Origin of the sequence: Streptomyces changchenzhani (assembly GCF_039766235.1) — a bacterium.
Lineage (GTDB): Bacteria > Actinomycetota > Actinomycetes > Streptomycetales > Streptomycetaceae > Streptomyces.
In genome coordinates this window covers 1,569,698-1,627,368 of sequence record NZ_JBDHNH010000001.1, presented here as the reverse complement: position 1 = coordinate 1,627,368, position 57,671 = coordinate 1,569,698, and the positions used below count along the sequence as shown (strand labels likewise).

Genomic DNA, 57,671 nt, shown 5'->3' with positions numbered 1-57,671 from the left:
ACGGGTGCTGGGGCGGGTGCTGGGGCGGGTGTGCGGGCGGCCCTTCGTAGCCGAGAATGTGCGGGTGAACGATGTGCGCCATGTGCTGGTACTGCCCGACCGTGACACCGCCGACGCGGTCGCCGGAGAGCTGGCCGACCGCTTCGGCGTCGGCGAGGAGCCCCAGCTCGTCCGGGACGCCCTCGCCGGTGAGGACGATGCCGAGGACGCCCAGTGGCTGGTCGTGCTGGAGGACCCCGGGGGCCGACTGGACTCCGCGGCGCTGGACGCGTTCGCCGCGGAGTACGACGGGTGGCTCGAAGCACCCTGAGTGGCGGCCGCTGACCGGGCAAACATCCCCACCTGTGCTCCCCCTGAGCTCACCTGGACTCACCTGGACTCACTCGGGTGATGTCGCCTCCGGCACCCGGTCGAGATGGACGGAGAGGTTCTCGCAGGGGACGCTCCGCAAATGGCGCAGTTGCAGGTCCCGCAAGGCGTCGGCGTTGGGCTCCGCGGGTCTGACGGCTCCGATACGGCGCAGATACGCGTCGGTCTGTTCAAGGTCCATGGACCAAGGACCATGGACCAAGTCTGGCGCGGTGTGCGGCCTTCCGCCATGAAGGGCCGTTCGCCATCAGGACTGGAGCGGCATACGGACCTCATGGCGTGCTTCCGGCCTCATGGCGTCTCCGGGCCGGCGGGCATGGCGCGCAGGGTCGGCCCCGCGCCGGTCACCGCGATCGCCCCGTCCGTGTCCGTGCGCAGAACGGTGGCGCCCCCGGCGCGGAGTGCTGCGACCGTGCGGGGTGAGGGATGGCCGTAGGTGTTGCCGCGCCCGCAGGAGACCAGGGCCAGCCGGGGGCTCGCGCGGGCGAGCAGGGCCGGGTCCTGGTACGCCGAGCCGTGGTGCGCGACCTTGAGTACATCCACCGGCGGGAGTGCCGGATGATCCCTCAACAGGCTTCGCTGAGCGGGTGGTTCGAGGTCGCCGAGGAGCAGCAGCGTGAGGTCCGAGGAACGGACGAGAAGCGTGACGCTGGCATCGTTCGCCCCTTCGGGCATCAACGCCGGTGCGGGAGGCGGCCACAGTGCGCGCCAGGACAGCTCACCGATGCGGCGCTGCTCAGCCGGCCCGATGGTGCGGACGGGCACCCGTGCCGCGGCCGCCGCTCTGCGTACGAACGCGCTCTGCTCCGGCGGCTCTTGAAGCGTGGTCGTACGGATCTCCCCCACCGACCGACCGCGCAGCACGCCGGGCAGCCCCGCAACGTGGTCGGCGTGGAAATGGGTGAGGACGATGAGCGGGACGCGGGTGACACCGAGCGCCCGCAGGCAGCGGTCGACGCGTCGCGGGTCGGGGCCCGCGTCCACGACCACGGCCGTGCCGTCACCGGCCGCGAGGACCGAGGCGTCGCCCTGACCGATGTCACACATCGCGAACGACCAGCCCGGCGGCGGCCATCCGGTGACGAACCTGGCGAGCGGCGCGGGCCGCAGCACCACGAGTAGCAGGATCAGCACAATGGTGGCGCTCAGCCAGGGGCGGCTCAACACCCGGCGCGCGGCGAGCACCGCGACGGCGGTCACGGCCGCGAGCAGCAGTCCACCGCGCCAACCGTCCGGCCAGGAGACCTCCGCACCGGGAAGCGCCGCTCCGGCGCGGGCGACGGAGGCGATCCACCCGGCCGGCCACCCCGCGCACCCCGCCAGTGCCTCGGCGACGGGCATCGCGAGCGGGGCCACCGCCAGCGCCGCGAAGCCGAGCACGGTGGCCGGCGCCACCGCGAACTCGGCGAGCAGATTGCACGGGATCGCCACCAGGCTGACCCGCGCCGCCATCATCGCCACGACGGGCGCGCACACGGCCTGGGCGGCGGCCGCTGCGGCCAGCACCTCGGCGAGGCGGGGCGGTACGCCACGGCGTTGCAGTGCGGCGCTCCAGCGCGGGCCGATCGTCAGCAGAGCACCCGTGGCCAGGACGGAGAGGACGAAGCCGTAGCTGCGCGCCAGCCACGGGTCGTACAGGACCAGCAGCAGGACGGCGGCGGCCAGGGCGGGGATCAGCTGCCTGCGCCGGCCCGTTCCGATCGCGAGCAGGGTAATGAGGCCGCACGCGGCGGCCCGCAGCACACTCGGCTCGGGTCGGCAGACCACCACGAAGGCCAGCGTGAGCGCTCCGCCGAGCAGGGCGGTCGCGCGCAGTGGGATGCCGAGCCGAGGGGCGAGCCCGCCGCGCTCGACCCGCAGGGCGGTGCCGGGCGGCCCGATCAGGAGGATCAGCACAATGGTGAGGTTGCTCCCGGAGACGGCGACCAAATGTGTGAGGTCGGTGGCTTCGAAGGCCTCGTGCAGCTCGGGCGGCACCCGTGAGGTGTCTCCGACGACCAGTCCCGGCAGCAGCGCCCGCGCATCGGTATCGAGCCCGTCGGTCGCCTCGCGCAGCCCTGCCCGGAGGTCTCCGGCCATACGCTGCAAGGCAGTCGGCGGGCCGATGACCTTGGGCGACGCGGTACCCGGCACCCGGCACCCGCACAATGGCGGCGATCCGGTCGCCGCCACCACCGGGCGACAGTGGTGCGAGCGGCGCGGTCAACCGCAGCTCGGTGGAGGGCAGGAGCCGCTGCCACCGGGCGGTGGGCCCGCGGGCCGGTGCGATCACCAGGACCGGCGTACGGACCGTGGTGACCGCCCGGTCCAGGCCGGTAACCCGGGCGACGCGGGTGATCTCGGCGTTGAACATGAGCGGCCTCGCCGCTGTGTGATCACCCCGCACCCTCGGCCTGGTCGGTCGCGGGTCCGATGTGACCGTCAGCTCCACCGTCACCTCGGCGTACTGGTGGGCCAGCTCCGGGACCGGGCCCCGGTGGAGGTCGGCTGCGTGCAGCCCGGCCGAGGCGGCTGCGGCTGCCGCGCACAGCAGCGCCGCGCCGACCGCGGTGGTGTTCAGCCTGCGCTGCGGGGTCGCCGTCCGGACGGCCCCGAACGCCAGCAGTCCGCCCGCCACGGCCAGACACGCCACCGCGAACCCCGCCGCCCAGCGGCCCGACGCCCCCACCGCGACTGCCGCCGCGGCCCACGCCGCCAGCGCGGGCGGCACCAGCCGTAGATCGACCGGCCCCTCCTGCCTGGGGTCGGAAGCGCCGAGCCGGTGACCGGAAGCGGTGTGGACCGCAGGTCGGGCATGAACCACCGGTCGCGTCATGGCCGTACCAGCGGCTGGATGTCCGCGAACCGGCGGTCGCCGATCCCGTTGACCTCGCGCAGCTCGCCGATGGAACGGAAACCGCCGTGCTGCGTGCGGTAGTCGACGATGTGCTGGGCCAGCACGGGGCCGACCCCGGGGAGCGTTTCCAGCTGCTCGACGGTGGCGGTGCTCAGAGTGATCGGACCGGCCGCGGTGGCGCCACCCGCGACCGGCACGCCGGCGGCGCCGGGTGCGGCAGGGACACCGGGCGGAACAGGGGCACCCACGACCACCTGTTCACCGTCGATGAGCGGCCGCGCCCGGTTGAGCCCCGTGGTGTTCGCGCCGTCCTTGACGCCGCCCGCGGCCCGCAGCGCGTCGGCGACCCGCGACCCGGCCGGCAACCGGCGGATGCCTGGCTCCCTGACCTTGCCACTGACATCGACGATGATGCGCACGCCGGACCCGGATGGCCCGGATGGCCCGGATGGCCCAGCGGGGGACCCCGGTGGCAGACCCGGCCCAGGCCCCGGCTCCGCCACCACCGACCGCTCCCCCACCCTTTCCGGCGGCCTTACCTGGTCCGGCCGCCCCGCCCAGAAGTGCTGGGCGGCGAAGATCGCCGCCACGACGAGCACAACAGCCAGCGCGGCCAGCGACCTCGGTTCGAGCCCGCAACGCGACTGCACCCACACCGGCAGCCGCTCCCGCAGCGCCATCCGCAGCCGCGCGCCCCACACAGCACCTGCACCCGCACCCGCACCCGGATCCCCGTCAACACGGCCGTCCCGCGCAGCGGAGTCGCCACCGTCCGCGCCCGGCCGGGCGCTGGGCCTGCGCGCCCAACTGGGCCTGTGGGGAAGGCCAGGCTCCCGCACATCAGGGCTCGGCGCGGGAAGCACCGAACGACTCGCGCTGCCCACCGTCGAGGCCCGTGGAGCAGGCGCCGGGTCGGCCTCGAAGAGCGCCTCCGCGCGGCGGCGCAGCGCCGTCGCAGCGGGAGTTCCCAGATCCGGGCGGCGCAGCCGCCGACGGCGGCCGTGCCCGCGCCGGGCGCGGACATCCGAGGCCGGGGCACGACCCGGGCCACTGGTTGCGGAATGTGATCGAAGAGCCATGCCACGAGACGCTAGACACATCCGGTCAGCGCCGCTGATCAAGGTAAATTCCGGTGGAAAACCAGCCGGTTGTGGATAACTCAGCCACCCACTCGACCACTCGCTCGGCCGCCCTCGCAAGGGACGAACGAACGACCAACCGACCCGCAACAACCGCCGCTCGCAAGCCACCGACCGCGGCCTCTACAAGCTACCGTGCGCCAATCACCGATCACCGATCACCAGCCAGCCGCCACCACCAGTCACCAGTCACCAGTCACCAGTCACCAGTCACCAGTCACCAGTCACCAAGCGTCCATCACGCGTCCATCACGCGCAGGCATCACCCACAGGCCATCAGCGCGGCGAGACCACAGCCCCCAGCAACCCGGGCCCCGTGTGCGCCCCGATCACCGCGCCCACCTCACTGACGTGCAGGTCCGCCAGCCCCGGCACCCGCTCCTGCAGCCGCTCCGCCAGGCGGTCGGCCCGCTCCGGGGCCGCCAGGTGATGCACCGCGATGTCGACGCACCGCGTCCCCGCCCGCTCGACCACGATCTCCTCCAGCCGGGCGATCGCCTTGGACGCCGTACGTACCTTCTCCAGCATCTCGATCCGCCCGCCGTCCAGTTCGAGCAACGGCTTCACCGCCAGCGCCGAGCCCAGCAGTGCCTGGGCCGCGCCGATACGGCCACCTCTGCGCAGGTAGTCCAGTGTGTCCACGTAGAAGTAGGCGGAGGTCCCCTCGGCGCGTTTCTCCGCGGCGGCCACCGCCTCATCCACCGAGCCGCCCGCGTCGGCGACCTCGGCCGCCGACAGGGCGCAGAATCCCAGGGCCATCGCGACCATCCCCGTGTCCACCACCCGTACCGGCACCGGCGCGTCCTGGGCGGCGAGCACGGCGGCGTCGTAGGTGCCGGAGAACTCGGCCGACAGATGCAGCGAGACGATCGCGGTCGCACCGGCGTCCGCGGCGGCACGGTAGGCAGCGGCGAAGACCTCGGGGCTCGGCCTGGAGGTGGTGACGGACCGCCGCTTCTGGAGCGCCAGGGCCAGCGAGCGGGCCGAGATCTCGGTGCCCTCCTCATAGGCCTGATCGCCCAGGACGACGGTCAGCGGCACCGCAGTGATGCCGTGCCGCTCCATCGCCTGCGGAGGCAAGTAGGCCGTTGAATCGGTGACGATCGCGACATGGCGGGACATGAGCGGGAGATTACCCGCCGGGGGCGCCCGGCGGCAGCCCGGCCCCTCGCAGCGGTCCGGCTGAGCGACGCGCCGATGCACCGCGCCGGGCCCTCCGACTCCATCCCGACGGACCGCAGAACGCTTCCCCCGACGGACCGCAGGACACTTCCCCCCACCGGATCGCAGAGCGCACCATCCTCCGGATCGCAGGGCACACACCCCACCGGATCGCACGGCACTCCGACCTCCGGATCAGGGGCACTGCCTGCACCAGCAGAGGGCACTGGCTGGCCGGCCGGGGGCCGACAGAGGTCGCTGCCCCCCCCACCGCCAGCGTGTGCTGCCTCACCGGATCAGACGGTGCCCTCAGGGCGGGCCGTCTTCTGCCACGGGTACGTGGTCTGCCGCCGCGGATCGCGTGCCGTGATGGCCTGCGGCCCGGTAGCCAGACCCGAATCACCCGCAGAGGAGCCCGGGGCGTCGGTCTCTTCGGCGGTGTCCGCCCTGCCCTCTTCCTTGACCTCCGGCCAGGTCTGCGCCGGGGCAGTCCCCGCAGCCGGTTCCGGAGCGGGCCAGGAGGTGTCAGCGCCGGGCTCCTTCTCCCAGTGCCGCAGCGCACCCGACTCCACGTCGATCTGCGCGCTCAGCGCCGCCAGGTCGTCGTCGGCGAACTGCCGCGCCCGGTCCCGCGCGGCCCATCGCAGCGAGTCGGCGGCGTGCGTCACCCGCTCCGTGCGCTCCCGCAGGTCCGGCACCAGCTTGGAGACCCGCGCCTTGTCCGGCTCGCGCTCCAGGCGCCTCAGCTCGTCGTCCAGCTCGTGCCCGTGCTCACTCAGCCGGTCGAAGAGCCCGATCGACTCCGAGAGCGAGGAGTCCTGCGTCACGCCCCTGCGCAACGCTTCCTGGGTGGCCCTCATCGACGTACGCAGGGAGAGCCTCAGCTGCGCCAGCTCGCCGACGACGCCGGGCTGCCCGAAGCTCTTCGCCCGCAGGGTGGTGTCCTCGACGGTGCGCCGGGCCTGGGTGAGGGTGCGGTCCACACCGCGCTTCGCCGCGCCGACGGCCTTCACCCCCACGTACACCCCCAGCACCACGAATGACACGAAGAGCAGCATCAGGATCACGATCACGGCCTCCATGAGCGCCCTTCCGTCCTCGGTAGTCGTACCAGTCGTCAGTAGTCGTCAGTCGGTCCACCCGGTCCGCGTGGCTCTTCGATCCGCGTGGTCTCTCCACCGTAAACGGAACAGGCAGGCCGAGGGTTCCATCGGAACCCCCAACCTGCCCGTAGGGGAAAGCACCTACGACCGCCTCGGCCGGGCGACGATGTCCCTAGGCGGGGACGATGTTGACCAGCTTGGGCGCCCGCACGATCACCTTGCGGATGCCTGCGCCGCCCAGCGCCGCGACCACCGCCGGGTCGCCCAGTGCCAGCTTCTCCAGCTCCTCGTCACCGATCGACGGGGAGATCTCCAGACGCGCCTTGACCTTGCCCTTGATCTGCACGACGCAGGTCACGGTCTCGTCCACGACGTACGCCTGGTCGGCCACCGGGAAGTCCTGGTGCACAACGGAATCGGTGTGTCCCAGCTTGCGCCACAGCTCCTCGGCGACATGCGGGGCCAGCGGCGCGACCAGCAGAACCAGCCGCTCGGCCACCGACCGCGACACCGGGCCGCCCACCTTGGTCAGGTGGTTGTTCAGCTCGGTGATCTTGGCGATCGCGGTGTTGAAGCGCAGTCCGGCCAGGTCCTGGCCGACGCCGTCGATCGCCTTGTGCAGGGCGCGCAGTGTGTCCTCGGCCGGCTCGGAGTCCACGACGGTGACCTCACCGGTCGTCTCGTCGACGACATTGCGCCACAGTCGCTGCAGCAGCCGGTACTGGCCCACCACCGCGCGCGTGTCCCACGGCCGCGAGACGTCGAGGGGGCCCATCGCCATCTCGTACAGGCGCAGGGTGTCCGTGCCGTACTCGGCGGAGATCTCGTCGGGAGTGACGGCGTTCTTCAGGGACTTGCCCATCTTGCCCAGGACGCGGCTGACCTTCTCGCCCTGGAAGTAGTACGCGCCGTCGCGCTCCTCGACCTCGGCCGCGGGCACCGCGATGCCGCGGCCGTCACGGTAGACGAAGGCCTGGATCATGCCCTGGTTGTACAGCTTGTGGAACGGTTCGGACGACGAGACGTGCCCCAGATCGAACAGCACCTTGGACCAGAATCGCGCGTACAGCAGGTGCAGTACGGCATGCTCGGCGCCGCCCACGTACAGGTCGACACCGCCGTGCGGCATGCCCTCGCGCGGGCCCATCCAGTACTGCTCGATGGCCGGGTCGACCAGCTTCTCGCTGTTGTGCGGGTCCAGGTAACGCAGCTCGTACCAGCAGGAACCGGCCCAGTTGGGCATGGTGTTGGTCTCGCGCCGGTACTGCTTGGGCCCGTCGCCCAGCCCCAGGTCCAGGGTGACGTTCACCCAGTCCTCGTTGCGCGACAGCGGGGTCTCCGGCTTGGTGTCCGCGTCGGTGGGCTCGAAGGTGCGCGGCGAGTAGTCCTCGACCTCGGGCAGCTCCAGCGGCAGCATCGAGGCGGGCAGCGCGTGCGCGGTGCCGTTCTCGTCGTAGACGATCGGGAAGGGCTCGCCCCAGTAGCGCTGGCGGCTGAACAGCCAGTCGCGCAGCCGGTAGTTGACCGTGCCCTCGCCGATGCCCTGTGCGGACAGCCACTCGGTGATCTTCGCCTTGGCGTCGACGACGCCCAGGCCGTCCAGCGAGATCTGCTCGCCGGTGGAGTTGACGATCTTCGCGTCGTACGTGACGAAGGCGTCGTCCCACTCGGCCGCGTCCGTGCCGCGTCCGTCCGTCGGCTCGACAACGCAGCGCATCGGCAGCTCGAAGGCGCGCGCGAAGGCGAAGTCACGGCTGTCGTGCGCCGGTACGGCCATGATCGCGCCGGTGCCGTACCCCATCAGGACGTAGTCGGCGATGAAGACGGGCACCTGCTCGCCGCTGACCGGGTTGGTCGCGTACACGCCGGTGAAGACGCCGGTCTTGTCCTTCGCCTCGGCCTGCCGCTCCACGTCGGACTTCGCCGCTGCCTGCGCGCGGTACGCGTCGACGGCCTCGGCCGGCGTGGCGTGCCCGCCGGTCCACACCTCGTGCGTGCCCTCGGGCCAGGCAGCCGGGACGATCTTCGCGAGCAGCTCGTGCTCGGGGGCCAGGACCATGTAGGTGGCGCCGAACAGGGTGTCCTGACGGGTGGTGAAGACGGTGATCCGGTCGCTGCCCGTGCCGACCGGGCTGTGATATTCAACGGCGAAATCGACCCGCGCGCCCTCGCTGCGGCCGATCCAGTTGCGCTGCTGCAGCTTGATCGCCTCGGGCCAGTCCAGGCCGTCCAGGTCGTCCAGCAGGCGGTCCGAGTAGGCGGTGATGCGCATGTTCCACTGGCGCAGCTTGGCCTTGAAGACCGGGAAATTGCCGCGCTCGGAGCGGCCGTCGGCGGTGACTTCCTCGTTGGCCAGTACGGTGCCCAGGCCCGGGGCCCAGTTGACGGGGGCCTCCGAGGCGTACGCCAGGCGGTACTCGCCCAGGACGTCGGCACGGTCCTCCGCGGTCAGCTCACTCCAGGGGCGCGCGTCCGGCGTCGTGCGCCGTCCGCTCTCGAACTGCGCCACCAGCTCTTCGATCGGCCGGGCGCGGTCCGCCTCCTTGTCGTACCAGGAGTTGAAGATCTGCAGGAAGATCCACTGGGTCCACTTGTGATAGTCCGGGTCGATCGTCGCGAACGAGCGGCGCTTGTCGTGCCCCAGGCCCAGCCGGCGCAGCTGCTGCTTCATGTTGTCCATGGCCGCCTCGGTCGACACCCGGGGGTGCGTGCCGGTGGCGACCGCGTGCTGCTCGGCGGGCAGGCCGAAGGCGTCGAAGCCCAGGGTGTGCAGCACGTTGTGCCCGGTCATGCGCTGGTGGCGCGCGTACACATCGGTGGCGATGTAGCCCAGCGGATGTCCGACGTGCAGGCCCGAGCCCGACGGGTACGGGAACATGTCCATGATGAACTTCTTGGGCTTGGCGACCAGGGCCGCGTCGCCCGCCAGGTCACCACTGGGGTTGGGCGCCTCGTAGGTCCCCTCGGCGTCCCAGAAGTCCTGCCAGCGTGCCTCGATGTCGGCGGCCATCGCAGCCGTATAGCGGTGCGGAGCTGCCACCTCGGCAGCAGAATTCGTCTCGCTCATGGTCCTCAAAGCTCCATCGATCGTCTCTGCACAGCGGCTGCGACATTCAGGCTGCGGCACACGGCTGCGACATACAGGCTGTGTCATTCAGCGAATGAAAAAACCCCTCGCACAGGAGGGGACGCCACGCCGATTCCGACCGGATCTTTCATCCGTCGGGACTGATCAGCGCGGCTCACTAAGCAGAAGGCGTACGGCACGCATGGCGTCAGGGTACCCCAGGGCTTGTACGGGCCGCATCAAGGTTCCGGTCGGTGGACAGGACGCGAAAGCGACGCCGTGGCGACCGGCCCGAGTGGCTTCCGCCACTCCCCGCACCGGGGTTACTCCGCGTATCGGCCCTATCCGGGGCAACATTCGAGCAAGTTTTCCCACACTTCCCTCGCTAAACCTTCAAACCAGGTACTGGCTGGTATGCAGCGACTTAGCATGCGGCAACGGGACCACTTTGCCGAACCATTCGGAGTCGCCCCCCATGAATCCTCACCGCAAGATCCGCTCGCTCCCCGCACTGAGCCGCCCCGCACAAGGAGGCTTGACCGCCGCCGCGTTGATTCTCATACCCCTGCTCGCCGTTCTCGGCAGCGAGAGTCTGCGCGCCACACTCGATTTCACCACCGGTGTCCTCTCCCTGATCTCCCTGACGGCTTCCGTCGCGTGGGGTCTACTGGCCAGGGACCGGCTGCTGCTGCAGCCGCGCCACCGGCTGCTCGCCCAGGGCATGCACCGGGCCACCGCGATCGCCTCGCTCGGCTTCCTGCTGCTGCACGCGACCGTCAAGGTCTCGCTCGGGCACGTCGAGCTCATCGGCGCCCTGATCCCCTTCGGCCTTGGCATCAGCGGCACTTCGGGGCTCATCGGTCTCGGTTCGCTGGCCGGCTTCCTCATGGTCGTCGCTGCCTCGACCGGTGCGCTGCGCAGCGCCTTCGCGACCCCCGGAAAAACCGCGGGCCGCTGGCGGGCGGTGCACATGGTGGCGTACCCGGCCTGGGCCTCGGCCCTGATACACGGCCTGTACGCGGGCCGCCCGGCGGCGACCTGGGTGGTCACGATGTACTCCCTGTCCCTGCTGGCGGTCGTCGGCGCGCTCTCGCTGCGGCTGCTCCCGCCCCCGGTCAAGCGGACCGTCGCCGACCGGATCGTGGACCTGGTCGCCTCGGGCTCCGTACGCCAGGCGCCCGACCCGGGGCCGCGCGACGCCGCGCTGTCCCCACTGCCGGGCTCCGGGCAGGTGCCCTCGCAGGGGCAGCCCGGTCCGCAGCAACAGCCCCAGCAACAGCAGTTGTTCCGCCCGCAGCCGGATCCGCACCGGCTGGCGCCTCCCGCGCCACCGCTGTACGAGGCCGGGCCGTCCCGGGCCGTCGGCTACAACTCGGCGCCGGACACCGGCATATCGGCCGCCTACCGCGCGGTGTCGGGCCCCGGGCCGTCCTCCGACCCCTTCTCCTCCGATTCCTCCTCCGAGGGGTTCCCCTCCGCTCCCTACGCCTCCGCGTACAACGAGCGGATCCCCCTGGCGGAGCAGATCCCGATGACCGAGGAGATCCCGGTCCAGTCGGCGCCCCCCTCGGGCCGCTGGCCCACCCCTTCGCCCCCGCCGCCCGCGCCCGCCGTGCGCCCCCCGTACCCGCCCACCCGCCCGGCGTACGACCCCGATCGCGCCGCGTACGGCCCGGGCTCCGTCCCCGCCCCCGACCTCCCCGGCTACGACCCCGAGGCACCCACCGGGCTGCTTCCCCGATCCCTCGACGACACCGAGCCGCCGCCGGGTCCGCTCTTCCCGCCCACGGCCGGGGAACCCTGGCACGCACCCGCAGGAGATCGACGTTGAACGACCCCCTTCCCGATGTCCCCGAAGTCCGCGTAGTCGGCCTTCCCCAGCTGACCACCGGCTTCGACCTCGTCGAGCGCCTCGACCTCGGCATGCACCTCAAGGTGCACGGCCCCCTCGAACCGATGAGCGGGGAGCGTCTTGCCGAGCTCGCCGACGCGATATCCCTGAAAGGCCGCGGTGGTGCGGGTTTCCCCTTCGGGAAGAAACTGCGCGCCGTCGCCCAGGCGTCCATCCGCCGCGGAGTGCGACCCGTCGTCGTCATCAACGGCAGTGAGGGCGAGCCCGCCTGCCGCAAGGACACGGTCATGCTGAACCGGGCACCGCACCTGGTGCTCGACGGAGCCCTGCTCGCGGCCGAGGCGCTCGGTGCCCGCACCCTGGTCGTCGCCGTCACCCGCAACTCGACCGAGGCCTCGATCCGGGCCGCGTTCGCGGAGCGCGGCCTGTCCGACCGGCGCGGGCAGCAATTGCGCGCACGGATCATACGTACCCCCGAGCGCATGGTCTCCGGAGAGGCCTCCGCACTGATCCGCGCCGCGAACGGGGGCCCCGCCCTGCCCGCTGGCCGCCGTGAGCGCGCCGCGGAGTCAGGCGTCGGCGGGGCGCCGACCCTGTTGTCCAACACGGAGACGTACGCGCAACTCGCCGTCGCCGCCCGCATCGGCGCCCGCCGCTACTGCCACACCGGACTCGAATCCGAGCCGGGCACGGTGATGCTCACGATCTCCGGCGCGGTCTCACGGCCCATGGTCGTCGAGGTGCCCACCGGAGTGCCGCTGCGTTACGTCCTCCAGATGGCCGGCGCCCCGCCGCTGCCCCAGGGCGTGCTGACCGGCGGCTATCACGGCAACTGGATCGACGCGGTCGCCGCGCACGACGCGGTGATCTCCCGCGAGTCCCTCGCCTCGTTCGGTGGCGCGCTGGGCGCGGGCGCGATCCTCCCCATCGGCCCGGAGACCTGTCCGCTCGGTGAGTCGCTGCGCGTGGCCAACTGGCTGGCCGCGGAGACCGCGGGCCAGTGCGGCCCGTGCCGCCTCGGACTGCCCGCGGCGGCGGGCGGCCTGTCCGACGTGCTGAACGGCGGCGGCCAGGCCGCGTTGGAGGCCCTGCGCCAGGTGACCCAGGCCGTGAAGGGCCGCGGCGCCTGCAAGCACCCCGACGGCTCGGTGCGCTTCTTCATGTCCACCCTCAGCGCGTTCACGGACGACCTGGCGGCGCACGTCCTGGGCAACGGCTGCGGTCGCGAGACCACCGGCGTACTGCCGCTGCCCGGCCCCGGTTACGAGGAAGAGGGCATCCCGAGCGGCGAGAAGTTCGCCGTGGACTGGACGCTGTGCCAGGGCCACGGGCTGTGCGCGGACATCGTTCCCGAGCTGATCAGGCTCGGCCCGGACGGCTATCCCGCGCTCGCGGACGCGTCGGTCCCGGTCCATCTGCGGGGGCGCGCGCAGCGCGCCGTGCGCCGCTGTCCCGCGCTGGCGCTCCGTCTCGAACAGGAGGCGCCCCCGCGTCCGGCCAAGCCCCCGCGGACGGCTCTGCCCGGCAGCAACAGGAAGGCGCTGGGCACCGGCCGGGACTGATCCCCGGACATACGAGAAGCGGGCCACCCGATCCGGGTGGCCCGCTTCTCGCGCGTTCTGTGGAGCTGTTCCTGTGGAGCTAAGGAGAATTGAACTCCTGACCTCCTGCATGCCATGCAGGCGCTCTACCAACTGAGCTATAGCCCCTCGTGCTGCCGTCCTGCCGGGCTCTCGCCCCGACGACTTCGCCAACATTACACGGTCCCCACGGCCCTTCACCAAATTCTTTGTCCGTACACCCGCAGCACCTCCTCCGTACCTCCGTCCCGTTGGTGCACGACAGGTACTGTCTGCCCGCGTGACCATGATCGTGCAGGCCGTCGCCGCCCACCGCGCCCTCACCCGGTGGCCCATACTCATCGCCGCCCCGGCCTGCCTGCTGTCGTTCGCGATCTTCTGGGCGGCCCAGCGCGGCGCCGAGGTCTCGATGATCGACCTCATGGTCTACCGGGCCGAGGGCGAGACTGTACGCGCAGGTCAGGACCTCTACGCGATGCGTGCGACGGTGGCGAACCTGCCGACCACCTATCCGCCTTTCGCGGCACTGCTGTTCACTCCGCTGACCCTGCTGGACGTCCCGGAGATGCGCACCCTCGCCACCCTGGGCAACCTCGCCCTCCTCGTCGTGCTCGTCCACCTTTCACTCCGGCTGGTGGGCCGCGAGGACCCGGCGGCGACCCTGTGGGTCGCCGCGCTCGCGGTGTGGAGCGAGCCCGTATGGACGACGCTGCGGTACGGACAGATCAATCTGCTGCTCGCGGTGGCGGTGCTCTGGGACCTCACGCGGCGCAACGGGCACCGCTGGGCAGGGACGGGCATAGGGCTGGCCGCGGCGGTGAAGCTCACTCCGGCGCTCTTCGCAGCCTTTCTGTTGATCGCGGGTCTTGTACGGGCCCGGAGCCTGGGCCGGGCATTCGGGCACCCCTGGAACGCCTGGCTCCGGACGGCCGGAACGGCGGCCGTGGTCTTCCTCACAGCGACGGTCGCGGCCGGGGTCGCCCTGCCGGCCGACTCACGCAGCTTCTGGACCTCGATGATCTTCGAGGTGGGCCGGGTGGGCCACGCGGAGGACACCGCCAACCAGTCCCTGCGCGGCGTGCTGGCACGCCTGCTGCACACCGGCGATCCGGGACTGTGGTGGGCCGCGACCGCCGCCCTGGTCGCCGCGGTGGGGCTCGCCGTGGCGGTCGCGGCGGAGCTGCGCGGCGAGCGGGCCGGAGCGATGGTCGCCTGCGCGGTGACGGCGCTCCTCATCAGCCCGGTGTCGTGGTCGCACCACTGGGTGTGGTGCGTACCCCTGGCGATCGTCCTGGCGGCGCGCGGGAACAGGTGGTGGGCCGCGGCGACGGTGCTGGTGTTCTGCTCGTACGCGCTGTGGTGGGTGCCACACGGCGCGGGGCGGCTCGAACTCACTCAGAACGGCGGCCAGATGGCCCTCTCCGCGCTCTACTCGCTCACGGCCGTCGCCGCGCTGGTCACGCTGTGGCGAACGAATAGAACCGCTTGAGCGTGCAGTGCTCGTCGAGCAGGCGACCGTAGATCGGCTCGCCCTCCAGCTCCCGGTACGTCTCGATCGGGTCGCCCTTTATGATCAGCGCCCGCGCGCATTCCTCGCACCAGTACTGGTAGTCGGGATTGATCGGCTCCATGTCCCGGACAATGGGCGTACCGCTGCCACACCAGTCGCATTTTCGCCTGTGTGCACCCATCAGTCAGCTCCGGCTGTGGCCGCAGGCCGTACGCACGTACGAGCTACCTCCGTTGTCGCCGGGCACCTGGGCACCATGGGATGAGCCGCAGTACGGGCGGTCGAGTCGAGCAAATCGGGCGCGGCCCTCTGCCGTGCCGGGCAGAACACGGCCCTCGTCGAGGATGCTCGCGGGCATCGCGCTTCCCCTCCCGTTCAGGCCGTCGTCCCCCTCCGGCGGTCCGATTCTGCCATGGGTTCGCAAGAGGGGCAGTGGCGCGAGCCCAGGAGACACGCCAGAGCCCCCAAGATCGACGCGACGGCCAGCGCGATGGCGCATGTCCACAGCGCATCGGCATATGCATACGCCCCCGGCGCATCCAACCCGTTCAGGTAAAGCGTGCCGAATGTCGCGACACCGATCAGCTGTCCGAGCTGAGTGGAGGTCACCAGCACTCCGCCCGCATCCGCCGCGTCCTGCGGCCTCACGGCAGCGAGCGCGCCCGTGAGCGTGGGGCTGAAACCGAGCGCCAGGCCGGCGCCGACGCCGATGAAGGCGACGTACAGACCGAGCCCCCCGGTGCCGCCGTCCCGCAGCGCCAGACCGACGGCGACGCAGGACAGGGCGGACAGCACGAACCCGGCCGGAATCAGGCCCCGTTGCACTGCCGCGGGCCAGCGCCGCCAAGTGAGTCCGACCACACCGAAGACCACCGCCGTGGGCGCGAAGGTGAGCCCCGCCTGGAGCGCCGAATAACCGAGGCCGCCCTGGACGTGCAGGGTCAGCACGAACAGGAAGCCCGCGTTGACCACCATCACCAGGGTGATCCGCAGGACGGCGCGCCCCATGCCAGGGAGCCGGAGCACCCGGGGCGCGATCAGTGGCGCACCCCCACGCCGGGCCAGCACCCCGCCGGCCACCTGCCCCGCGGCGGCGCCTGTGGCGAGCACCGCCGAGTACGCGCCGAGCGCCCGTACCCGCCTCTCGCCCCGGAAGTTGCGCTGGATCAGGCTGAGCACCTGCGGGATCATCAGCGCCGCGCCCGCGCCCTGGACGAACCGGAAGGCGATCAACTGCCCGCTGTCCGCCGCCAGTCCGCAGGCGAGCGAGGCGGCGGTGAAGAGCGCGAGCCCGCCCAGATAGGCGCGCCGGTGACCAAGCAGGTCACCCAGCCTTGCGCCGGTGATCAGCAGGACGGCGTACGCGATGGTGCCGGACTGGGGAGGCGCCGGTGAGGCCGGCGGGATCGTCGTCATGGCGCTGAGCCTGACGGTGTTCCAGTACGGGTAACGAGAGCCCGCTGGGCTGCCGGAATGCCGGATCGTCGCGTACACCCCGGACGACACGGAAAGCAGCGCGCGGGTCGCGGCACTGCGCGGTCTGAGGACCGCCGGGGCGGAGGGCGGGACAACAGAGAATCCCGCCCCCTGACGGGGACGGGATTCCTGAATTGTGGAGCTAAGGAGAATTGAACTCCTGACCTCCTGCATGCCATGCAGGCGCTCTACCAACTGAGCTATAGCCCCGCTGTTCTCTGCGCTTGTTGTGCGCTGCGAACAAGAAGAACTTTAGCCTGCGACCGGCCGGAAAGTGAAATCCGTCAGTCGTCGTCTCCGAGCACCGGTTCCGGAAGGGTCCCGGCGTTGTGCTCCAGCAGCCGCCAGCCCCGGGCACCCTCTCCCAGCACCGACCAGCAGCAGTTGGAGAGCCCGCCCAAGCCCTCCCAGTGGTACGACTCCAGGCCAAGCAGCCGACCGATGGTGGTGCGGATGGTGCCGCCGTGGCTGACCACGACGAGCGTGCCGTTGTCGGGCAGTTTTTCGGCGTGCGCGAGCACGACCGGAGCAGCCCGGTCGGCCACTTCGGTCTCCAGCTCGCCGCCACCGCGCCGCACGGACTCGCCGCGCTTCCACGCCGCGTACTGCGCGCCGAACTGCTTGATGATCTCGTCGTGCGTCAGCCCCTGCCAGGCGCCCGCGTACGTCTCCCGCAGCGCGGCGTCGTACGTGACGTCGAGGCCCGTGAGGCCTGCCAGCTCACCGGCCGTGGCCGCCGCCCGCTTGAGGTCGGACGCGATCATCGCGTCCGGCTTCAGGGAAGCGAGCAGCCGCGCGGAGCGGCGCGCCTGCGCGAGGCCCTCCTCGGTCAGCTCGATGTCCGTGCTGCCCTGGAAGCGGCGTTCGAGATTCCACGCGGTCTGGCCGTGCCGCCACAGAACGATCCGGCGGCCCCGGCTCTTCTTGCTGATGTCGCTGCCGTTCAGTTCAGGTCTCCGTCCAGGTCGTCATCGGCTGCGGCCGTGCGCAGCTTCGCGTACTCCGCGCCTTGGCCACGGGTCTTGATCGCGTCGTCGGGCAGCCCGATCTCGGGGCAGTCCTTCCAGAGCCGCTCAAGGGCGTAGAAGACGCGCTCCTCGCTGTGCTGGACGTGGACGACGATGTCGACGTAGTCGAGCAGCACCCAGCGGGCCTCGCGGTCGCCCTCGCGGCGCACGGGCTTGACGCCCAGCTCCTTGTTCAGCCGCTCCTCGATCTCGTCGACGATCGACTTGACCTGGCGGTCGTTGGGCGCCGAGGCGACCAGGAAGGCATCGGTGATGGACAGGACATCGCTGACGTCATAAGCGACGATGTCGTGCGCGAGCCGGTCGGCAGCCGCCTGAGCGGCGGCCTGGATGAGCTCGATGGAATGGTCAGTGGCGGTCACAAGCAGGCTTTCGTCGGTGGTCAGAGGTACCACAAGGGTCTCACGGACCGCCGACACCCCCGACGGGTTTACCCGGCGGGGATGCTCGGCAGGGACGGGGTCACTTGACCTTGAAATCCTGGCCCAGCACGACCGTCACATCGGCGTTCGCGGCGGCCTTGCCCTTGCGCACCGCGCTCGTCGGCAGACCCAGCGTCTTCGCGACCTCGTCCGCCTTCGCCTTCTGCGCCGCGTCACCATAGCTGACCTGCGACGATGTCACCGCGTCGGCCTTCCCGCCGTCCAGATACGCATAGCCGCCGTTGACCAGGGCAATCCTGGCGGTCTCCGGCGCGTCCGGGTTCGCGGTGGCGTTCTTCACGCCGACCCGCACGGCCGCGCCCTGCTCGGGACTGCGGATCGAGCCGCCCAGAACGTCCGTGACCACGCTGTCGGCGGCGGCCTCGCTGAGCTTGCCGTCGGGCTGCACCGGCAGCTGCGCCGTCTTGTAGTCACCGCCCTTGGCATGCTCGGCGAGCTTGGCCAGCGAGGCGCCCAGCGCCTTCTCCGGCAGTGAGGGGTCGAGGATCTGCGCCAGCGTCCTGACCGTGGTGGTGGCGGCCTGCGGGTCGTCCGAGATCTTCTTCAGTACGCCATGCATGACCTGGCCGAACCGCTGAAGCTGCTTGGCCTCGGCCTCGCCGGGCGCCCGGTAGGTGGCGTACGCCACAGCCGTCGCGCCGCTCAGCGTCTGCGCCTTGCCCTGCTTGACCAGCGGCGAGGCGCCCTTCTTGGTGTCGGGGACATCGGTGTCGGTGTCGACCTCGATATTGCCGACCAGCTCGACGAGGTTCTCCAGGTACGGGGTGTCGAGCCGCCAGGAGCCGCCGATCTTCGTACCGAGAACGCTGCCGAGCGCCTCCCGGGTGCCCGAGGAGCCGTCCTCGTCGACGGACTTGCCGAGGGTGGTCGTGGTGCCGTCGTCGTTCGCCACGGAGAGCGCGTTGGGCAGCAGTACGGTCGTGCCCTGCTCGGTGGTGACGTTGTCGACGAGCAGCACCGTGGACGTACCGCCCTTGGTGTTGTGCAGGTGGACCGCTATGACGTCACGCTTCTGCGGGCCCGTCGCGGTGTTCGCCGGGTCGTCCGAGCCGGCGAGACCGGGCAGCTTCCCCGCGTACCAGAGGTAGCCGACACCGCCCGCGACCACCAGCGCCAGTACGACGACCAGCGAGACCACCCGGCTGCGGCCCTTGCGTCTGGCCTCCTCGCGGCGCTCGGTGCGACTCTCGGTGAACTTCAGCCAGTCGATGACGTCTTCGGCGTTCTCGTCGGGATCCTCGACGAAGGCGAACTGCTCGGTGGCGTAGTCAGGCGCGGGGCGGCGCTGCTCAGGCACGGACCGGTCGGCGGCGGGCGCCGGCGCGGCGGGCTCGGCGACCTGGGGCGGTTCCGGCGCGGGTGCCTGCTGCGGGATCCACTGGGCGGTGGTGTCGACCGCGGCCTGCTGCTGCCCGGGGGCGTAGCCGTATCCGTACTGCTCGGATCCGTACTGCCCGGGCTGGGGCTGCCCCTGGGGCTGGTGAGGCTGCTGCTGGGGCGACTGCTGCGCGTACGGGTCGTACGGCGGCTGCTGGGCGTAGGGGTCGTACCCGTATCCCTGCTGCGGCGGCTGCCGGTCCTGCTGCTGTTGCGGCTGCTGGTCCTGCTGCTGCGCGTACGGGTCGTACTGCTGCTGGTCCTGCTGCTGCTGGTACACCGGTTGTCCGTAGGCGTCGTAGCCGATGATTTCCGGCTGTTGCGCGTACGGGTCGTACGGATACTGGTCGTTCACCGGTGCCCCTCTCCTGCTTTTCGTGTGCTCCCCGTACGGCCGGGCCGCCGGCTCAGCGCCGGTACAGCTCCCGCTTGTCGATGTAGCGGACCACACCGTCCGGCACCAGATACCAGACGGGATCCCCCTGCCGGACCCGCGCCCGGCAGTCGGTGGACGAGATCGCCAGGGCAGGCACCTCCACCAGGGAGACGCCGCCCTTGGGCAGACCGTCGTCCGTCAGGTCGTGACCGGGCCGGGTCACACCGATGAAGTGGGACAGTGAGAAGAGCTCCTCGGCGTCCCGCCAGGTGAGGATCTGGGAGAGCGCGTCGGCGCCGGTGATGAAGAACAGGTCCGAGTCGCCGTTGATGGCACGAAGGTCCCGCAGCGTGTCGATGGTGTACGTCGGGCCGCCGCGGTCCATGTCGATACGGCTCACCGAGAACTGCGGGTTGGACGCCGTGGCGATGACCGTCATCAGATAGCGGTCCTCGGCCGGGGAGACCTGCGTGTGGCTCTTCTGCCACGGCTGCCCGGTCGGCACGAAGATCACCTCGTCGAGGTGGAACTGCGCGGCCACTTCACTGGCGGCCACCAGGTGTCCGTGATGGACCGGATCGAACGTCCCGCCCATCACACCGAGTCGGCGCTTGCCGGGTCCGGTAGGCACTTCCTGCTCTCCCATGCGTGCAGAGCCTACTGGCCCGGTGACACGACCCTGCCTCAGCGGTCGCGGTTGAAGCGTGTGGTGATCCACAGCAGGAGCAGCAGCACGCAGAACGCGCCGCCACCGGTGATGTAGGGGTTGAGGGATTCATGGTTCCCGCCGTGCTCGCCGCCCTCACCGGAGGCGAGGGTCACGAGGGAGGCAGCGGTGCTGTGGAGGCTCATCTTCGGCAGGACCTATCGGGAGTCGGGAGTCGGAGCGGAGACTTCACGAACATCGTATGCGGGAGGGCCGGGCACGCTCACGCCGACTCAGGCGTTCATGGATTGTCCCGCTTCAGGAACCGCTTCGGGAACCGCTCCAGGAACCGACCGGGCGAGCCGGACGCCAGCACCTACGCTGGGCCGTCCGGGGGACGGGAAAACTCGCAGACAAGGGGGCACCCATGACCGACGGCAATCACGAGCAAGAGCACGAGAACGTGCCGAGCCGCAATCGCACGCGCTTCCCGGGGATCTCGTCCCGGGCCTACGAACACCCGGCGGACCGCTCGGCCCTGGTGGCCCTGCGCAAGCTCACCGGGTTCGACACGGTCTTCAAGGCGCTCAGCGGGCTGCTTCCCGAGCGCAGCCTGCGCCTGCTGTTCCTCTCCGACTCGGTGCGGGTGAGCGAAGCGCAGTTCGTCCACCTGAACACCATGCTGCGGGACGCCTGTTACATCCTGGACCTGGAGAAGGTCCCGCCGATGTACGTCACGCAGGACCCGAAGCCCAACGCCATGTGCATCGGTCTCGACGAGCCGATCATCGTGGTCACCACCGGCCTCGTCGAGCTGCTCGACGAGGAGGAGATGCGCGCGGTCGTCGGCCACGAGGTGGGGCACGCCCTGTCGGGGCACTCCGTCTACCGCACGATCCTGCTGTTCCTCACCGGCCTCGCGCTCAAGGTCGCCTGGATCCCGCTGGGCAATATCGCGATCATGGCGATCGTCACGGCGCTGCGCGAGTGGTTCCGCAAGTCGGAGCTGTCCGCGGACCGGGCCGGGCTGCTGGTCGGCCAGGACATCCAGGCGTCGATGCGCGGCCTGATGAAGATCGCCGGTGGCAACCACCTGCACGAGATGAACGTGGACGCGTTCCTGGCGCAGGCCGAGGAGTACGAGGCCGGGGGCGACCTGCGGGACTCCGTACTCAAGATCCTCAACGTCCTGCCGCGTACGCACCCGTTCACCACGGTGCGCGCCGCCGAGCTGAAGAAGTGGGCGGAGAGCCGCGAGTTCCAGCGGGTCATGGACGGGCACTACCCGCGGCGCGAGGAGGACAAGGACACCTCGGTGACCGACTCCTTCCGTGAGTCCGCGGCGCACTACTCGGACACGGTGCGCACCAGCAAGGACCCGTTGATGAAGCTCGTGGGCGACATCGCGGGCGGCGCGGGCGACCTGGGCGGGAAGCTCCGCGACAAGTTCGGCGGCGGGAGCGGGGGTACGGGCAAGGGCACGGACGCTTCCTAGGCCTAAGGGCTCCCCGGCGGGTCCTGACGGGTGTCCGGCGGGCGGGGCATGGCGTCGGCGGCGAGCGCCCCGCACAGCGCGGCCGTGGCGAGGCCCGTCGCGTACGGGTCGGTGCCCGCCGGTCCCCCGGTCGAGGCCTGCTGCCCGGCCAGGACCGGGCGCAGGTGGCCCGCCGGGTCGGCCGAGCATGCCTGGGGCCCGGTCTGTACGTAACTGACCAGCAGCTCGGTCCTGTGCATCCGCAGGTCGTCGCGGTCGAGGCGGAAGTGCAGTTCGCGGCGGACGGTGAACAGCGAGGCGCCGTCCGCCTGCGGGCGCGCGTCCGAGCCGGTGGGCCGCAGCGCGTAGACGAAAGTGTGGTCCGAGGTCACTTCGAGGCTGTCGGCGCCCGACTCCTCGACGCGAAGGCCGCCCCGCACCCGCGTCTTCGACCCGGCGACTTCCACCTTGGCCGGGCCGAAGCGCACCAGCCAGCCGGTCGCCATGTGCCGGCCGTCGTCGGCGGAGCCGTCCATGCTGCGGTCGAACTGCTCCAGCTGGTCCGGGTCGAGGAGGATCCGCACCGGTCGCACCGTCCTGCCGGCCAGCACGTCGGGGTCGAGGGACGACTCGACGAGGTAGTCCTTCACGGTGGTCAGGGCGGCCATGACCTGGCTCTCGGAGAAGTGCCCGGTACGCCGGGCCGGCGGCAGTCCGATGCCCGCGGCACCCGGCCGGAACTGGGCGGCGGGGCTCCGGGCGAAGAGGTCGTCGGGCTCGCCGCCGGGCACCCGGCCGTCAGGGGCCAGCGGTATGACGGTCGTCCGCAGCGGCTGCGCGCGGGTGACGGGCGGTGGCTGATACGGGTGGCGCACACCCAGGTAGATCGCCGTGCCGAAGGCCAGCACCACCAGCAGGACGAGCAGCAGCGCCTGCTTCGTACTGCTGCCGGCCCGACCGTCGCCCCGGCCGCCGGCCCGGTCGTACGCGGCCTGCGGGGGGCTGTCGCGCACGGCCTGCGCATGGTCGCCCATCCGCTCCTGCGCGGAGTATTCCTGCAGGCGGGCAGCCCGCACGAACGATTCGTCGAAGACGACGGACCGGTATTCGTCCTCTCCACCCCCCGAGAGGCCGTCGGGCATCCCCTCAGGTGGCTCTCCGCGCCCTGCCATACCTTGAGAGTAGGTCGGCGGCAGCGAAGGTAAACGCGCTGCTACGGGACAACTTCCTTCAGTTGCGTACGAGTTGGCGCCGAGCAGTCGCGTACGAGTGAGCGTCCGAGGCCCCGCGGCGCCAGCGCGAGCGGCGGTCAGGGGGTGCGCGGCACCGCCGAGACGGCGGGCGCGGAGTATTCGGCGGAGGCCGAGGGGCCGTCCGTCCTGACGTTGTCACTGGTCACGGGCGGCGGGATCTGGTCCTGCCGGTTGTTCGACGCGCCCCGGTAGACGGCCGCGAAGGCGAGGGCGACCATCCCGATACCCATCAGCAGCGCGAGCAGCCAGGCCACCGGCCGGTGCCAGCGCGCATGCCCCCGGTAGGGGCGCAGGACGCCCCCGTGCGGACCGTACGGGCCGCTCGCGTCGTCCGGGTACTCGTCGTCCGCGTCGGCGCCGTACGCGCGGTCGTGGCCGCGGTCGCCACCCGGACCGAACCCCGGCCCGTACCCGTCGTCGTAGAGGTCGTCGTCCGAGGGGCCCTTGCCGGCCCTGGCTCTGCTCGCCTCGGCCTCGGCGCGCGCCTGGGCGGCGGCCAGCAGCCGCTCCGCGGCGGTGGGTTCATGGATCCGGGCGGCCCGCACGAAGTCCTCGTCGAACACCACGGAGGCGAAGTCCTCGTCCGCGCCCCCGCGGTCGTCGTCGGGCTCCCAGCCGTCCTGGAACGGCTTGCCCCCCGCGTCGTCCGCCACCCGTTCAGCGTAGACCGGGAGAGGTGATTTGGGCAGAGAACGTGCGAACCAGGAGTGCCAAGGAACACGACTGCTGCGAAAAACGCGCTTTCCCGACCATGTGTGCCCTAACGCGTGTGGCCGTCCCCCGTCACGATGTACTTCGTGGAGGTCAGCTCCGGCAGTCCCATCGGGCCGCGGGCGTGCAGCTTCTGCGTGGAGATGCCGATCTCGGCGCCGAAGCCGAACTGGCCGCCGTCCGTGAAGCGGGTGGACGCGTTCACCGCGACCGTCGCGGAGTCCACCAACTGCGTGAACCGGCGGGCCGCGGCCTGCGAGGTCGTCACGATCACCTCGGTGTGGCCCGAGCTCCACTGCCTGATGTGCCGCACCGCGACATCCAGCGAATCGACGACCGCGGCGGCGATGTCGTACGACAGGTACTCGGTCTCCCAGTCCTCCTCGGTGGCCGGTACGACGGTGGCCTTGGAGCCTGCCGCATACGCCGCCACCCGCTCGTCGGCGTGCACCGTCACTCCCGCATCGGCGAGCGCGTCGAGGGCGAGCGGCAGGAAGTCGGCCGCGATGTCGCTGTGGACGAGGAGCGTCTCGGCGGCGTTGCAGACGCTGGGGCGCTGCGCCTTGGAGTTGATCAGGATGTCGACGGCCATGGCGAGGTCGGTCTGCGCGTCGACGTACACATGGCAGTTGCCGGTGCCCGTCTCGATGACGGGGACCGTGGACTCCTCGACGACCGTGCGGATCAGCGAGGCGCCGCCGCGCGGGATCAGGACGTCGACCAGGCCGCGGGCGCGCATCAGCTCGCGTACCGAGTCGCGGGACTCCCCCGGCACCAGCTGTACGGCGTCACCAGGCAGCCCGGCCCCCTCAACGGCGTCGCGCAGAACACCCACGAGCGCGGTGTTGGAGGCGTACGCCGAGGACGAGCCGCGCAGCAGCACCGCGTTGCCCGACTTCAGGCAGAGCGCCGCGGCGTCGACGGTCACGTTCGGGCGGGCCTCGTAGATGATCCCGACGACGCCCAGCGGCACACGCACCTGCCGCAGGTCGATCCCGTTGGGCAGGGTGGAGCCGCGTACGACCTCGCCGACCGGGTCGGGCAGTGCGGCCACGTCACGCACGTCGGACGCGATGGCGGCGACCCGCTCCGGGGTCAGCGTCAGCCGGTCGATCACCGTCTCGCTCGTCCCGGCGGCGCGGGCCCTGTCGACGTCCTGGGCGTTGGCCGCGACGATCTCGCCCGTACGTGCCTCCAGCGCGTCGGCGATCGCCAGCAGTGCGGCGTCCTTGGCGGAGCGCGGCAACGGTGCGATCTCGGCGGCGGCGGCGCGGGCGCGGCGTGCGGTCGCCACGACCGGGGACTGCGGGGCGGAGTCGGCGAGGGGCGAGTGCGAGGTCATGTCCGCAGCGTAATGCGCACCCCGCGGGCGTCCGTCGGGTGTACCGCCCTGCGAGACGGAGCGGTACGACGCGGGCCGCGCGGGACGGGAGTGGCGGCGCGGCACCCGGTCGCCGGGCCCGCTGCCGCGTCGTCGGCGCGCACCGCCCCGCCGTCCCCCGGCCCCTCAGTACGGGTGCACGCCCACCGGGGCCGCCGGGGGCGGACCGTATCCCTCGGCGATCCGCTGGTGATAGGTGTCGCGGTCGATGACCTCAAGGCCGACGATCTCCCAGGGCGGCAGCTTGGACGTCGACCGGTGCTCGCCCCACAGACGCAGCGCGACCGCCGCCGCGTCGTGCAGATCGCGGGCCTCTTCCCAGTAGCGGATCTCCGCGTGGTTGTTGGCGTATCTGCTGGTCAGCAGAAAGGGGTGGTCGTGCGCCAGCTGTTCGAGGCCGCGTCTGACCTCCGTCAGCGGCGCCTCGTTGCCCGAGACGCAGAGCGTGATGTGCCACAGCCTGGAGGTCTCGCTGTTGTAGCCGGTCCCCGCAGCCTCCGCCTGCCCCGTGCTCCTGCCCTTGTCGAAGTCCGCCCCCGCCCCGACGCTGGTCAGGACACGCTCGGCCGTCCCTCGGGGCGGCGCCCCCGGACGCGCTCGTCTCACCGGCGGCCTCCTGTACTGCGTTGTGGTGCGTGACCCCGCGTTGCGCTGTATCCCCGCAACAAAGTTGACCAGCCTTGGGCCGGGCGCGGGGCGGTTTTGGTGAAGGTCTGTGTCCCGAGGCTGGACTTTCAGCCGTTTCAGGGGTTAAGGACAACCAGATCGTCTCTGTGTACGACTTCGCGTTCGTAGGCCGGGCCGAGTTCTTTCGCCAGGTCCCGGGTGGAGCGGCCGAGCAGCTGCGGGATCTCCTTGGCGTCGTAGTTGACGAGTCCGCGGGCCACGGCCCGGCCTGCGGTGTCGCGCAGCTCCACCGGGTCGCCGGCGCTGAACTCGCCCTCGACCGAGGCGATCCCGGCGGGCAGCAGCGACGTACGCCGCTCGACGACCGCGCGTACCGCCCCGTCGTCCAGAATGAGCGCGCCCTGCGGCGTCGAGGCGTGCGCGAGCCACAGCAGCCGGTCGGCGCTGCGGCGGCCGGTGCGGTGGAAGTGGGTGCCCGTGTCGCGGCCCGCGAGGGCGTCGGCGGCCCGGCTGGCTGAGGTGAGGACGACGGGGATGCCGGCGGCGGCGGCGATCCTGGCCGCCTCGACCTTGGTGACCATGCCGCCCGTGCCCAGGCCCGCCTTGCCCGCGCTGCCGATGGTCACGTGCGCGATGTCGGCGGGCCCGCGCACCTCGGCAAGGCGCGAGGTGCCGGGTGTGCTGGGGTCGCCGTCGTAGAGACCGTCGACGTCGGAGAGCAGGACCAGCAGGTCGGCCCGTACGAGATGGGCGACGAGCGCGGCAAGCCGGTCGTTGTCGCCGAAGCGGATCTCGTCCGTGGCGACGGTGTCGTTCTCATTGACGACCGGGACCGCGCCCATGGCGAGCAGCTGGTCCAGGGTCCGGTAGGCGTTGCGGTAGTGGGCGCGCCGGCTGGTGTCGTCGGTGGTGAGCAGCACCTGGCCGACCCGTACGCCGTAGCGCGCGAAGGAGGCGGTGTAGCGGGCCACCAGCAGCCCCTGGCCGACGCTGGCGGCGGCCTGCTGTCTGGCAAGGTCCTTGGGGCGGCGGGCCAGCCCGAGAGGCGCGAGTCCGGCGGCGATGGCGCCGCTCGACACCAGCACGATCTCCCGCTCACCGCCGTCGCGGACCTTGGCCAGCACATCGACGAGGGCGTCCACGCGGTCGGCGTCGAGGCCGCCCGCCGCGGTGGTCAGTGAGGAGGAGCCGACCTTGACGACGACCCTGCGTGCCTCTGTGACGCCCTGCCTTGCCGCTGACACGTACAACCCCGCTCCTGCTCGCCCGGTTCTCCCCGCAATGTACGTGAGCCCGATCGGATGCCGCCTCCGCATTCCGCGCCGTGGACGCGGGAGGGGGCTGTGCGTCACGCGCGCGTGACGCACAGCCCCCTCCCGCACCTCACTTCGGGCCGTACTCGCCGTAGGGCCTAGAGGCCGTCAGGACTTCGCGAAGACGCTCCGCGCGGTCCTGCGCAGCTTGCCCACCACGCGGCGCGCGAAGGTCGGCCCGGGCCTGGCGGACTTGGGCGCGGTGATGCGCACCCCGCCGACCCACTCCGCCACGGTGACGGCGAACATCTCGTCGGGGACGCCCGCCTCCTTGTCGTCGAAGTACGGGTACACGAGGTACGGCTTGCCCTCGGCGCCCCTGCGGACGACCTCGGGCTCCGCCTTGGTGCCGAGGAAGTCGAGGTGGGCCCGCAGGAGGTCCGCCCGGCCCTCGGCGACGTAGTGCATCCGCAGCCGCTCGGGGACCTTCAGCCGGCGTGCGACGCCCGGCGTCCAGTACTTGTCGGTGAGCGGCTTGGCCAGCTCCAGCTTGTTCTGACGGTCCGCGGCCTTCAGCTTCAGCCAGCGGTGGTCGAACTGCGGCAGCAGCGTGATCACGAACGGACGGATCATCAGGTCGTCCCGCTTCTCCCCGGCCGGGTAGAACTCGGCGATCAGGTCCATCAGGGCCGTCGCCGAGTCGAAGCGCATCGCGTAACTGCCGCTCTGCGTCACATGCTTGCCGTCGTCGCGGCGCACGATGTAGAGGCAGGTGTAGTCGGCGACAATGGAGACACCGGAGCTTCGTACATACGCCTCAAGGGTGAAGCGCGCGTCCTCGCCGGTATAAAGGCTCTGGTCGAAGCGCATATTGCTGCGCTCCAGCAGCTCGCGCCGGAAGAGCTTCTCGGCGCTCAGCGTGAATTTGATGTTCGACGAGAAAAGATCCGTACGCTCCACGGTGCGGCCGAACATGGACTTCGGCGCACCCCGTCTGATGCCCTCGATCTTGCCCAGCACGACATCCGTGCTGTTGCGGTCGGCGATCGCGACCATCCGCTCCAGTGCTTCCTCGCCGAGGTAGTCGTCGGCGTCGAGGAAGAAGACATAGCGCCCGCGCGCCATGTTCAGTCCGACGTTGCGCGGGCCGCTGGGCCCACCGGAGTTCTCCTGGTGGACGACCCTGGTACCGATCTTGGACTTGGCAGCAAACGCGTCCAGGTGCTCTCCGGTCCCATCGGTCGAGCCGTCGTTGACGGCAACGATCTCTATGCGATCCGCGCCCAGAGTCTGCGCCTCGACCGAATCCAGGCAAGGAATCAGGTAAGGCATTGCCTCATAGGCGCCGATGATCACTGTCACATCGGGAATGTCAGCAGCGGCCCGGCCCATCTCAATCTCGTTCATCGACATCCAAGACAGTTGGCACTTGAGTGTGGTTGTTTCACCATCGTCACTTTTCTACGTGATCCTGGCCACACTGCCACGCGCAACGGCCCGGCAGAACGTCTCGAAAGACGTTCTACCGGGCCGATTTCACACGCTTGGAAAGCGGTTGCGCTCCGGTGTCAGCCCGCCACGGTCGAGTCCAGACCGCTGGACTCGGGCGCCGAGTCGCTCGGGTCGGCCGCCGCGAAGGCCGTCTCGACGCCGACGCGCTGCACCACACCCTGGTTGCGGGCCTCGGACTTGGCCGCCAGGGTCCGTACGGCGTCGTTGAACTGAACGATGGACGCCGGTTCGTCGGGACCCAGGAGGTACGCCTTCAGCTCCAGCCGCGCGTCGGACAGCGGGTCGGCGCTCGCGCCGCCCGTGACCGCGCCCAGCAACTCGTCAAGCTGCACTGCGCTGTTGGAGAGGATCACCGCGGCGCGTACGGCGGTGTTCTGCTGCTTGAACTCGTCGACGCCCAGTTCGGCGGAGTCGGTGACCGCGTACGGCTTGCCGCTCGCGATGAAGTCCGACACCACGCTGGAGATGTCGGAGACCATGCCGTCCGCCTCGTTGAAGCAGTCGTACAGGTGCGGTTCGGCACCCGTGACGACCCGGTGCTCCCACCAACCGAAGGAGCGCCAGTACGCGGCGTTCCACGCACCCTTGAGCTTGGCGAGCTCGGCCTCGCGCACCGGGTCGGCGAGGGCGTCGCGCGACAGCTCTGCCTCGTCCTTGCGGCTCCCGCCGTTGCCATTGCCCCTGCCGCCGCCGTTGCCGGCGAGCTCGCCGAGGCGTGACGCGATACGGGTGAGCTCGGCCCGTGCCGCGGTCTGCTCCGGCTCCAGCGAGGCCCTCTCCTTCGCCCAGCGGGCGTCGGTGAGGCGCTCGGCCGCCGCCGTCTCCACCATCGCGGTGATACGGGCGTGTACGGCCTTCGCCTGGGGGCTGCGCGTCCCGGTGAAGGGGTGCGGCTTGTAGACCACCCGGACCGGCTGCTCGGCCTCCAGAAGGCGCCTGACGATGTTCTCGCCGGCCAACAGGATCGAGGTGTTGCCCGGGTTGTCGTCCCAGCCCTCCCAGGTGGGGGCGTACAGGACAGTCGGGACCGAGTGCTTGGGCGCACCGCTCCACGGCTCGATCGGGGCGAGCTGCGGGCGGCCCACCTCCGCGACGTCCTCGTCACGGACGCCGACGTCGGCGAGCGCGTAGCGGTCGCGGCCTGCCCGGCCGGCGCTCCACACCTCGTCGTACACCTTGCTGAACGGGTTGATGCTCGCGACCTTGTCGCTGTCGCCGTGCCCGATGAAAACGTGCTTCATGGTGGGGATGCGCAGCATGTGGATGTTCTTGCCGACGTTGGCGGCGTAGAGCGCGACACGGACCGTGGAGAGGTCCAGGTTCATCAGGTGCGTGGCGCTCGGCACACAGATCACCGGCACCGAGGTCGGTCCGAGCTGCGACACGATGTGGCGCTCGCGCAGGACGATCAGCGGCTTGCCTTCGACCTGCTTCATCGTGTCCAGCCACATGTTGACCTGGTACGCCGACTCCCTGGAGCCGGAGAAGTACAGGACGGTGGTCGGGCGGTAGTCGCCGAGCCAGCTGTCGATGCCCTCCAGGACGACGTCCACCGGGGGGACCCGGCGGTTGGCCCGCAGGTGTGGCAGCAGGGCGGCCACATAGGCGACGGCCAGCACGAGGGTGACCCCGAGGCCCAGGTATCCCGCGACGTTCTCGCCGGTCTGGATCGCGATCAGCACGCCCACCATGGCGAAGATGTCGAGGTGCAGCATCTTCTCGCCGGAGCGGTTCAGCAGCCGCCGCGGCGGTGCGCCGGGGATGCTCAGCATGCTGAGGTCGATGTTGCGGGTCACCACCGGCATCCTGCGGCGCAGCCTGACCAGCTGGACGAGCGCGCCGTGGGGTGCCTGCAGGGCGTAGAACAGCAGGAGGCTGGCGATTGTCAGGTAGAAGATCGCCTCCTCGGCCAGCTGCATGCGGGCGAGCAGCAGGATCAGCAGCAACTGGCGAACCAGGAAGCGGATCGGAAGGCCGGCCCGGACTTTACCGAGCCGATTGATGAGGTAACTGCCGCGCTGGTGCAGGTACTGATCCGCGAGGTACGTCACGGCGGCGGCGGCCGCGAAGAACCAGAGGTTGGGAATCAGCGCGGCGAGCATGACGCAGGGATAGCCCAGGCCAAGAAGTGCGGCGGCGGCCAGCTCGGACCCGCTGCCCACACGGGCCAGGCGGATGGCGGTCGAAATCACGAAGAACCTGCTCCAGAGGGTGCCGGTCATTTACGTTGAAAGAGAATGGTGAAGGCGCACCTTCACGAACTCGGGCCTCTGCAGTTCGCTGCTTGGCGACTACAGAGGCCCGGTTCGAACAATTTCGAGCAGTATTACACATCTTCCTGACGGTCCAGAACGGACGCCAGGGCCTGCTCGAATCCGGAGGCCTCGGAGGCACCGCGGGTCGGGTCGACCTGCCGTACGTCGATGACATGGCCGGTCAGCTCGGAGAGAAGTACGTCCAGAGATGTCCGGGCCACGGCCTCGGAGGAGAGCAGCGAGCCCGCGGGCTCGTCGCCGAACGCCTTGGTACGCATCGGCGTCGCCGTGCGCTCCGGATTGACGCAGTTGACGCGCACACCCTCGCTCGCCCATTCGTCGGCGAGCGCCTGGGTGAGGTTCACCATGGCGGCCTTGGTGGAGGAGTAGAGGCTGTACTCGGCGCGACCGCGGGTGTAGCTGCTGGAGGTGTAGAGCAGCAACTGGCCCTTGGTCTCGGCGAGGTACTTGTACGAGGCGCGCGCGATCTGCACCGGCGCCAGGTAGTTGACGTTCAACGCTTCCTGGATGGTCGTGTTGTCCGTCTCGGCGAGCTTGCCGATGCGCAGCACACCCGCCGTGTTGATCACGTAGTCGATGCGCCCGGTCTCCGAGTACGCCTTCGACAGTGCGTCGTCGACGTGCTCCGGGTTCTCCACGTGGGTGCCGGTGGTGGAGCGGCCCAGCGCGTACACCGTGGCGCCGTACTCCTCGGCGATCTTCGCGATGTCCGAGCCGATGCCGTACGAGCCGCCGAAGACGACCAGCGTCTTGCCGGACAACGCCGCCCGGTAGGCGGCGTCGTCGGCCTGCTGCGGGGCCGCGGTGGAGGCGAGCTGGAACAGCTTGTCGGCGATGAACACGTCGACCGGCTGCGTCACCTTCATGTTGTACTCGTCGCCCGCGACGACGTAGATCGGCACGTCCGGCAGGTACTTCAGGACGACCGAACAGTCGTCGGTGGCCTGGAAGTTGGGGTCACCGGCCGCGACCTCGTACGCCCTGCGGATGGTGGAGAGCTTGAAGGCCTGCGGGGTCTGGCCGCGGCGCAGCCGGGACCGGTCCGGGACCTCGGTGATGAACTCGCCGTCGCCGCCGTGCGTACGCGTCACGATGATCGTGTCCGCGGACGGGATGGCGACGTCGACCGCCTGATAGCGGTCGAGCGCGTCGACGCAGTCCTGGATCACACGCTGTGACAGCAGAGGGCGCACCGCGTCATGGAAGAGGACATTGCGGTCCTCGCCCGCGGCGAGACCCTCGCCGAGCGCGGAAATGGCGCGCTCCGTGGTCTCGTTGCGGGTCGTACCGCCCTCGATGACCTTCGTGACCTTGGTCAGGCCGGCCTTGGCGACGATCTTCTCGACGTCGGGCACATAGCCCGGCGCCATCAGAACGATGATGTCGTCGATGCCTTCGGCATGCTCGAAGGTCGTCAGCGTGTGCTCGATGACCGCCTTGCCTGCGATCTTCAGCAGCTGCTTGGGGATCGACAGACCCACGCGCTGGCCGGTACCACCGGCAAGCACGACTGCTGTGGTACGGGGCTTGGCTACGGGCTGCACAGACACAGACGACCTACCTTGCGGGTGCTGGGGGACCTTGTGATGGTCGCACTCTCCGTGACCGTCTCGCAAGGTGGATGTCCGGCTGCCGACATCTGCGGGAAACCGGGTGTACGTGCTGTGGTTGCCAGGTGGACGCCCTGTGGGCATGGCGGACCCCCGGAGGAACGCGCCTCTCCGGGGGTGACGGACGCCACAGTTCCGGCGAACAGTTGGGGGGCGCGGAACTCTGGGATCCGCGCCCCCTCAAGACGGCTCGCGCCCGTGAAGGGCTGTACGCCGTCAGGTCCCTAGAAGGGCTTGAACTCGTCGTACTCGCGCTCCGGGTCGTCCCGCTCGGCGCCGCGGTCCCTGCGGCGCTGCTCGGCCGGCCTCGGGGCTTCCAGGCGGTGGTCCTCGCCACGGCGGCCGAGCATTTCCGCACCGGCCATCGTCATGGGCTCCCAGTCGAAGACGACCGAGTCCTCGTCGTCGCCGATCGCGACGGCGTCGCCGGCGTGGGCACCGGCCTTCGTCAGCGCGGTCTCGACACCGAGGCGGCTGAGGCGGTCCGCGAGGTAGCCGACGGCCTCGTCGTTCTGGAAGTCGGTCTGGCGCACCCAGCGCTCCGGCTTCTCGCCGCGCACCCGGTAGACGTCTTCTTCCTTCGTGATGGTGAAGCCCGCGTCATTGACGGCCTTCGGACGGATGACGACGCGGGTGGTCTCCTGCTTCGGCTTGGCGGCGCGCGCCTTGGAGACGATCTCCGCGAGCCCGAAGGAGAGCTCCTTGAGGCCCGTGTGGGCGACCGCGGAGGCCTCGAAGACGCGGTAGCCGCGCGCCTCCAGATCCGGGCGGATCATGTCCGCGAGGTCCTGGCCGTCCGGGATGTCGATCTTGTTGAGGACAACGACGCGGGGCCGGTCCTCAAGGCCGCCGTACAGCTTGAGTTCCTCCTCGATGGTGTCGAGGTCGGAGATCGGGTCACGGTCGGACTCCAGGGTGGCCGTGTCCAGTACGTGCACGAGCACCGAGCAGCGCTCCACGTGGCGCAGGAACTCCAGGCCCAGACCGCGGCCCTGGCTGGCGCCCGGGATGAGGCCGGGGACGTCGGCGATCGTGTAGACGGTCGCGCCCGCGGTGACGACGCCCAGGTTCGGGACGAGCGTGGTGAACGGGTAGTCCGCGATCTTCGGCTTGGCGGCGCTCAGCACGGAGATCAGCGAGGACTTGCCCGCGCTCGGGTAGCCCACCAGTGCCACGTCGGCGACGGTCTTGAGCTCCAGGACGATGTCGCCGCCCTTGCCGGGCTCGCCGTACAGCGCGAAGCCGGGGGCCTTGCGGCGGGCGGAGGACAGCGCGGCGTTGCCGAGGCCGCCGCGGCCGCCCTCACCGATGACGTACATGGTGCCCTCGCCGACCATGTCGGCCAGCACATTGCCCTCGGTGTCGAGGACGACGGTGCCGTCGGGGACCGGCAGGACCAGGTCCATGCCGTCCTTGCCGGAGCGGTTGTCACCGGCGCCGGGCTGGCCGTTGGTGGCCTTGCGGTGGGGGCTGTGGTGATAGTCGAGCAGCGTGGTCACGGACTGGTCGACGACGAGGGTGACGTCGCCGCCACGCCCGCCGTTTCCGCCGTCCGGGCCGCCGAGCGGCTTGAACTTCTCACGGTGTACGGAGGCGCAGCCGTGGCCTCCGTTACCCGCGGCGACATGCAGTTCGACGCGGTCCACGAAGGTGGTCATGGGTGGGTCCTCCAGTACATACGGAAATGTCTACATACGTAACACGCCAAGGGCGGCCGCGCTTCCCCAGTAGTCCGGGAAAGAGCGTCCGCCCTCGGAAAGTGCTGTGCGATACCGCTCGACGAAAGCCGGAATTACTCGGCGATCGGAACGATGTTCACAACCTTGCGGCCACGGTGTGTGCCGAACTCGACCGCACCGGCGGCGAGTGCGAACAGCGTGTCGTCGCCACCACGGCCGACGCTCGTGCCCGGGTGGAAGTGGGTGCCGCGCTGGCGGACCAGGATCTCACCGGCGTTGACGGTCTGACCGCCGAAGCGCTTGACGCCGAGCCGCTGAGAATTGGAGTCGCGCCCGTTCCGAGTGGACGATGCGCCCTTCTTATGTGCCATGTGTTCTCAGTCCCTTACTTCGCAGCCGCGGGAATGCCGGTGACCTTGATCGCCGTGTACTGCTGACGGTGACCCTGGCGACGGCGGTAACCGGTCTTGTTCTTGTAGCGAAGGATGTCGATCTTGACGCCCTTGTGGTGGTCCACGACTTCGGCAGTGACCTTGATGCCGGCCAGGACCCAAGGGTCGCTGGTGACGGAGTCGCCGTCCACAACGAGCAGAGTCGAGAGCTCGACCGTGTCGCCGACCTTGGCCGTGGGAATCTTGTCAACCTCAACGATGTCGTCCACAGCAACCTTGTGCTGTCGACCACCGGCTCGCACGATGGCGTACACGCTGATCTCTCTTTCGCTCGGAACGGGACTCCTGAAGCCAGCCGCACGCACGGGCCGGGGCCCGTGCTGAATCCGAATGGATGAGCGGCCTCTCACCGCACAGAAAAAAGTGCCGTAAGGGAGTTGCTCAGGAGTAGGCGCGCATAGAAACACGCCGACGCTCAACAATACGGGGCCCCACGGGGAGGGTCAAACCAGCCTCCCGGGCATGCGCCACGCCCTCCGATGGCTGAAGTTTCCATCGATCTGCCGGCAACGGCATCACAGTTCATGCGCAGAGGGTCAACCTCCCGTCACGTTCAGTAGTATGCGGAGATCGCCAGCCGCCCCTGCCCGTGCAGTGGGAAGCATCCAGCACCGCACGGATAGGGGAGAGACCTGTGCCTGCACCCGACATTTCAGTAATCATCGGTGCTTACAACGCCATGCCGTATCTGACCCGGACTCTCACCTCGGTCGTCGAGCAGTCGATCGGACGCGACCGGATCGAGATCATCACGGTCAACGACGGCTCCACCGACACCACGGGCAAAGAGCTGGAACGATTCGCCGCCGACTACCCGGGTCTCTTCCAGGTCTTCCACCAGGAGAACTCCGGCGGCCCGTCCGCCCCGCGCAACACCGGACTCGAACATGCCAGGGGCCGGTACGTCTTCTTCCTCGACGCCGACGACTACCTCGGCGAGGAGACCCTGGAGCGGATGCTGGCCGCCGCCGAGACCAACAACACCGACGTGGTGCTCGGCAAGATGGTCGGCGTCAACGGCCGCGGCGCGCCCGCCTCGATGTTCGTCCACAACCAGGCGCGCACCGACGTCTTCAACTCCCGTGTGTACTGGGCGCTCAATCCGCTCAAGCTGTTCCGCCGGGACCTGGTCGAGCGGCACTCGCTGCGCTTCCCCACCGGGTACCAGGTCGGCGAGGACCAGTTCTTCACCGCTCTCGCCTACCTGCGCGCCGACGGCATCTCGGTCGTCGCCGACTACGACTGCCTGTTCATCGTCAAGCGGGACGACGGCCAGAACATCACTGTCACCACGCGCGGCGCGGACCAGCGCATCAGCACGCTCCGGATGATGGTCGACCTCGTCGAGGAGAACGTCGCTCCGGGGCCCGACCGCGACACGCTGATGCACAGGCACCTGGCGATCGACATGTTCCACGCCCTGATCCACCTGGTGAAGGAGAACGACCGCGAGGTCCGGGAGAAGAACCTCACCGATCTGCGCGAGATGCTGACGCGTTCGTACCCCGACTCCCTCAAGGAGCGCCTCAACGCCGTGACCCGGCTCCGCGCCGAGCTGATCCTGCGCGGCATGCTAGACGAGCTGATCGAGCTGGAGCGTGTCGACCGCGCCCACCGGAGCGCCGGCACGACCCCCGAGGTCCTGGTCGAGGACGGCCACGCGTACGCGCGTCTGCCGTTTTTCCGCGACGCCGGGCGTGGCATCCCCGACGACTGCTACGACATCTCCCGCGAGCTCCGGGCCAACCACCGGCTCGACTCGGTCACCCTCGACGACTCCCTGCTGAAGATGACCGGCCACGCCTACCTGCGCCGGGCCGGCGCGGGACGCGTCCGCACCGAACTGGTGCTGCGCGAGCGGGAGTCCGGGACCGAGTACCGCGTACCGGCCGAGCAGGTGGCGACGCCCGGGCTCGGTGCGGACGAGGACGGCGGGGCGTACGCATACGGGCAGGCGGGCTTCTCCGTGACCGCCGACCTCCGCACCCTCGCCGGGGGTGAGCGCCTCCCGCGCGGGCTGTGGGACGTCTTCGTCGCGCTCGACGTCGACGGCATCGGCCGGGAGATCCGGTTCGGCAACAAGCGGCTTCCCGAGGTCGATACGAGGCCCGCCACACATGTCGTCGGCGAAGGTGCGGACACCCTCGTCGTCTCGCTCTACTACACACACCCGTACAGCAACCTCACCGTCGACATTGGTGAGAGCAAGCACCACGTCACCGACAAGCTCCGCGTCGACGACGTGGCGTGGTCGAGCACGGACGCGGCGATGCTGGAGATCACCGGCTCGTGGAAGCTGGCTTCGCTGCCGCTCCGCGCACTGACCGTGCGGCTGGGCGACGAGAAGGGCGCGTACGTCGACTTCCCCGTGGCCGCCGTCGGCACCCAGGGCTTCCGGGCACGCGTGCCCGTCACCGCCCTCGGAGCGGGCACCTGGACGGCGACGCTCCGGCTCGCGGGGGCGGGCGGCCTCTCGTGGCGCGCATCCGTACCGGCCCGTCCTGGCATGCAGCCCGCACGGTGGCGCCGACTCGGGATGCCCCGGTACGCGAGGCCGACCTCGAACGGGAAACAGTTCGCGATGCGGGTGGACCGGGTGCGGGTGGGGCGGGCGCTGGCGGAGCGGGTGAGGCGGTAGGGGGTGGCGGGGGGTGTGGTGCGGGTGCGGAGTGCGGTGCGGGCGCCGGGTGCGGGTGCGGGTGCGGGTGCCTGCGGCGCTGTTCCCCACCCCGCCCCTTCCCGAAGCCGGGGCAGGCCCCGGGCCCCGGACGGGCTGGAATTCAGCCCGTCCGGCGTTTGAGGACCGAGGTCTGGGGCGGAGCCCCAGTTACGGGAAGGGGCGGGTGGGGGAAAGCGCCGCAGGCACCCGCACCCGTCCACGCCCCCACCACGACGAGTGAGGGCCGCCCCCAAATCGCCGGGGGCGGCCCTCGCTCTTCGTGCGATACCTCTTACCTCGGGCCGGTCAGGCCTCCGTGGAGGACGAGACCCCCGGCTGCGACGGCTGCTCGGCCGCCACGGCCTTCTTCGCCGGGGCCTTCTTGGCCGGAGCCTTCTTCGCGGCCGTCTTCTTCGCGGCCACCTTCTTCGTGGCGGTCGCCGCCTTCTTCGCGGGGGCCTTCTTGGCTACCTTGCGCACGGCCTTCTTGGCCGGGGCCGCGGCCTCCGCGTCAGCCTCGGCGGCGTTGTCCGTCACCGGGGCCTCGGACGGCGCATCGACCACCAGGACGGCCGGCTCGTCCGCGCCCTTGGGCGAGCCCGCGGGGGCGGTCGCCTTACGGGTCGCACGCCGACGCGCACGCGGCGGAGCCGCCGCTGCGGGCGCCTCTGCCACCGGCTCGTCGGCCGGTGCCGGGGCCGGAGCGGGGGCCGGGGCCTCCGCGACGACGGGAGCCTCGGTGACCTTGGGCGCACCGGCCGGAGCCGACGCCTTACGGGTCGCACGCCGACGCGGACGGGCCGGAGCCGCGTCCTGCTGCGGCTCAGCGACCGGCTCGGGGACGACCGCCTCCGGGACGACCGGCTCGGGCTCCGGCGCCGCCTCGGGCTCCGGCTCGGGGGCCCGTACGGGCTCCGGTGCCGTGTCCCTGGGCGCACCGGCGGGAGCCGACGCCTTGCGCGAGGCCCGGCGGCGCGAACGCCCACCGCGGCTCGCGGCCTGCTCGGCCTCGCCGGGGCTGCTGTACAGATCCTCGTCCGGCACGAACTGCGGCTCGGGCAACGCCGTCGGAGCGGCGGCCTCGGCCGCGAGCTCCTCCACCGTCTCGTTCTCGGCCTCGGCGGAGTCCTCGTGCTCGTGCTCGTGGCCCTGCTCCGTACCCGTGGAGCCGCCGCGGCCGCGCTTCTTGGCGCGCTTGCCGTTGCCACCGCCGCCGGGGGCGGTCGGCTGCTCCATGTGCACGATGACGCCGCGCCCGTTGCAGTGGACGCAGGTCTCGGAGAAGGACTCAAGGAGACCCTGGCCCACGCGCTTGCGGGTCATCTGGACCAGGCCCAGCGAGGTGACCTCGGCGACCTGGTGCTTCGTACGGTCGCGTCCCAGGCACTCAAGGAGGCGCCGCAGCACGAGGTCCCTGTTCTGCTCCAGGACCATGTCGATGAAGTCGATGACGACGATGCCGCCCAGGTCGCGCAGCCGCAGCTGGCGCACGATCTCCTCGGCCGCCTCCAGGTTGTTCCTGGTGACGGTCTCTTCGAGGTTGCCGCCCTGACCGGTGAACTTTCCGGTGTTGACGTCGACGACGATCATCGCCTCGGTCTTGTCGATGACCAGCGAACCGCCGCTCGGCAGGTAGACCTTGCGGTCCAGCGCCTTCATCAGCTGCTCGTCGATCCGGTACGTCGCGAAGACGTCGACCTCGGAGGTCCAGCGCGACAGCCGGTCCGTCAGGTCGGGCGCCACGTGCGAGACGTACCCGTGGATGGTCTCCCACGCGTCGTCGCCGCTGACGATGACCTTCGAGAAGTCCTCGTTGAAGATGTCGCGCACGACCCGGACGGTCATGTCCGGCTCACCGTAGAGAAGGGTCGGCGCGTTCGAGCTGGTGCCGTTCTTCGCCTTCTTCTCGATCTCTTCCCACTGGCCCTGCAGACGGTCCACGTCGCGGCGCAGCTCGTCCTCGCTCGCGCCCTCGGCGGCGGTGCGCACGATGACGCCCGCGTCCTCGGGAACGATCTTCTTGAGGATCGTCTTCAGCCGTGCGCGCTCGGTGTCGGGCAGCTTGCGGCTGATGCCGGTCATCGAGCCCTCGGGCACGTAGACCAGGTAGCGGCCGGGCAGCGAGACCTGGCTGGTGAGGCGGGCGCCCTTGTGGCCGATCGGGTCCTTCGTGACCTGTACGAGGACCGACTGGCCCGACTTGAGGGCGGACTCGATGCGGCGCGGGCCGTGGCCCATGCCCAGGGCCTCGAAGTTGACCTCACCGGCGTACAGAACGGCGTTGCGGCCCTTGCCGATGTCGACGAACGCGGCCTCCATGGACGGCAGGACGTTCTGTACCTTGCCCAGGTAGACGTTGCCGACGTAGCTGGTGGCCTGCTCCTTGTTGACGTAGTGCTCGACAAGGACGTCGTCCTCAAGCACGCCGATCTGGGTGCGCTCGCCGCTCTGGCGGACGACCATCACACGCTCGACGGCCTCGCGGCGCGCCAGAAACTCGGCCTCGGTGATGATCGGGACGCGACGGCGACCCTGCTCACGGCCTTCGCGGCGGCGCTGCTTCTTCGCCTCCATACGGGTCGAGCCCTTGATGGACTGGACCTCGTCGAAGCCGGTGCCGAGCTCGCGCTCTTCCTTCTTGCGCGGCTCGCGGACCTTGACGACGGTGCGCTCCGGGTCGTCCACGCCGTTCTCGACGTCCGTGCCCGAGTCGCCACTGCGGCGACGGCGACGACGACGGCGACGGCTGGAGCTGGAACCGGAGGCGCCGTCGGCGTCCTCGTCGTCCTGCTCCTGGTCGTCGTCATCGGAGTCGGCCGACTGCTCGGACTGGTCCGACTGCGCTGCCTTGGGCGTGAAACGCTCGGCCGCGGGCTCGTCGGAGCTGTCCGTCTCCTCGGACTCCTCCGCGTCGGCGGACTCGCCACGACGGCGGCGACGGCCACCGCGGCGACGGCGGCGGGCCCTGCGGTCCTCCGCCTCGTCGATGTCGTCCTGCGCGGCGGGCTCGTCGGAGGCTTCCGGCTCCTCAGCCTCCTCCGGCTCGGGCACGCTGTCCACGGCGTGCCCGGTGCGCTCCGGACGGCGCTCGGCCCGCTCGGGCTCGGCGCTCTCACCGCGACGGCGGCGGCGACGGCGCGACCCGGACTGCGGCTCGGGGGCAGCCTCGACGGCCGTCTCCTCGGCCTCTTCAATCTCTTCTTCTACGTACTCGGCCTCCGGCTCCGGCTTCCTCGCGGCGGCAGCCGCGGCCGACTCGAGGGTCTGGAACATCGGCTCCGTGAAGACCGGGGCCTGGAAAACGGCGACGGCGGGACGCGCGGCGCGGCGGCGCGAACGCGAAGGCTCCTCCGCGACGGGCGCGGCAGCCTTGGGCTCGGCCTGCTGGGGCTCGGCGGCCTCGGCGGCAACAGGAGCAGCGGCCTCGGGGGCCTCCTCGGCTCCCTTACGGCCGGCGCGGCGGCGCGTCGCACGGCCTCGCGGCGCCTCCTCCTGGACCTCGGCGGCGACCGGCTCGGCCGGGGCGGCCTCCTCGGCGACGGCGGGTGCTTCGTTCTGGTCGCTCTGCGGTGCTCCGGCGGGCGCGGTGGCCTTGCGGGTGGCGCGGCGGCGGGTCCGGGCCGGCGGCGTGGCGTCGGCCGGCTCGGCCTGCGCCTCGACGACCGGGACCTCGACGGCCTGCGGTGTCTCCGCGGCCTCGGGCTGCACGGCGTCGGCGGCCTCGCCCTTCGGGGCTCCGGCGGGCGCGGTGGCCTTACGGGTGGCGCGGCGACGCGTACGGGCCGGCGGCGTGGCGTCGGCATCGGCATCGGCCGGCTCGGCCTCCACCGCCACGACCGGGACCTCGACGGCCTGCGGTGTCTCCGCGACCTCGGTGTCCGCGGTGACCTGCGCGGCGCCCGAGGGCGCAGTCGCCTTGCGGGTCGCCCGACGGCGCGGGCGGCCCCGCGGTGCCTCGTCGGCCTCCGCGGAACCGGTGGTGTCGGCGGAACCGGTGGTGTCGGCGGGCGCGGGGACCTCGGTGGTCTCCTCGGCCTGCGGCTGCGGCGCACCGGCGGGCGCGGTCGCCTTGCGGGTGGCGCGGCGACGCGCACGGGCCGGCGGGGCCGTCTCGTTCGTCTCGGTGGCTGCGGCTGCGGTGTCGTTGGTGTCGCTCACGGCACCCTCTCCGGCCGGTATGGCCGGAGCCGCGGCCTCTACGGTGTCGGCGGTCACGGCAGGCTTCGCATCGCCGGTCGGCGGTCCGGCCGGGCGCGAGGCCGCGCGGCGCCGACGGCGCGGCGGCAGCGTGTCGCTGGGGCTGTTGTTGTCGTCCGGGTTACCTGCGGCGTTGCGCGAGGTACCTGTCGAGGGCTCGATGGAATCGTTCGGCTCAAGCATGCGGGCGGTTCTCCCGTCACGCTCCCGGGCGCCGCGCCTGATTCCGGTCCGGTCCGGTCCGCGGATGTACGCGGTACCGCCGTCCGGGGCGCGGGCGCCTCACGGGAGCTGTTGTCTAGCTCGCCGGTTCCCTACGCGTTGTGCGTACGGCCTGGCGAAAGTCTTCAGGTCAGGTGGTGCGCGGCCCGACCCAGGTGGCTCCCGAGTCCCAGGGCTGCGCTACAACGACCGCCCTACGCGGAACCTGCACCGGTCGGCGTCTTCGCGGCGGTCAGTCCGGCGGCCTTGGATGGAGCGGCCGTGACTGCCTCGCGGTCGGGCGCGAGCGGGTCGGTCACCGTCCCGGTCTCCTCGTCGAAGAGCCCCTGCGCCAGCCTGGTCACCGCTACGGGGACCGGCGGCGCCAGGTCGGCCACAGCTCGGAGACCAGACAGAACGTCGTCGGGTCGCACGGCAGGTGTGAAGTGCCGAACAACCAGCCGCAGTATCGCACAGGGGCCGTCCTGTGACCTATCGGCCGGTGGACGCGCGGCCCGCAGATCGGCCACGGCCTCCCGTGCGTCGAAGGTCCGCATGCCGTTCTTCGTGCGGCGCTCGACCTCCACGGTCTCCGCCGCGAGGAACGCGGACACGGCCTTCTCCGCCTCTTCCACGGTAACGCCGTCGAGCCGAAGCTCCCAGATGGACCCCGTCAGCCGGTCGGCGAGTCCCGAGGTGCGGGCCTCCACAGCGTCGGTGATGTCGAGGCCGTCCGGCAGCGACTCGTTCAGCAGCTCGCGCAGTTCGTCGGGGTCGCGCTGGGCGGTCAGCGCGATCTCCAGGTACTCGGCCTCGCTGCCCGTGCCGGTGGGTGCGGCATTGGCGTACGACACCTTGGGGTGCGGTGTGAATCCGGCCGAGTACGCCATGGGCACCTCGGCACGGCGCAGCGCCCGCTCGAACGCGCGCTGGAAGTCACGATGACTGGTGAACCGGAGGCGGCCACGCTTGGTGTAGCGCAGTCGGATGCGCTGCACCACCGGAGCGGGCGGCGGGCCTTCGGGCTGTCGCTTGCCCAGTGGTTCTTCTCCTCGGTGCGGGGCTGCGCGTGGTCCGCGCACCCTTCGGCGTGGGGGGCGCCCCTGCGGGCCCCTGCGCCGGGCTCACCCCCGCTTGGCGGTGTTTTCGCCTGGCAGGGAGATCTCGGGCGCGGGTGCCGCGCGGGGGGCAATCGTCTTACTACCCAGAGTACGCGCAGGAGTCACCAGAGGTTCCCGGACCTCTGCGACCACCGGTTTCGCAGCAGCCCGCACGTCGGGCCGCGCCTTGGTCGTCGCTTCGTCGCGGGCGCCGCCCACCAGCGCGCGCCACGCGTCCTGCCTGGTCTGGCGCACCGTCTCCCGCGCCGCCCGCACGGCTGCCCGCGCGCTCCGGCCCGCCTCGGCCGCGGCCCTCTTCGCCGGCGCCCAGACCGCGTCCCGCACCCAGTGCCCGACCGGGGTGCAGACACTCAGCCACGCCCAGCGCACGGGCCGCCCGAGCAGATTCCAGCCGAGCCACTTCAGCACGCGCCCGACGGCCCGGGAAATGTATCCGGCGATACGCCACGCGTGCCCGGCGGCTGCGGCGATCTCGCGCCCGACGGGCGTCAGGACCGCTCGCCAGAACCACACCACCGGCTTCACCAGCAGCGTCATGACCACCCACACCACCGGCTTCACCAGCAGCGTCATGACCACCCACACCACCGGCTTCACCAGCAGCGTCATGACCACCCACACCACGGGCGTCACCAGCAGCGTCATCACCGTCCACACCACCGCGGCGGCCAGACCTCGCGCGGCCACCGAGATCCCGTACCCAAAACCACGCGCCAGCCACGCAAGTCCATGACCCACCGGCGTCAGCACCCGCCGATACACCCACACCACCGGGACCACGATCCCGTACCTGACCAGCGGTACGACGACGTACTTCCACAGCGCGATCCACGGCAGGATCAGCACGCCGTACGCGACATACCCGAGGGCCTTCGCGACGGGCACGAGGACGTGCTCGTACAGCCACACCGCCGGTATCACGAACAGCACCTGGCAGACCGACGCCAGCGCGCGGCCGGTCGCCTTCGCGCAGATGGACAGCAGGTCCCAGATCATCCGTACCGGCACGAACAGGACCAGCACGACGATGCGCACCGGGATCCTGATGACGGCGGTCAGACAGCCGTCCGCACGCTCGCGCTCCGGGTCCGCCGCTATTGCTGGCTCCGGCTCCTGCCGTGCAGGCGGGTGCTTCTTCTCGAAATCCATGTCGCGCTCTCCCCCGTTGTCGATCCGTTTTCGATGCACTCTCAAGGACGCGCCGGCACGCCGTCCGGATCCCGATACCGGCGGCGCGAAAAGACCCGGTCACCGGATCGCTCCCAGTGACCGGGCCTCCGTGGCGCGGGTGTTACTTGACCGTCAGTGGCAGCAGCGTCTTGCCCGTCGGGCCGACCTGAATCTGCGTGTCCATCTGAGGACAGACGCCACAGTCGAAGCACGGGGTCCAGCGGCAGTCCTCGACCTCGGTCTCGTCGAGCGAGTCCTGCCAGTCCGCCCAGAGCCAGTCCTTGTCGAGACCGGAGTCCAGGTGGTCCCAGGGCAGGACTTCCTCGTACGTACGCTCACGGGTCGTGTACCAGTCGACGTCCACACCGAATGCGGGCAGCGTCTTCTCGGCGCAGGCCATCCAGCGGTCGTAGCTGAAGTACTCGCGCCAGCCGTCGAAGCGGCCACCGTCCTCGTAGACGGCGCGGATGACATGGCCGATGCGGCGGTCACCGCGCGAGAGCAGGCCCTCGACGATGCCGGGCTTGCCGTCGTGGTAGCGGAAACCGATCGAGCGGCCGTACTTCTTGTCGGCGCGGATCTTGTCGCGCAGCTTCCCCAGACGCGCGTCCGTCTCCGCCGCGGACAGCTGCGGGGCCCACTGGAACGGGGTGTGCGGCTTGGGCACGAAGCCGCCGATGGAGACGGTGCAGCGGATGTCGTTCTGGCCGGAGACCTTGCGGCCCTCGGCGATGACCTTGACGGCCATGTCACCGATCTGCAGGACGTCCTCGTCGGTCTCGGTCGGCAGGCCGCACATGAAGTACAGCTTCACCTGACGCCAGCCGTTGCTGTACGCCGTCGAGACCGTCCGGATCAGGTCCTCTTCGGAGACCATCTTGTTGATGACCTTGCGCAGCCGCTCGGAGCCGCCCTCGGGCGCGAAGGTGAGGCCGGACCGGCGGCCGTTGCGGGTCAGTTCGTTGGCCAGGTCGACGTTGAACGCGTCGACGCGGGTCGACGGCAGCGACAGGCCGACCTTGTCATCGGCGTACCGGTCGGCAAGACCCTTCGCGATGTCCGCGATCTCGGAGTGGTCGGCGGAGGACAGCGAGAGCAGCCCGACCTCCTCGAAGCCGGTCGCCTTGAGGCCCTTCTCGACCATCTCGCCGATGCCGGTGATGCTTCGCTCCCGCACGGGGCGCGTGATCATGCCGGCCTGGCAGAAGCGGCAGCCGCGGGTGCAGCCGCGGAAGATCTCGACGGACATCCGCTCGTGGACGGTCTCGGCGAGCGGGACCAGCGGCTGCTTGGGGTAGGGCCACTCGTCGAGGTCCATGACGGTGTGCTTGGACACGCGCCACGGCACGCCGGACTTGTTCGGTACGACGCGGCCGATGCGCCCGTCGGGCAGGTACTCGACGTCGTAGAAGCGCGGGACGTAGACCCCACCGGTCTTGCTGAGCCGGAACAGCACCTCTTCACGGCCGCCGGGGCGTCCCTCCGCCTTCCAGGCGCGGACGATCTCGGTGATCTCCAGGACGGCCTGCTCACCGTCGCCGAGGACCGCGCAGTCGATGAAGTCCGCGATCGGCTCGGGGTTGAAGGCGGCGTGGCCGCCGGAGACGACGATCGGGTCGTCGAGGGTGCGGTCCTTGGACTCAAGCGGGATGCCCGCGAGGTCCAGGGCGGTGAGGAAGTTGGTGTAGCCGAGCTCGGTGGAGAAGCTCAGGCCGAAAACATCGAAGGCCTTCACCGGCCGGTGCGCGTCCACCGTGAACTGCGGAACCTTGTGCTCGCGCATCAGCGCTTCGAGGTCCGGCCACACGCTGTACGTCCGCTCGGCGAGGACGCCCGTCCGCTCGTTGAGCACCTCGTAGAGGATCATGACGCCCTGGTTGGGCAGCCCGACCTCGTACGCGTCCGGGTACATGAGGGCCCAGCGGACATCGCAACTGTCCCAGTCCTTGACGGTGGAGTTCAGCTCACCGCCGACGTACTGAATGGGCTTCTGCACATGCGGGAGCAGAGCTTCGAGCTGCGGGAAGACCGACTCGGCAGACATCAGGCGAACCTTTGTGAGCTGGCAGGGTGACCATCCAGCGTACCCCGGCGATCAGCCGCCCAGATCCTCCCGCAGTTCCGGCCGGGACGCCCGGTCCCACACCTCGGGCAACTCCCGTTCCCTGAGCGCCGCCTGTGCCTCCTCCTGGCCGTACAGCAGGCCCCAGGTGAAGGCCGTCTCGCCCGCCGCGTGGGCCTGGATCGCGAGGGTCCGCAGGGCCTCGCGGGCGACCACGCTGTCCTGGTGGTCGCCGAGCACGTTCTGCACGTCCTTCATACGTTTCGCGAGGCGCTTCGCGGGCTTGCCCAGCGCGGGCCCGGCAGCCTCGGCGGCGTAGCGGGCGCGCTTGGCGGCCTTGCGGGCGTCGTGCATCGCGGCGTCACGTTCCTCGGTGCCCGGCGGGAGGGCGAGCGCATGCTCTATGCGGGTGGACAGCCGCTCGTAGTCCTTGGTGATGGCCTTGGGGATGACAGCTGCGGCCGGCTGCGCCGCAGCCCGCAGCAGGGGCGGGGCCGCCAGCAGGGCGTCCAGTGAGTTGAGCAGGTCGAGATAGCGTCTGCTGTCCAGTACGGCGATGGTCTTGCGGCGCGATCCGGAGCGACGGGCGACGGACCAGATCCGCAGCCTGCCGCGCACCGGGCCGAGGAGGAGGGTCCTGGGCAGGTCGGTGATGCGCGACTGGAGGCGCTCGTTGAGCACCTCGTGGTCACGGTCGACGCCCAACTCCCCCGCGAGCCATTTGAGTTCCTCGGCGATCGGGTCGGTGACGGTCCGGTCGACGACCTTGCCGTAGGTACGGAAGGCGCTGCGCAGCCGGCGGGTGGCGACCCTCAGCTGGTGTACGGAGTCGGGCAGGTCGCGGCGGACCGCGGGGTCGTACGCGACGACCGCTTCGGCCTGTGCGCGCAGATATGCCAGCACGTGGTCCCCCGCGGTGTGCGGACCAGGAGCCGCCTTGCTCTGCTTCCGCGGAGCCTGCTTCTCACCGGCCTCCGCGGCCTCCCGCGGCGGCGCCGTGTCCTGCAGCGCCCTGGCCAGCTTCGAGGCCGACGACGCGGGCCTGACCCCGGCCTTGCGCAGCCGCTTCTCCACGGCGTCGAGGAAGGCCGGGGCGACGCCGTCTGTGAGCTCGACCTCGATCTCGGTCCAGTTGGCGGTCGCGGCCCCGGCGTCCAGGCGCTGCGCGCTGACCGCGTCGATGCTGACCTCGGCCAGCGGTTTGCCGTCCGCGTCGACGAGGTGGCGCAGCTCGCGCGAGGAGAGCAGCCGGACGGCCGGGACCAGGGGGGCGTCGCGGATCCGGGAGCGTACGAGACCGGTCAGGGCGTGCGGCAGATCGGGGCCGAGCGGTGCGTGGATCTCGTCGCGGACGTCCGGGGAGACGGGCAGCTTGAGGTGCCAGCCCTCGTCGCTGCCGCCCGTGCGGCGGCGCAGCGTGATGGAGTTCGCGGCCAGCCGCAGGTCCGCGGTGTCGTAGTAGACGGCGTCGAGCTCCGCGACGCCCTGGTCGACGACGGACGATACCCCGGCCACCTTGGTCAGGTCCGGCAGCCGGGTCTCGTCGGTGGCTTCGTACTTCCGCTCGATCTCGCGCTTTGTGTCCGCCATGTATCGAATCTAGACGTGAAGGCACCGTCCAGACAGATGGCCGGGCGGTTTTTATGCCGTTATGGGCCGCTGCACCCGGATCGATTGCAGCAGCCCGATCGCGACCCAGACCGCGAACATCGAGGACCCGCCGTAGGAGACGAACGGCAGGGGCAGGCCCGCGACCGGCATGATGCCGAGGGTCATGCCGATGTTCTCGAAGGACTGGAAGGCGAACCAGGCGATGATCCCGGCGGCGACGATCGTGCCGTACAGCTCGGTCGTCTCGCGGGCGATGCGGCAGGCGCGCCACAGCACCACGCCGAGGAGCACCAGGATCAGTCCGGCGCCGAGGAAGCCGAGCTCCTCGCCCGCGACGGTGAAGACGAAGTCGGTCTGCTGCTCGGGCACGAACTGGCCGGTGGTCTGGCTGCCCTTGAAGAGGCCGGTGCCGTGGAGGCCGCCGGAGCCGATCGCGATGCGTGCCTGGTTGGTGTTGTAGCCGACGCCCGCCGGGTCGAGTTCGGGGTTGGCGAAGGCGGCGAAGCGGTTGATCTGGTATTCGTCGAGCAGGCCGATCTGCCAGACCAGGACGGCGCCGAGCGCGCCGGTGCCGAGCAGGCCCAGGACCCAGCGGTTGGACGCGCCGGAGGCCAGCAGGACGCCGAGGATGATCACCGCGATCACCATGACCGAACCGAGGTCGGGCATCATCATGATGACCGCGATCGGGATCACGGCCACGCCCAGCGCCTTGACGACGGTCCGCTGGTCGGGGTGCGACTGGTCGCCCGCGTCGACGCGGGCCGCGAGCAGCATCGCCATACCGAGAATGATCGTGATCTTGGTGAATTCGGAGGGCTGCAGGGAGAATCCGCCGCCGAGCACGATCCACGCGTGCGCGCCGTTGACGGTCGCGCCGAGCGGGGTGAGCACCGTGAGGACGAGCACCACGGACAGCCCGTACAGGACGGGGACCGCGCCGCGCAGGGTGCGGTGTCCCAGCCAGATCGTGCCGATCATCAGGGCGACGCCGATGCCGGTGTTGAGGGCGTGCCGGAAGAAGAAGTAGTACGGGTCGCCGTGGGTGAGCGAGTCACGGCCCCGGGTCGCCGACCAGACGAGCAGGGAGCCGACGAAGGAGAGCGCGAGGGCCGAGAGGAGCAGCGGCCAGTCGAGCCTGCGTAGCACGGAGTCGCGGGCGGAGAGCTTGGACCAGGTGCCGCGTTCGGGGGCGTAGCGCTGGACCGAGAAGCGCTGGGTGGAGCCGGTCATCAGTCGCGCCTGCCGATCGCGATCTGCTCGCCGTCGACGGGGATCTCGGGCTCCTCGGGCACGTACGGCTTGATCTTCGGGGCGTCGATGGACCCGTCCGTCTCGATCTTGGGGAGGGCCTGCTGCGGCTTGGGCAGCAGGGCCTTCTTAATGTCCTGCTTGCCGTCCGGGGTCAGCCCGTACATCGCTTCGTAGATCTTGCGCACGGCGGGGCCCGAGGCGCCGGAGCCGGTGCCGCCCTGGGAGATGGTCATGATGATGGTGTAGTCCTCGGTGTACGACGCGAACCATGAGGTCGTCTGCTTGCCGTAGACCTCGGCCGTACCCGTCTTGGCGTGCATCGGGATCTTCTTCTGCGGCCATCCCCCGAAACGCCAGGCGGCCGAGCCGCGGCTGGCGACGCCTGCGAGGGCATCGTTTATCGACGCCTGGGTCTTGTTGTCCATCGGGAGCCTGCCCTGCGACTTGGGCTTGATCTCCTCGGTGCGCTTGCCGTCGGCGCTGATGACGGCCTTGCCGATGCTGGGCTCGTACATGGTGCCGCCGTTGGAGATGGCGCCGTAGATCTTGGCCATCTGGATCGGGGTGACGAGGGTGTCGCCCTGGCCGATCGAGTAGTTCACGGAGTCACCGGCGCGCATCTTGTTGCCTTCGAGGCAGTTCTCGAAGGCAATCTGCTCGACGTAGTCGCCGTTCTTCTTGCCCATCTTGCACCAGGAGTCCTTGTTCGCCTCCCAGAAGCTCTGCTTCCACTGGCGGTCGGGGATGCGGCCCTGGACCTCGTTGGGGAGGTCGATGCCGGTCTCCTTGCCGAGGCCGAACTGGCGGGCAGTCTTGTAGAACCAGTCGCCGGTGTTCTTCGACGGCTTGGTCCCGCCGTCCTTCTGCCACTCCTTGTGCGCGATGCCGTAGAAGACGGTGTCGCAGGAGACTTCCAGGGCGCGGCCCAGGTCGATGCTGCCGTAGCCCTTGGACTCGAAGTTCTTGAAGACCTGGTTGCCGATGGAGTACGAGGCGGGGCACGGGTAGTTGCCGTGGAAGGGGTATCCGGCGTTGACCGCGGCGGTCGAGGAGATGACCTTGAAGATCGAGCCGGGGGCGGCCTGGCCCTGGATCGCGCGGTTGAGCAGCGGGTAGTTGGAGCCCTTGCCGGTGAGCTTGGCGTAGTCCTTGCCGGAGATGCCGCCGACCCAGGCGTTGGGGTCGTACGTCGGCTGGGAGGCCATCGAGACGACCCGGCCGGTCTTGGACTCCATGACGACGACAGCGCCCGCGTCCGCCTTGTAGTTCTCGTTGGTGTTCCGGTCGTTCTCCTTGCGGGCCGCCTTCATCGCCTCGTTGAGCTCGTACTCGGCGACGCCCTGCACACGTGCGTCGATGGAGGTGACGACGTTGGCGCCGGGCTGTGCCTCGTCGCTGTCGGCCTCACCGATGACGCGGCCGAGGTTGTCCACCTCGTAGCGGGTGACGCCGGCCTTGCCGCGCAGTTCCTTGTCGTAAGTGCGTTCAAGGCCGGAGCGGCCGACCTGGTCGGAGCGCAGGTACGGGGAGTCGGTGTCCTGGGCCTTCTCGATCTCCTGGTCGGTGACGGGAGAGAGGTAGCCGAGGACCTGCGAGGTGACGGCCTTGCCGGGCGCGGCGTAGCGGCGTACGGCGGTGGGCTCGGCGGTGATGCCGGGGAAGTCCTCGGCGCGCTCGCGGATCTGCAGGGCCTGCTGGGTGTTGGCCTCGTCGGTGACGGGGATCGGCTGGTAGGGCGAGCCGTTCCAGCAGGGCTGCGGGGTCTTGGAGTCGCAGAGCCTGACCTTGTCGTGCACGTCCTTGGGTGCCATGTCCAGGACTTCGGCGAGGCGGGTCAGTACGGCCTCGCCGTCGTCCTTCATCTTCATCAGCTCGGTGCGGCTGGCGGAGACGACGAGGCGGGTCTGGTTGTCGGCGATGGGCACGCCGCGCGAGTCGAGGATCGAGCCACGCACGGCGGGCTGGACGACCTGCTGGACGTGGTTGCTGGCGGCTTCGGCGGTGTACTCGTCGCCGTTGCGGATCTGGAGGTACCAGAGGCGGCCGCCGAGGGTCAGCAGGAGCGAGAAGACGAGTACCTGGATGATGATGAGCCGGATCTGGACCCTGGGGGTGCGCCCGGTCTCGGGGATATTGCTCATGCGGTCCGCCCACCGGTCGTCCGGCCGGGGGCTCCGGGGTGCTCCCCCGGAAGATGCGGCCTCATACGGTCCCCCCTCGGGTTGGTCCGGGGCCGGGCCCCGGGGTGACGCGTCGTCACAGTCGCTTGACCCCCTTGATACGTCCGGCCTTCGCGGCCCGGGTGCGCGCGGCCTTCAGCCGCAGTCCCCCGCGCTGGTTGCCGATGCTCAGCCCGGTGCCCGATGACATCCAGCCGGATGCGACGTCGCTGCCGCCGCTCTGGGTGTCGGCGAGCGGGTCGTTCTCCGCGCGTCTCGCCAGGGCCATGATCAGCGGCACGACGAACGGGGCGAGCAGCAGGTCGTACAGCGCGGAGGTGAACAGCAGGCCGCCGATCCCCACATGGCGGGCCGAGGTGTCGCCGACGAGGGCGCCCACCCCGGCGTACAGCATGGTGGAGCCGAGGGCGGCGGCGACGACCACGACCATCGGTCCGGTGGCGGACCTGAGCTGGCCGTTCTCCGGCTTGGCGAGGCCCGCGAGGTAGCCGATGAGGCACAGGACGAGCGCGTAGCGGCCCGCGGCGTGGTCGGCGGGCGGCGCCAGGTCGGCGAGGAGTCCCGCGCCGAATCCGATGAAGGCGCCGCCGACATGGCCGTAGACGAACGCCAGGCCGAGCACGACGAGAAGCATCAAGTCGGGCACGGCGCCGGGGAGTTGGAGCCTGGCGAGCACGGTGACCTGGACGACCAGGGCGACGATCACCAGCGTGGTGGAGAGCAGCATCCGGTTGAAGCGCACGAGGTTCAGCTCCTACTGGGTGCCGTTGACGGGGGGCGCCCCCGGGGTGACCGTGACGGTGACCGTGGGGGTGGGCTTGGGACCTGCGGGCTTGGGCGGCAGCACGGTGTCGCGCGGGTTCTTCCGCGGGGTCTCGACGACGACGCCGACGACGTCGAGCTTGGTGAAGCCGACGTACGGGCGGACGTAGAGGGTGCGGGTGAGGTCGCCGCCGGAGGGGTCGACGCGGATGACCTCGCCGACCGGGACGCCGGGTACGAAGGGCTTGGCCTTGCGGGAGCCGAAGGTGACGAGCCGGTCGCCCTTCTTGACCTTGGCCTTGCCGTTGAGCAGCTGGACGCTGAGTGAGCGGTCGCCCTGGCCGGTGGCGAAGCCGAGCTCGTTGGTCGTCTCCATGCGGGTGCCGACAGTGAAGTCGGGGTCGTTGGCCAGGAGCACGGTCGCGGTGCCCGGGCCGACGGTGGTGACGCGGCCGACGAGTCCGTCGCCGTTGAGTACGGTCATGTCCCGCTTGATGCCGTCGTCGCTGCCCGCGTCGATGGTGACGGTCCAGGAGAAGCCCTGGGCCGCTCCTATGGCGATGACCTCGGCGCCCTTGATGCCGTACTGCCCGGCGCCTGCCTTCTTGAGCATGCCGTCCAGCTCGCGGACGCGGCTGCGGTTGCGGTCGTCGCTGCCGAGTTTCTGCTTGAGTGCTGCGTTTTCCTGCTCCAGCGCGCTGATGCGGTCGTGCCGTTCTCCGGAGTCCCGGACTGCGCCTATGGCATTGCCGATTGGGTCGACCGCTGAGGCGACCCCGTTCTCCACGGGCCCGAAGACCGTGGCTGCGGCCTGCCTGGCACCGTCGACCGGCGACTGTTCGCCACCGCGGATATCCACCGTAATCAGTGCGAATGCGATGGCGATCAGCAGCACCAGGAGCAGCCGGCTCTCTCGTGTGTCCCTCACGTGCGGCGGCCGTGCCTTCCTCGTCGGAATTCCCATGCCTGTATATCAACGATCCGCCGCACGAGGCGGTGGGCCTCGTACGGCGGATTCTTTACGAGATTCATCTACGGGGCTGAGCGTCCAGCACTTGCTGGAGCGCCTCGAACTCCTCGACGCACTTGCCGGCCCCGAGCGCGACGGAGTCGAGCGGGTCCTCGGCGATGTGAATGGGCATCCCGGTCTCGCGGCGCAGCCGCTCGTCGAGGCCGCGAAGCAGGGCGCCGCCGCCGGTGAGGACGATGCCGCGGTCCATGACGTCGCCGGACAGCTCCGGCGGGCACTTGTCGAGCGTCGTCTTGACCGCGTCGACGATCGCGTTGACCGGCTCCTCGATGGCCTTACGGACCTCGGCGGCCGAGATGACCACGGTCTTGGGCAGACCGGAGACGAGGTCGCGGCCCCGGATCTCCGTGTGCTCGTCCTTGTCCAGGTCGAACGCGGAACCGATGGTGATCTTGATCTGTTCGGCGGTGCGCTCACCGAGGAGGAGCGAGTACTCCTTCTTGATGTGCTGGATGATCGAGCTGTCCAGCTCGTCACCGGCGACCCGGATGGACTGGGCCGTAACGATTCCGCCGAGCGAGATGACGGCGACCTCGGTGGTGCCGCCACCGATGTCCACGACCATGTTGCCGGTGGCCTCGTGGACGGGCAGGCCGGAGCCGATGGCCGCGGCCATGGGCTCCTCGATGATGTGCACCTGACGGGCACCGGCCTGCGTGGAGGCCTCGATGACCGCGCGCCGCTCGACCCCTGTGATGCCGGAGGGCACACAGACGACGACCCGGGGGCGGGCCAGATAGCGGCGCTTGTGGATCTTCAGGATGAAGTAGCGGAGCATCCGCTCGGTGATCTCGAAGTCGGCGATCACGCCGTCCTTCAGTGGCCGGACGGCAACGATGTTGCCCGGTGTCCGGCCGATCATCTTCTTCGCCTCGGAACCTACGGCGAGGATGCCACCGGTGTTGGTGTTGATGGCGACGACGGAGGGTTCGTTGAGCACGATCCCGCGACCCCTGACGTACACCAGCGTGTTGGCAGTCCCGAGGTCGATAGCCATGTCACGGCCGATGAACGACATTGAGTTCCCCTTGTTCCCCATGAGGATGCGTCGGGCCTTCCCAAGTGGAGCGATGATGGCATTTGGCAGGCGAAAGAAGTGCTGCGGGCGTGGAGGCTTCCATCGTAGTGCCGCCTGCACGAACGCAGCGCGAGGGTCCTTCGCCATTGTGAGCGGAACACGTACCCGCCCCAGTAATGGTGACGTCGTGTCGGAGGGATGCGTTCCCTCCATCCTCCCGCATATACCGAAGGGCGACCGAATTACTTCGGTCGCCCCAGGCCACAGCTCTGAATGGCTGACGCTATGTCAGGAAATGCCGGGGAAGAAAAGCTTCAGCTCCCGCTCAGCGGACTCCTCGGAGTCCGAGGCGTGGATGAGGTTCTCCCGGACGATGGTCCCGAAATCGCCACGGATGGATCCACCCTGCGCCTGAATGGGGTCGGTGGGACCCGCCAACTGGCGCACACCCTCGATGACACGCTCACCCTGGACGACGAGCGCGACGATCGGCCCGGATGCCATGAACTCGACGAGCGGCTCGTAGAAAACCTTGCCCTTGTGCTCGCCGTAGTGCGACTCCAGGGTGTCCTGGTCGAGGCTGCGCATCTCCAGCGCGGTGATCGACCAGCCGGCCTTGCGCTCGATACGGCCGACGATCTCGCCGATCAGGCCGCGGCGAACCGCGTCCGGCTTGAGAAGGACGAGGGTGCGCTGGGTCATGTGCGGCTCCTTGCAGGGCATAGCGGATGCAATGCCCTGAGGCTACAAGGACACGCCGGAGAGGCGGCACCCGGACCTGCTCGGCCCGGATGCCCACCGCAGGGGCACGCGCGCGGACCTGCTGGGCCCCGGACGGCCGCCCCCTGACCCGGATGGCCCCTACTGGGGCTGCGCCTGGCCCTCGGCCTGCTCGGCCTGCTCGGCCTGCGCCGCCCAGCGGGCCTTCGCCTCGTCGATCTGGCGGCCGTAGTGGATCGAGGCCCACCACAGGCCCGCGAAGACCGCACCCAGGAAGAACATCGTCGGGACCACGAAGCCGCTGATGATCAGCCCGATCTGGAGCGCCCAGCCGAGCTGGAGACCGCCGGGGCGCGAGAGCATGCCGCAGAGCAGCACGGACAGCAGCATCGCGATGCCGCACACCGTCCAGACGGCGGTGGTCGACAGATCGTCCGACTTCATCGCGACCAGACCCGCGAAGGCCACCACGAAGAACTCACTGATCAAAGTGGACGCGCAGAGCATACGCACAGGAAATCAGCCCTTTCCCAGGAGCAGCCGGGCTTCGCCGACCGTGATCACCGAACCGGTCACCAGGACGCCGCCGCCGGCGAACTCGCCGTCTTCCTCCACCAGTGTGAAAGCGGCCTCCAGAGCGTCGTCGAGGCGCGGCTCGACCTGCACACGCTCGTCGCCGAACACCTCCACGGCCAGCGCCGCCAGCTCGTCCACGTCCATCGCGCGGTGCGTGGAGTTCCGTGTGACGACGATCTCGGCGAAGATCGGCTCGAAGGCCTCAAGCACGCCCCGCACGTCCTTGCCGGCGGTGGCGCCGACGACCCCGATCAGCCGGCTGAAGCTGAACGCCTCGCCGACCGCCAGGGCTGCGGCCCGCGCTCCCGCCGGGTTGTGCGCGGCGTCCAGGACGACCGTCGGGCCGCGCCGCACGACCTCCATGCGGCCCGGTGACGTCACCGAGGCGAAGGCCTTGCGGATGGTCCCGATGTCGAGCGTGCGGGCCTTCTCGGCGCCGATGCCGAAGAACGCCTCGACCGCGGCCAGCGCCACCGCCGCGTTGTGCGCCTGGTGCGCGCCGTGCAGGGGCAGGAAGACCTCTTCGTACTCGCCGCCGAGGCCGCGCAGCGTGACCAGCTGGCCGCCGACCGCGACCTCGCGGGCGACAACGCCGAACTCCATGCCTTCGCGGGCGACCGTGGCGTCCACCTCGACGGCCTTCTTGAGCATCACCTGCGCGGCGTCCACCGGCTGCTGCGCCAGGATGACCGTGGCGCCCTGCTTGATGATCCCGGACTTCTCGACGGCGATCTCGCCGGGCGTGGAGCCCAGCCGGTCCGTGTGGTCCAGGTCGATGGGCGTGACGACGGCGACGGACGCGTCGATCACATTGGTGGCGTCCCAGCTGCCGCCCATGCCGACCTCGACGACCGCCACATCCACCGGGGCGTCCGCGAAGGCGGCGTACGCCATGCCTGTCAGCGCCTCGAAGAACGACAGCCGGTGCTCCTGCGAGCCGTCGGTCATCTCGATGTACGGAGCGATGTCCTGGTACGTCTCGATGAAGCGCTCGGCGTCGATGGGAGCGCCGTCCAGGCTGATGCGCTCGGTGATCGACTGCACGTGCGGGCTGGTATACCGCCCGGTGCGCAGCTCGAAGGCGCTGAACAGGGCCTCGATCATGCGGGCCGTGCTGGTCTTGCCGTTGGTGCCGGTGATGTGGATCGACGGATAGGCGCGCTGGGGCTCGCCCAGGACGTCCATCAGTGCGGCCATCCGCACCAACGACGGGTCGAGCTTGGTCTCCGGCCAGCGGCCGAGGAGCTCCTGCTCGATCGCCCGCAGCGCCTTGTCCACCTCCGGGTCCTGGGGGCGACCTGGCACGTCGTCGCCCAGTGGCGCGCTGCCTTGCGTGCGCAGAGTGCGGCTGCCGGCCTCGATCACCGCCAGGTCGGGATCGCGGCTGGTCTCGGCCTGCGCGATCGCCTCGAAGGCGTCGTGGGCGTCGTCGGGGGCATCGCTGTCATGGTGCGGGGGGAGCTGACTCACGGGGCCAGTCTACGGAGCCCCGCCGACAACGCCGGTGACAGGACCTTGGACCTACTCTTCCGGGACCTTTGGCGTGGTGTGTCCGCAGAGGTGGGTGTAAGTCTGAGAGATCACGATCGGGAGGGTCTCAAGTGGGCGACATGGCCAAGGACATCGGCATCGACCTGGGGACGGCGAACACGCTGGTGTACGCCCGCGGCAAGGGCATAGTCCTCAATGAGCCGTCCGTGGTGGCGATGAAGGCGGGGTCCGCCGTCGTGTTGGCCATCGGCACCGAGGCCAAGGAGACCATCGGCCGTACGCCCGGCTCGATCACCGCGATACGCCCACTCAAGGACGGTGTGATCAGCGACTACGAGGCCGCCGAGGAGATGATCCGGCACTTCGTGCGCAAGGCCGTCCCCGGCCGCAGGCCCCGTACCCGCATGGTCATCTGCGTACCGAGCGGCATCACTCCCGTCGAGCGCCGCGCGATCGTGCACGCAGCCGACCGGGCGGGCGCCCGCGCGGTGCACCTCATCGAGGAGCCGATGGCCGCGGCGATCGGGGCCGGGCTTCCGGTGTCCGAGCCGCGCGGCTCCATGGTGGTCGACATCGGCGGCGGCACCACGGAGGTCGCCGTGATCTCGCTCGGCAGCATCGTCACGGCCCAGTCGCTGCGGGTCGGCGGCGACCGCCTGGACACCGCGATCATCAACTACGTACGCAAGAAGCACGGGCTGCTCATCGGTGAGCGGACGGCCGAGCACACCAAGATCGCCATCGGGACGGCCTGGCAGGTGCCCGGCCAGGAGGCGCGAGAGGAGAAGACCTTCACCGTGCGGGGCCGGGAGAAGGTCAGCGGGCTGCCGCAGATCCTGGATCTGACGACGCCCGAGGTGCGTGGGGCGCTCGACGAGCCGCTGGACGCGATCGTCGCGGCCGTACGGGCGACCCTCGAAGCGTGTCCGCCCGAGCTGGCCGGCGATGTCATAGAGCACGGGATCGTGCTGACGGGTGGCGGCGCGCTGCTGCCGGGGCTCGATCTGCGGATCGCTTCGGCGACCGGGATCGCGGTGTTCGTGGCGGACAACCCGCTGGACTGTGTGGCGCTCGGCTCCGGCAAGTGCGTCGAGGACTTCGACTCCCTCCAGAAGCTGCTCGCGGCCTGAGCGGGGCGCCCGGGCCTGAGCGGGGCCCGAGCGGGGCGAGGCCCGAACCCGAGCAGGCCCTGGGCAGCGCGGGGCCCCGGGCCACCCATTCAGTCGATGCCCGCCGGCAGGATCGCCAGCACCTCGTACGTCCCGTCCCGGTGGCCCGCCTCCAGCGTTCCGCCCATCGTCCGCACCCGCTCCTCCATCGAGAACGTTCCGGTGCCCGCCGATACGGGCGCCCGGGCCGGCACGGAGCCCGGCAGCGGGTTGCGCACCTCGATGCGCAGCAGGCAGTCGGCGAAGGTGATGCGCACCC

The 57,671-nt window shown here is 70.3% G+C and carries 45 protein-coding genes, 2 tRNA genes and 1 pseudogene (1 of these 48 cut by a window edge); 8 read left to right on the top strand and 40 right to left on the bottom strand.

Features of this window, described 5'->3' with window-relative positions; translation table 11 throughout:
• The first annotated feature begins 64 nt into the window (after positions 1 to 64).
• Positions 65 to 310: a hypothetical protein gene (locus ABCR94_RS07645; protein WP_347118296.1), complete on the top strand. Its 246-nt coding sequence runs from the start codon at positions 65 to 67 to the stop codon at positions 308 to 310.
• A 69-nt stretch (positions 311 to 379) separates the two neighbouring features.
• On the opposite strand, the gene ABCR94_RS07640 is transcribed toward ABCR94_RS07645, so the two are convergent.
• Together ABCR94_RS07640 and ABCR94_RS07635 are read right to left on the bottom strand one after the other, a co-directional pair.
• Positions 380 to 550 carry a hypothetical protein gene (locus ABCR94_RS07640; RefSeq protein ID WP_521976377.1) on the bottom strand — a complete coding sequence of 57 codons (171 nt, stop codon included), beginning with the start codon at positions 548 to 550 and terminating at the stop codon, positions 380 to 382.
• Positions 551 to 660: 110 nt separating this feature from the next.
• Positions 661 to 2,866, bottom strand: a pseudogene (locus tag ABCR94_RS07635) (ComEC/Rec2 family competence protein).
• On the opposite strand from ABCR94_RS07635, the gene ABCR94_RS07630 reads away from it, so the two are divergent.
• Positions 2,784 to 3,134, top strand: a complete 351-nt coding sequence (locus ABCR94_RS07630; RefSeq protein WP_347118510.1) for a hypothetical protein — start codon at positions 2,784 to 2,786, stop codon at positions 3,132 to 3,134. The pseudogene ABCR94_RS07635 and the gene ABCR94_RS07630 sit on opposite strands and share 83 nt — an antisense overlap.
• 46 nt (positions 3,135 to 3,180) lie before the next feature.
• Here ABCR94_RS07630 and ABCR94_RS07625 read toward each other — a convergent pair whose 3' ends face one another.
• From ABCR94_RS07625 to leuS, 4 genes are all read right to left on the bottom strand, one after another.
• Positions 3,181 to 3,906: a ComEA family DNA-binding protein gene (locus ABCR94_RS07625; protein ID WP_347118295.1), complete on the bottom strand. Its 726-nt coding sequence runs from the start codon at positions 3,904 to 3,906 to the stop codon at positions 3,181 to 3,183.
• Between the two features lie 714 nt (positions 3,907 to 4,620).
• A complete protein-coding gene (locus ABCR94_RS07620) occupies positions 4,621 to 5,466 on the bottom strand; it encodes a DegV family protein (protein ID WP_347118294.1) in 846 nt (281 codons plus the stop codon).
• A 335-nt stretch (positions 5,467 to 5,801) separates the two neighbouring features.
• Positions 5,802 to 6,587 carry a hypothetical protein gene (locus ABCR94_RS07615; RefSeq protein ID WP_347118293.1) on the bottom strand — a complete coding sequence of 262 codons (786 nt, stop codon included), beginning with the start codon at positions 6,585 to 6,587 and terminating at the stop codon, positions 5,802 to 5,804.
• Positions 6,588 to 6,780: 193 nt separating this feature from the next.
• Complete coding sequence (gene leuS, locus ABCR94_RS07610) at positions 6,781 to 9,675, bottom strand: leucine--tRNA ligase (protein ID WP_347118292.1); 2,895 nt, start codon at positions 9,673 to 9,675, stop codon at positions 6,781 to 6,783.
• 475 nt (positions 9,676 to 10,150) lie between these two features.
• On the opposite strand from leuS, the gene ABCR94_RS07605 reads away from it, so the two are divergent.
• Positions 10,151 to 11,506 (top strand): ferric reductase-like transmembrane domain-containing protein, encoded by a 1,356-nt coding sequence (locus tag ABCR94_RS07605; protein WP_347118291.1) that lies wholly within the window; start codon positions 10,151 to 10,153, stop codon positions 11,504 to 11,506.
• Positions 11,503 to 13,089: an NADH-ubiquinone oxidoreductase-F iron-sulfur binding region domain-containing protein gene (locus ABCR94_RS07600; RefSeq protein WP_347118290.1), complete on the top strand. Its 1,587-nt coding sequence runs from the start codon at positions 11,503 to 11,505 to the stop codon at positions 13,087 to 13,089. Before ABCR94_RS07605 ends, ABCR94_RS07600 begins: the two co-directional genes overlap by 4 nt.
• A 74-nt stretch (positions 13,090 to 13,163) precedes the next feature.
• Here ABCR94_RS07600 and ABCR94_RS07595 read toward each other — a convergent pair.
• Positions 13,164 to 13,236 (bottom strand) — tRNA-Ala (locus ABCR94_RS07595).
• A 157-nt stretch (positions 13,237 to 13,393) separates the two neighbouring features.
• On the opposite strand from ABCR94_RS07595, the gene ABCR94_RS07590 reads away from it, so the two are divergent.
• The gene (locus ABCR94_RS07590) at positions 13,394 to 14,596 is read left to right on the top strand and encodes a glycosyltransferase 87 family protein (protein WP_347118497.1); all 1,203 of its coding nucleotides are present in this window, start codon (positions 13,394 to 13,396) and stop codon (positions 14,594 to 14,596) included.
• On the opposite strand, the gene ABCR94_RS07585 is transcribed toward ABCR94_RS07590, so the two are convergent.
• The 8 genes from ABCR94_RS07585 to ABCR94_RS07550 form a co-directional block, all read right to left on the bottom strand.
• The gene (locus ABCR94_RS07585; RefSeq protein ID WP_214918286.1) at positions 14,565 to 14,798 is read right to left on the bottom strand and encodes a hypothetical protein; all 234 of its coding nucleotides are present in this window, start codon (positions 14,796 to 14,798) and stop codon (positions 14,565 to 14,567) included. The two genes, ABCR94_RS07590 and ABCR94_RS07585, sit on opposite strands and share 32 nt — an antisense overlap.
• A gap of 194 nt (positions 14,799 to 14,992) precedes the next feature.
• On the bottom strand, positions 14,993 to 16,033 hold the full coding sequence (locus ABCR94_RS07580; RefSeq protein WP_347118289.1) for an MFS transporter: 1,041 nt from the start codon (positions 16,031 to 16,033) through the stop codon (positions 14,993 to 14,995).
• Positions 16,034 to 16,230: 197 nt separating this feature from the next.
• A tRNA-Ala gene (locus ABCR94_RS07575) sits at positions 16,231 to 16,303 on the bottom strand.
• A gap of 74 nt (positions 16,304 to 16,377) precedes the next feature.
• Entirely contained in the window at positions 16,378 to 17,025 is a 648-nt protein-coding gene (locus tag ABCR94_RS07570; protein ID WP_347118496.1) for a histidine phosphatase family protein, read from the bottom strand.
• 11 nt (positions 17,026 to 17,036) lie between these two features.
• Complete coding sequence (gene rsfS, locus ABCR94_RS07565; RefSeq protein WP_347118288.1) at positions 17,037 to 17,483, bottom strand: ribosome silencing factor; 447 nt, start codon at positions 17,481 to 17,483, stop codon at positions 17,037 to 17,039.
• 100 nt (positions 17,484 to 17,583) lie between these two features.
• The gene (locus ABCR94_RS07560) at positions 17,584 to 19,296 is read right to left on the bottom strand and encodes an LCP family protein (protein ID WP_347118287.1); all 1,713 of its coding nucleotides are present in this window, start codon (positions 19,294 to 19,296) and stop codon (positions 17,584 to 17,586) included.
• A gap of 52 nt (positions 19,297 to 19,348) precedes the next feature.
• Complete coding sequence (nadD, locus tag ABCR94_RS07555) at positions 19,349 to 19,963, bottom strand: nicotinate-nucleotide adenylyltransferase (RefSeq protein ID WP_347118286.1); 615 nt, start codon at positions 19,961 to 19,963, stop codon at positions 19,349 to 19,351.
• Positions 19,964 to 20,001: 38 nt separating this feature from the next.
• Positions 20,002 to 20,169 carry a hypothetical protein gene (locus tag ABCR94_RS07550; RefSeq protein WP_347118285.1) on the bottom strand — a complete coding sequence of 56 codons (168 nt, stop codon included), beginning with the start codon at positions 20,167 to 20,169 and terminating at the stop codon, positions 20,002 to 20,004.
• Between the two features lie 221 nt (positions 20,170 to 20,390).
• Here ABCR94_RS07550 and ABCR94_RS07545 point away from each other — a divergent pair, with 221 nt between their 5' ends.
• On the top strand, positions 20,391 to 21,458 hold the full coding sequence (locus tag ABCR94_RS07545) for a M48 family metallopeptidase (protein ID WP_347118284.1): 1,068 nt from the start codon (positions 20,391 to 20,393) through the stop codon (positions 21,456 to 21,458).
• Between the two features lie 2 nt (positions 21,459 to 21,460).
• Here ABCR94_RS07545 and ABCR94_RS07540 read toward each other — a convergent pair whose 3' ends face one another.
• The 11 genes from ABCR94_RS07540 to rplU form a co-directional block, all read right to left on the bottom strand.
• On the bottom strand, positions 21,461 to 22,609 hold the full coding sequence (locus ABCR94_RS07540; RefSeq protein ID WP_347118283.1) for an SCO2583 family membrane protein: 1,149 nt from the start codon (positions 22,607 to 22,609) through the stop codon (positions 21,461 to 21,463).
• Between the two features lie 137 nt (positions 22,610 to 22,746).
• Positions 22,747 to 23,343 (bottom strand): SCO2584 family spore wall biosynthesis protein, encoded by a 597-nt coding sequence (locus ABCR94_RS07535; RefSeq protein ID WP_347118282.1) that lies wholly within the window; start codon positions 23,341 to 23,343, stop codon positions 22,747 to 22,749.
• Positions 23,344 to 23,450: 107 nt separating this feature from the next.
• Complete coding sequence (locus ABCR94_RS07530) at positions 23,451 to 24,743, bottom strand: glutamate-5-semialdehyde dehydrogenase (RefSeq protein ID WP_347118280.1); 1,293 nt, start codon at positions 24,741 to 24,743, stop codon at positions 23,451 to 23,453.
• A 165-nt stretch (positions 24,744 to 24,908) separates the two neighbouring features.
• A complete protein-coding gene (locus ABCR94_RS07525; protein ID WP_347118279.1) occupies positions 24,909 to 25,388 on the bottom strand; it encodes a DUF8830 family protein in 480 nt (159 codons plus the stop codon).
• 137 nt (positions 25,389 to 25,525) lie between these two features.
• Positions 25,526 to 26,653 carry a glutamate 5-kinase gene (gene proB / locus ABCR94_RS07520; RefSeq protein ID WP_347118277.1) on the bottom strand — a complete coding sequence of 376 codons (1,128 nt, stop codon included), beginning with the start codon at positions 26,651 to 26,653 and terminating at the stop codon, positions 25,526 to 25,528.
• A 177-nt stretch (positions 26,654 to 26,830) separates the two neighbouring features.
• The gene (locus tag ABCR94_RS07515) at positions 26,831 to 28,069 is read right to left on the bottom strand and encodes a glycosyltransferase family 2 protein (RefSeq protein WP_347118276.1); all 1,239 of its coding nucleotides are present in this window, start codon (positions 28,067 to 28,069) and stop codon (positions 26,831 to 26,833) included.
• 161 nt (positions 28,070 to 28,230) lie between these two features.
• A complete protein-coding gene (locus tag ABCR94_RS07510; RefSeq protein ID WP_347118275.1) occupies positions 28,231 to 30,396 on the bottom strand; it encodes a hypothetical protein in 2,166 nt (721 codons plus the stop codon).
• A 104-nt stretch (positions 30,397 to 30,500) separates the two neighbouring features.
• Positions 30,501 to 32,000 carry an SDR family NAD(P)-dependent oxidoreductase gene (locus tag ABCR94_RS07505; RefSeq protein WP_347118274.1) on the bottom strand — a complete coding sequence of 500 codons (1,500 nt, stop codon included), beginning with the start codon at positions 31,998 to 32,000 and terminating at the stop codon, positions 30,501 to 30,503.
• Between the two features lie 284 nt (positions 32,001 to 32,284).
• Positions 32,285 to 33,718: a GTPase ObgE gene (obgE, locus tag ABCR94_RS07500; protein ID WP_347118273.1), complete on the bottom strand. Its 1,434-nt coding sequence runs from the start codon at positions 33,716 to 33,718 to the stop codon at positions 32,285 to 32,287.
• Between the two features lie 134 nt (positions 33,719 to 33,852).
• On the bottom strand, positions 33,853 to 34,110 hold the full coding sequence (rpmA, locus tag ABCR94_RS07495; protein ID WP_283519395.1) for a 50S ribosomal protein L27: 258 nt from the start codon (positions 34,108 to 34,110) through the stop codon (positions 33,853 to 33,855).
• A 14-nt stretch (positions 34,111 to 34,124) separates the two neighbouring features.
• A complete protein-coding gene (gene rplU, locus ABCR94_RS07490) occupies positions 34,125 to 34,445 on the bottom strand; it encodes a 50S ribosomal protein L21 (RefSeq protein WP_347118272.1) in 321 nt (106 codons plus the stop codon).
• 380 nt (positions 34,446 to 34,825) lie between these two features.
• On the opposite strand from rplU, the gene ABCR94_RS07485 reads away from it, so the two are divergent.
• Positions 34,826 to 36,829 carry a glycosyltransferase gene (locus ABCR94_RS07485; RefSeq protein ID WP_347118271.1) on the top strand — a complete coding sequence of 668 codons (2,004 nt, stop codon included), beginning with the start codon at positions 34,826 to 34,828 and terminating at the stop codon, positions 36,827 to 36,829.
• 327 nt (positions 36,830 to 37,156) lie between these two features.
• Here the strand turns inward: ABCR94_RS07485 and ABCR94_RS07480 are convergent, their stop codons facing one another.
• From ABCR94_RS07480 to folC, 13 genes are all read right to left on the bottom strand, one after another.
• A complete protein-coding gene (locus ABCR94_RS07480; RefSeq protein WP_347118270.1) occupies positions 37,157 to 41,230 on the bottom strand; it encodes an Rne/Rng family ribonuclease in 4,074 nt (1,357 codons plus the stop codon).
• Positions 41,231 to 41,463: 233 nt separating this feature from the next.
• A complete protein-coding gene (locus ABCR94_RS07475; protein WP_347118268.1) occupies positions 41,464 to 42,246 on the bottom strand; it encodes a TIGR03936 family radical SAM-associated protein in 783 nt (260 codons plus the stop codon).
• 126 nt (positions 42,247 to 42,372) lie between these two features.
• Positions 42,373 to 43,518, bottom strand: coding sequence for a hypothetical protein (locus ABCR94_RS07470; protein WP_347118267.1), 1,146 nt, complete (start codon positions 43,516 to 43,518; stop codon positions 42,373 to 42,375).
• Between the two features lie 142 nt (positions 43,519 to 43,660).
• On the bottom strand, positions 43,661 to 45,583 hold the full coding sequence (locus tag ABCR94_RS07465; protein ID WP_347118266.1) for a TIGR03960 family B12-binding radical SAM protein: 1,923 nt from the start codon (positions 45,581 to 45,583) through the stop codon (positions 43,661 to 43,663).
• Between the two features lie 51 nt (positions 45,584 to 45,634).
• Positions 45,635 to 47,191 carry a CYTH and CHAD domain-containing protein gene (locus ABCR94_RS07460; RefSeq protein WP_347118265.1) on the bottom strand — a complete coding sequence of 519 codons (1,557 nt, stop codon included), beginning with the start codon at positions 47,189 to 47,191 and terminating at the stop codon, positions 45,635 to 45,637.
• Between the two features lie 51 nt (positions 47,192 to 47,242).
• Positions 47,243 to 48,445 (bottom strand): rod shape-determining protein RodA, encoded by a 1,203-nt coding sequence (rodA, locus tag ABCR94_RS07455; protein WP_347118263.1) that lies wholly within the window; start codon positions 48,443 to 48,445, stop codon positions 47,243 to 47,245.
• The gene (gene mrdA, locus ABCR94_RS07450; protein ID WP_347118262.1) at positions 48,445 to 50,607 is read right to left on the bottom strand and encodes a penicillin-binding protein 2; all 2,163 of its coding nucleotides are present in this window, start codon (positions 50,605 to 50,607) and stop codon (positions 48,445 to 48,447) included. The genes rodA and mrdA overlap by 1 nt, the downstream gene beginning before the upstream one ends.
• 115 nt (positions 50,608 to 50,722) lie before the next feature.
• Positions 50,723 to 51,388 (bottom strand): rod shape-determining protein MreD, encoded by a 666-nt coding sequence (mreD, locus tag ABCR94_RS07445; RefSeq protein WP_347118261.1) that lies wholly within the window; start codon positions 51,386 to 51,388, stop codon positions 50,723 to 50,725.
• 12 nt (positions 51,389 to 51,400) lie between these two features.
• Positions 51,401 to 52,336: a rod shape-determining protein MreC gene (gene mreC, locus ABCR94_RS07440; RefSeq protein WP_347118260.1), complete on the bottom strand. Its 936-nt coding sequence runs from the start codon at positions 52,334 to 52,336 to the stop codon at positions 51,401 to 51,403.
• Between the two features lie 100 nt (positions 52,337 to 52,436).
• The gene (locus tag ABCR94_RS07435; protein ID WP_283519406.1) at positions 52,437 to 53,456 is read right to left on the bottom strand and encodes a rod shape-determining protein; all 1,020 of its coding nucleotides are present in this window, start codon (positions 53,454 to 53,456) and stop codon (positions 52,437 to 52,439) included.
• Between the two features lie 288 nt (positions 53,457 to 53,744).
• Positions 53,745 to 54,158 (bottom strand): nucleoside-diphosphate kinase, encoded by a 414-nt coding sequence (ndk, locus tag ABCR94_RS07430; RefSeq protein ID WP_347118259.1) that lies wholly within the window; start codon positions 54,156 to 54,158, stop codon positions 53,745 to 53,747.
• Between the two features lie 159 nt (positions 54,159 to 54,317).
• Positions 54,318 to 54,689 carry a DUF4233 domain-containing protein gene (locus tag ABCR94_RS07425; RefSeq protein WP_347118258.1) on the bottom strand — a complete coding sequence of 124 codons (372 nt, stop codon included), beginning with the start codon at positions 54,687 to 54,689 and terminating at the stop codon, positions 54,318 to 54,320.
• A 6-nt stretch (positions 54,690 to 54,695) separates the two neighbouring features.
• Positions 54,696 to 56,222: a bifunctional tetrahydrofolate synthase/dihydrofolate synthase gene (gene folC / locus ABCR94_RS07420; protein WP_347118257.1), complete on the bottom strand. Its 1,527-nt coding sequence runs from the start codon at positions 56,220 to 56,222 to the stop codon at positions 54,696 to 54,698.
• Positions 56,223 to 56,362: 140 nt separating this feature from the next.
• Here folC and ABCR94_RS07415 point away from each other — a divergent pair, with 140 nt between their 5' ends.
• A complete protein-coding gene (locus tag ABCR94_RS07415) occupies positions 56,363 to 57,373 on the top strand; it encodes a rod shape-determining protein (protein WP_347118495.1) in 1,011 nt (336 codons plus the stop codon).
• An 89-nt stretch (positions 57,374 to 57,462) separates the two neighbouring features.
• On the opposite strand, the gene ABCR94_RS07410 is transcribed toward ABCR94_RS07415, so the two are convergent.
• Positions 57,463 to 57,671: the end of a sensor histidine kinase gene (locus tag ABCR94_RS07410; RefSeq protein ID WP_347118256.1), read on the bottom strand. It continues 949 nt past the right edge of the window; the window shows 209 of its 1,158 coding nt (coding positions 950–1,158); its start codon lies beyond the right edge, outside the window; its stop codon occupies positions 57,463 to 57,465.

What these genes read in the sequence shown, in the direction of transcription:
- ABCR94_RS07640 (WP_521976377.1), bottom strand. Translation starts at nt 550, where the DNA reads ATGGACCTTGAACAGACCGACGCGTATCTGCGCCGTATCGGAGCCGTC.
- ABCR94_RS07620 (WP_347118294.1), bottom strand. Translation starts at nt 5,466, where the DNA reads ATGTCCCGCCATGTCGCGATCGTCACCGATTCAACGGCCTACTTGCCT.
- ABCR94_RS07615 (WP_347118293.1), bottom strand. Translation starts at nt 6,587, where the DNA reads ATGGAGGCCGTGATCGTGATCCTGATGCTGCTCTTCGTGTCATTCGTG.
- leuS (WP_347118292.1), bottom strand. Translation starts at nt 9,675, where the DNA reads ATGAGCGAGACGAATTCTGCTGCCGAGGTGGCAGCTCCGCACCGCTAT.
- ABCR94_RS07605 (WP_347118291.1), top strand. Translation starts at nt 10,151, where the DNA reads ATGAATCCTCACCGCAAGATCCGCTCGCTCCCCGCACTGAGCCGCCCC.
- ABCR94_RS07590 (WP_347118497.1), top strand. Translation starts at nt 13,394, where the DNA reads ATGATCGTGCAGGCCGTCGCCGCCCACCGCGCCCTCACCCGGTGGCCC.
- ABCR94_RS07585 (WP_214918286.1), bottom strand. Translation starts at nt 14,798, where the DNA reads ATGGGTGCACACAGGCGAAAATGCGACTGGTGTGGCAGCGGTACGCCC.
- ABCR94_RS07580 (WP_347118289.1), bottom strand. Translation starts at nt 16,033, where the DNA reads ATGACGACGATCCCGCCGGCCTCACCGGCGCCTCCCCAGTCCGGCACC.
- nadD (WP_347118286.1), bottom strand. Translation starts at nt 19,963, where the DNA reads ATGGGAGAGCAGGAAGTGCCTACCGGACCCGGCAAGCGCCGACTCGGT.
- ABCR94_RS07550 (WP_347118285.1), bottom strand. Translation starts at nt 20,169, where the DNA reads ATGAGCCTCCACAGCACCGCTGCCTCCCTCGTGACCCTCGCCTCCGGT.
- ABCR94_RS07545 (WP_347118284.1), top strand. Translation starts at nt 20,391, where the DNA reads ATGACCGACGGCAATCACGAGCAAGAGCACGAGAACGTGCCGAGCCGC.
- ABCR94_RS07540 (WP_347118283.1), bottom strand. Translation starts at nt 22,609, where the DNA reads ATGGCAGGGCGCGGAGAGCCACCTGAGGGGATGCCCGACGGCCTCTCG.
- ABCR94_RS07530 (WP_347118280.1), bottom strand. Translation starts at nt 24,743, where the DNA reads ATGACCTCGCACTCGCCCCTCGCCGACTCCGCCCCGCAGTCCCCGGTC.
- ABCR94_RS07515 (WP_347118276.1), bottom strand. Translation starts at nt 28,069, where the DNA reads ATGAACGAGATTGAGATGGGCCGGGCCGCTGCTGACATTCCCGATGTG.
- ABCR94_RS07510 (WP_347118275.1), bottom strand. Translation starts at nt 30,396, where the DNA reads ATGACCGGCACCCTCTGGAGCAGGTTCTTCGTGATTTCGACCGCCATC.
- obgE (WP_347118273.1), bottom strand. Translation starts at nt 33,718, where the DNA reads ATGACCACCTTCGTGGACCGCGTCGAACTGCATGTCGCCGCGGGTAAC.
- rpmA (WP_283519395.1), bottom strand. Translation starts at nt 34,110, where the DNA reads ATGGCACATAAGAAGGGCGCATCGTCCACTCGGAACGGGCGCGACTCC.
- ABCR94_RS07480 (WP_347118270.1), bottom strand. Translation starts at nt 41,230, where the DNA reads ATGCTTGAGCCGAACGATTCCATCGAGCCCTCGACAGGTACCTCGCGC.
- ABCR94_RS07470 (WP_347118267.1), bottom strand. Translation starts at nt 43,518, where the DNA reads ATGGATTTCGAGAAGAAGCACCCGCCTGCACGGCAGGAGCCGGAGCCA.
- ABCR94_RS07465 (WP_347118266.1), bottom strand. Translation starts at nt 45,583, where the DNA reads ATGTCTGCCGAGTCGGTCTTCCCGCAGCTCGAAGCTCTGCTCCCGCAT.
- ABCR94_RS07460 (WP_347118265.1), bottom strand. Translation starts at nt 47,191, where the DNA reads ATGGCGGACACAAAGCGCGAGATCGAGCGGAAGTACGAAGCCACCGAC.
- rodA (WP_347118263.1), bottom strand. Translation starts at nt 48,445, where the DNA reads ATGACCGGCTCCACCCAGCGCTTCTCGGTCCAGCGCTACGCCCCCGAA.
- mrdA (WP_347118262.1), bottom strand. Translation starts at nt 50,607, where the DNA reads ATGAGCAATATCCCCGAGACCGGGCGCACCCCCAGGGTCCAGATCCGG.
- ABCR94_RS07435 (WP_283519406.1), bottom strand. Translation starts at nt 53,456, where the DNA reads ATGTCGTTCATCGGCCGTGACATGGCTATCGACCTCGGGACTGCCAAC.
- ndk (WP_347118259.1), bottom strand. Translation starts at nt 54,158, where the DNA reads ATGACCCAGCGCACCCTCGTCCTTCTCAAGCCGGACGCGGTTCGCCGC.
- ABCR94_RS07415 (WP_347118495.1), top strand. Translation starts at nt 56,363, where the DNA reads ATGGCCAAGGACATCGGCATCGACCTGGGGACGGCGAACACGCTGGTG.